Here is a 55,464-nt window from a genome sequence, read left to right as displayed (position 1 = left end):
GGCACCAGGAAAGGCCAACTCCATGCGCAAAGCGACGGCAGCAGCCGCTCTCGCCGTGCTGTTCTCATTGTCGTCCACGCCCGCACACGCCGACACCATTCCTGCGGAACGCGTGACGGTCGACGTGGTGACGGTGAACGGCTCCGGGTGCAAACAGGGCACCGCACAGGTGGTCGTGTCGGCTGACAACACCTCGTTCTGGGTGATCTACAGCGACTACCTCGCCCAGGCCGGCAAGGGCTCCCCGACGACGGAGATCCGGAAGAACTGCCAGCTCACCCTGCAGATCAACAGCCCGCAGGGCTTCACGTACGGCATCGCGGAAGCCACCTACGCGGGCTACGGGCACCTCGCTCGCGGCGCCACCGGCACCCAGGCCGTGAGCTACTACTTCCAGGGGCAGTCGGAGACGACCACCTGGAAGCACAACTTCACCGGCCCCTTCGACGACAACTGGTCGATCAGTCATCGAACGGAGTTCGACCAGATCGTCCACGCCCCGTGCGGTGAGAAGAAATATCTCAACGTGAACAGTTCTCTGCGCGTTGACAAGGGTACTTCCGATGCCAATTCCACGAGCTTCCTGACGATGGACTACACGCGTGGGGAAGCACGCACTCTGCACCACTTCTCGTGGAAGCGTTGCTGATTTTCTGACAGGCCGCCACCTGATTTTCCCGCCGCCGCCCCGTCCTGCGAGTTGCGTCGGAAAGGTGCACCATGCTCAACGCGGTTGCCGCTGCCCTGCTCACGTCGACCATCATCTTCCCGCCCGGTGGGGCTCCCAACGAGGTGCCGCCGCCCGACCACATCACGATCGACATCGTCACGGTCAACGGTTCCGGCTGCCCGGCGGGCACCGCGGCCGTCGCGGTGTCGGAGGACAACAAGGCGTTCACCGTCACCTACAGCGACTACCTGGCCCAGGTCGGCGTCGGTGCGGCGCCGACCGACTTCCGCAAGAACTGCCAGCTCAACCTGCGGGTGAACGTGCCGTCCGGCTTCACCTACGGCATCGCCCAGTCCGACTACAGAGGTTTCGCGCACCTGGAGCGCGGCGCCTACGCGATCCAGAAGGCCAACTACTACTTCCAGGGCATGTCGCAGAACGACCCGAAGCAGCACCGCTACAACGGGCCGCACAGCGACGACTGGCAGGCGACCGACACCACCGAGATCGCCGCGATCGTCTACCACCCGTGCGGGGAGAAGAGGAACTTCAACATCAACACCGAGCTCCGCGTGTACCCCGGCACCTCGAACACGTCCACCACGACCAGCTTCATCTCGATGGACTCGACCGACGGCGCCATCAACACGACCTACCGGTTCAGCTGGCTGACCTGCCGCTGATAGTGCTCAGGGGCAGCGCTCCGCGAGCAGTGCCCCCTGTAGTGCCGTGACTACCGCACGCGTCCGCACGGACGTGTGCGGTAGCACATATGTGAGAGGAGCGGCGTACCGATTCGCGTGCGCGGGCGTCTTACCCCCTGACGGGGCCGGTCGGGGTGAAGGGGCAGCCCATGCAAACCGCTGCATACGCGCAGTACGGTGAGGATCGGAAGGCTCACAGGGGAGGTCGGATCCTGACCACGACGCTGCTCCCGGCCAGACGGTCGAAGGGGACCGCCGACGGCTCGCGCTGGCCGCTCGGTGGCGACTACCGCCAGGTCCTCGCCGACGTCGTGCTGATCCTGCTCGCCGTGCTCGACGTGTGGCTGTTCGCGTTGTGGCTGGAGGCCGACCCGATCACGGACCTCCCGCCCGTCGAGAGCTACCAGCTGTGGTTCAACTGGATCGCGGTCGGCGCGCTGGTGCTGCGCCGCCGGTTCCCGTTCGTCACACTCGTGCTGACCATCCCCGGCTTCTTCGTCGGCTGGTCGCAGCTGGCCGCGATGATCGCGCTGTACTCGGTGGCCCGCCGCTACGTCGGCGGCTGGCAGACCGGTTTCGCCGCGGCGCTGGTGTGGCTGTGCCGGTTCGTCGCGTGGCCGTTCGACGAGCTGCTCGAACGCCCGGCGTCCGGGCACTTCCACTCGGCGATCTACGGCTTCCTCGTGGCGGGCCTGCCGATCGCGATCGGCCTGCTGGTGCACGCCCGGCAGGAGCTGTCGGACCGGATCGTGGAGCTGGCCGAGTCACGTGAGCGAGAACGGGTGCTGCACGCGCACGCCATCCGCGCCGACGAACGCGCGAAGCTCGCCCGCGAGATGCACGACGTCGTGTCGCACCAGGTGAGTCTCATCGCGATGCAGGCGGGCGCGTTGCGCATGGCCGTCGCGGACGCCGAACACAAGCAGGTCGCGGGCACGATCCGCATGTTGTCGACGCGCACGCTGGACGAGCTGCGTCACCTCGTGTCGGTGCTGCGCACGACCGACGACAACGTCCAGCCGGGCGTCGGTGAGCTGCCCGAGCTGGCCGCGGACGCGGGCTTCGAGGTGAAGATCCAGCTCAAGGGGCCGGTCGAGGACCTCGCCACACCGGTGTCCGGCGCGGTGTACCGGACGGTGCAGGAGGCCCTCACCAACATCCGCAAGCACGCCGTGGGATCGAGCGCGACGGTGCTCATCGACGCCCAGTACGACGACAACGTGCAGGTCGAGGTGCGCAACACCGCGCCGTCGAGCCCGTCGTCGGCGTTGCCGGGCGGTGGCCACGGCCTGGTCGGCCTGCGCGAGCGCGCCACGCTGCTCGGTGGCGAGTTCTCGGCGGGGCCGACCGAGGACGGCGGCTTCCTGGTGACGGCGTCGTTCCCGAAGGAGCGCGTCGTCAGCGATTGAACCGCCGGAACGCGCGGAACGACTGCTTGGGCTCCAGCCGGTACGGCGAGTTGTCGTCCTCGAACCGTTCACGGACGGTGCGCAGCAGGCTGTACGACGCCATGTCGAAGTCGAGGTCGCGGCGCTCCGGGTGGTGCGGTGAGTCCGGGGTGATGACCGAGTACAGGTGCGCGCCCGCCAGCCCTTCCGCGCGGAAGACGCGGAGCATCCGCGCGATGTGGTCTGCCTGCTCGCGTTCGTCGCGCACCACGCCGGGTCTGACCACCGGCGGCTCGGCCTCCCAGTCGACGACGTCCCAGCCCATGCCGCCGGCCCGGGCGGCACCGGTGAACGTGCAGCAGCCGAACTCCAGCACCATGACGGGCTTGTCCCACCGCCGGTACTGGGCGAGGTCCGGCGCGTACTCGGCATCGGTGTCGTAGAAGGCGTAGTAGTCGAGGCCGACGACGTCGAACATCGACCAGTCGGTCCACGACGCGTCGGCTCCGGCGGCGGCACCGTAGGTGATCCGGCCGCGGAACTCGCGGCGGCTCACCTCGACCGCCCGTGCCAGGAAGTCGCGGAACCGCGCGATGACCCGCGGCCACTCGGTGTCCGGCAACGACGCGATGTTCTCGATGCGCTCCATGAAGGAGTCTCCGGGGATGATCCCCGGCGTGAACAGGAAGTGCTCGCAGCCGGTCACGAACGTGACGTCGTCGCCGGTGCGCCGACGCTCCGCGGCACGGGCGGCCTCGGCCATGTGCGCGAGCACCTCGTCCTGCGGGTGGTCGTAGAGCCGCGGCTGGACGAACACCTCCATGCCGTGGCGCAGCGCCGCGTCGGTCGTCTCGGCGAGCCTGCCGAGGTCGGTGCCGAACGCCGTGATGGACGGGCAGCGCAGGTCGTGCGCGATCATCCCGATCTCCCGGTCGAGCTGCCGGCGGCTCCACCGCACCCGGCTCGACGGGTCCCCCGGCGCGTGCAGGACGCCCGTGTCGTAACAGACCCCGCCCCGCCACCTCCTGCCCGCCTGCCGGCTGCCTGGATGCCCCGTGCCCGCCGACGCCGTGCCCGTCCCCATGCCCGCGAGCACCGCCGCACCCGCCACGGCTCGCAGGAACCCCTTCCGGCTGATCATGGTTCCCCCTGGACTAGTTGCTCAACTAGGATGCTGTTCATGCAACCAGAAAACCGGCCGGGCGACCAGAAGCGCAGCTTCATCGAGGACGCCCGGCGCGCGCAGATCGTCGCCGCGACCATCGCCACGATCACCGAGGTCGGCTACGCGAAGGCGTCGTTCGTGCGGATCGCGCAGCGCGCGGGCATCAGCCCCGGCCTGATCACGTACCACTTCGCCAAGCGCGAGGAGCTGATGAAACAGGTCATGCTGACCGTCCACGGCTCGATGGACGCGGCGCTGACCGCACGCACCGAGAACGCCGACGGCTACGTCTCCGCGTTGCGGTCCCTCGTCGAGGGCTTCGTGCACTACTGCGCCGAGCACCCGGCCGAGCTGGTCGCCATCGGCCAGATCGCGACGGCCGCGCGCGACGCCGAGGCCGCCAGGACGTGGGCGGAGGAGCAGAACGCCAAGGCGCTGACGGAGCTGGAGGACATGTTCCGCGAGGGCCAGGAGGCCGGGGAGCTGCGCGAGTTCGCGCCGCGCGTCATGGCGGTGGCGGTGATGGCGGCGATGGAGGCGACGCCGGCCGAGCTGATGGCCCGGCCGGACACCGACGTCTCCCGGTACGCGACGGAGCTCGCGGACCTGTTCGACCGCGCCGTCAGGAAGGTTTAGACGCCAGCGACGCGGCCAGCGCTGCCGCCGCTCCGAGCACCCCGCACGTGAGCGCGACCGGCATCGTCGGCTCGTGCTCCAGCAGCACGGACACCAGCAGCCACACCGCGAGCCCCAGCCCGAGCCCGAGCGGCACCGACGCGACCACCGCGGCGATCCCGGTCTGCCTGCGCCGCAACGCCCGCAGGTTCGACTCCAGGTACGCGAACGTGAAGAGCAGCAGCAGAGCCGACCCGGAGCCCATGATGCTCAGCCACGGCGTCTGATTCGAGACGAGCAGGAACTCCCGCCCGTCGACCGAGGCCGTCACCGCGCCACCGACGACCCACCGCGCGGCACCCGGCAGCTCGAACCCGTCCGCCGTGCGCGCGACGTTCGCGAGCTCGAAGCCCGCGAGGCTCACGACCAGCTGCGTGCCCTGCTCCTGCACGGGATCGGCGAGACTCTGGATCACCCGCGGCAGCTCGCGGCCGGTGGCCAGGAACGGCGCCACGACCATCGCCACCAGCGCGACCGCCGCCACCAGCCACAGCAGCCACGGCGACGACGGCGGCTTGAGCACCTGAGCGGCCGGCACCAGCGTGCTGCTGCCGCTCAGCCGCGCGGCCGGGACCGCGTCGACCAGCGTGGCGCGGACCGGTTGCCGGGTGAGGGACACCGTGTCGCGTTCCACCGGCCGCAACGTCCGGCGCGTGGACGACGAGGACACCTGCGGCGCGAGGTGCACGGGCATGTTCAGGCGCACCAGCCAGTCAGGACCGAACAGGTGGCCCGCCGCGCCTGCGAGGTCGATCGCGAACGTCTCGGCGTTGCGATAGCGAGCCTGCGGGTCCCGCGCGATGCTGCGCATCACCACGCCCGTCAGTGGTTCCGGCACGTTCGGCAACGGCCGCGGGTCCTGGTAGACGCGCTTCTGGATCATCGCGAGCGGCCCGCCTCCGCGTTCGAACGGCAGGTCGCCGCACAGCAGCTCGTAGAGCATCGTGCCGGTCGCGTAGACGTCGGCGGCGGGCGACAACGGGTTGCCCATCGCCTGCTCCGGCGCGATGTAGGCGGGCGTGCCGAGCACCGCGCCGCCGTGCGTCACGAGCGTCGCGCCCTCCGACACGACCTGGGAGATGCCGAAGTCCGCCACCTTCACCACCCCGCCGGAGGTGAAGAGCAGGTTCTTCGGCTTCACGTCGAGGTGCAGCACGCCCGCCTCGTGCGCCGCGTGCAGACCGGACAGCGCCGCCAGCACGATCCCGCACGACTGCTGCGCGGTGAGACCGTCGCTCGCGAACCGCGACCACACGGTGCCGCCGTCGAGGCGTTCCATCACCAGCAGGTGCTCGCCCTGCTGCCGGACGTAGTCGTAGACCGGGACGATGTGCGGGTGGTCGAGCCGGGCCAGCAACCGCGCCTCGTGCTCGAAGCGCTCGCTCATCCGCGGGTCCTCCGCCACCGCCCGCGGCAGCCGTTTGATCGCCACGGGACGGCCGAGCTGACGGTGCACGCCGCCGTAGACGACGCCCATGCCGCCCTCGCCGATCTGCTCGCCGACGACGTACTGGGGCAGGGCCGCGGCCAGGCCGGGCTGGTTCACCGCGGAATCCTCACCGTGTCCACATCGGACAACGGCCGCTGCTCGACCGGGTGCGGTGTCACGTACCCGAGCAGCAACGCCGCCGCGGCCGCGCCGACGATGAACGGGATCTCGGCCGTGGGCGACGGCGCCACCAGCCGCAGCACCGACAGCGAGATCACCGCGACGAGCCCTGTACCGATCCCGGCGGGCAGGAAGCGCATGGCGCGCTGCCACCGGTTCGGCGGCAGGCGCCTGCGGGCCAAGGCGATCAGCGCGCCCGCCCACGACAACGCCGTCAGCACCAGCACGCCCAGCCCGAACGCGCCGTAGACCGACCACAGCGAACCCTTGACGTCACCGCTCGTGGTGATGGAGGCGATGGTCTCCCGCTGGACGTCGACGACCTCGATCTCGACCGGCAGCAGCCCGATCGCCTGCGACCCGAGGTCGGACGGGTCGAGCGGGAACGACCGCGTCTCGACGGACCTCGGCGGGACGTCGAACGGAACCGTTGTGTCGTAGGCGAAGAAGGTCAACGCGAGCGCGCTGCCGCTGATCCGCACCGTCTTGACGCGCTGCACGGTGTCGGTGCCGTTGCGAACCGTGATGGAGATCTTCGACGTCTCCGCCGGGTCGAGCACCAGGGTGCCGATCCCGACCGGCCTGCCGTCCACATCGGCCTCGAGCAGCACGGAACCACCCTGCGCGGCGGCTGCCGGCGACAGCAGCATAATTCCGCACCACAGCAGTAAACCTGCACCGGCCAAGCGACGTCTCACTAGAGCACCTTAGGTTTTGATCCGGGGAGTTGGAATGCGGTCATCAGTGTTACTCGTGGCGTTCGCAGCCGGTGTTACGGCGCTCGCCGCCGCGCCGGCACTGGCCCAGCAGCAAGCTGTGGTGACCGCGGCGCCGCAGCCTGCCACAGCAGGCGGCCCCGTGACCATCTCCTGGAGCGGATTCGTCACCTGCCGCGGCGTGGGCATCCTCTTCACCCTCGACGGCGGCCCGCTCACGGCGGCCCCCTCGGCCTCCTCGGGGTCGGTGAACGCCACCGTCCCGGCGGGCACGAGCCCAGGGTCGCACAAGATCGAGGCCCGGTCCACGAACACCAAGTGCGGGACCGGTGGCACGGAGCTGCGCGTCGTCGTGGCGCCTCCGGTCACCACGGCACCCCCGCCGCCCGTCACGGTTCCGCCGACGGTCCCGCCCGTCACGGTCCCGCCCGTGACCACCCGGCCGCCCGTCGTCACGACCACCACTGCGCCGACGACGACCACGACGACGGAGACGCCCTCCTCTTCTGCCACGCCGTCGTCCACCGACGCGCTGAGCAGCCCCACCGGTGAGGGCGTCCTGCTGCTGGACAAGGAGAACATCCAGCCCGGCGAGGACCTGACCGCGATGGGCACCGGCTGCCCCAAGGGCGCCACCGTCCGGCTCCAGTCGCTCGGCCAGGAGGTCGGCAGCACCGTCGCCGACGACAACGGCGAGTTCCGGTCGACGCTGAAGTTCGAGAGCATCGAGCCCGGCAGGCACAAGGTGCGCGCCGACTGCGGCATCACCCTGGTCGGCAACGTCGACGTGACGCTGTCGAGCTCGTCGGGCGGCACGACCGGCACGCTGGTGGTGCTGTTGTTCTTCCTGCTGATCGGGGCCGCGATGGTGCGCCGCCAGTTCGCCGGTCTGCGCCGCTGACCCTGTCGAGAACAACGCAGAAGGTCCCCTCCGCGGCGGAGGGGACCTTCTGCGTTGACCTTGTTCGAACCCGGAGCCTACGGCTCCTCGCGCTGACGGCGCAGCTTGGCGAGAGCCTCTTCGAGGATCGCCTCGCCGTCCGCATCGGAACGGCGTTCCTTCACGTACGCGAGGTGCGTCTTGTACGGCTCGTTGCGCGGAGGCGCGGGTGGCGTCTGCTCGTCACGACCTGCCGGCAGGCCGCAGCGCGGGCAGTCCCAGTTCTCCGGAACCTCCGCGTCGACCGCGAAGGAAGGCCGGGACTCGTGACCGTTCGCGCACCAGTACGACACCCGACGACGGGGCGCGGACTCGCCGCGCTCCGACTCACCCATCGGGCCTGCGCCGACGCGGGTACCGCGAATCGCGTTACCACCGGACATCGACCGTTACACCCCCACCAAGTGGTTACCCCAAGCCCCGGAGGGCTTCTGCCGCTGAACGGTTGATCAGGCTCCGGGGAGCTTGACCAGCAGCCCGATGCCCACGATGGCGATGACCCAGACCGCGCCGACGAACAGCGTCAGGCGGTCGAGGTTCTTCTCGACAACGGAGGAACCGGACAGACTCGACTGCATACCGCCGCCGAACAGCGAGGACAGGCCGCCACCACGGCCGCGGTGCAGCAGCACGAGCAGCACCAGCAGCACGCTGGTAACGATCAACAGGATCTGCAGGAACAGGATCATTTCTTCCTCGCTGTCAGGCAGCCGACGCCATAGAGTACCTGTTCGACTGCCGAACGTGTGCAACCAGTGGTGTTAGTGAGCAATCCAGATCAACTTAGGGTAGAGGCCCGCCGGCAGCCAATGCGCAGAGCTTGGTGAATTCATCCGCCTGCAGGCTCGCTCCGCCGACGAGAGCACCGTCGACGTCCTTCTGCTGGATCAGCTCGCCGATGTTGGACGACTTCACCGAGCCGCCGTAGAGCACGCGCACGACGGCCGCGGTCTCCTCGCCGTACTTCTCCGCCACGTACGAGCGGACCAGCGAGCACACCTCCTGCGCGTCGGCGGACGACGCGGTCTTGCCCGTGCCGATCGCCCACACCGGCTCGTAGGCGAACACGACCTTGGCGACCTGCTCGGCGGTGAGGCCCTTCAGACCGTCCTCCAGCTGCTGGCGCACCAGCTCCAAGTGGCCCTTGGCCTCACGCACGTCGAGCTTCTCGCCGAAGCAGAAGATCGGGGTGACCTCGTGCTTGAGCGCGGCCTTGACCTTCGCGTTGACGACCGCGTCGGTCTCGCCGTGGTACTCGCGGCGCTCGGAGTGGCCGACCACCACGTAGTGGCAGCCGAGCTTCTTGAGCATCGGGCCGGACACCTCACCGGTGTAGGCACCGGAGTCGTGCCGCGAGATGTCCTGCGCGCCGTACTTGATCAGCAGCTTGTCGCCGTCGACCAGCGTCTGGATGCTGCGGATGTCGACGAACGGCGGGAGGACGGCCACCTCGACCTTGGCGAAGTACTTCTCCGGCAGGGAGAAGGCGATCTTCTGCACGAGGCCGATCGCCTCGAGGTGGTTGAGGTTCATCTTCCAGTTGCCCGCGATGAGCGGGAGCCGGGCTGCCATCAGGACTCCAAGACGCTGATGCCGGGGAGCTCCTTGCCCTCCAGGAACTCGAGGGAGGCGCCACCACCGGTGGAGATGTGCGAGAAGCCGTCCTCGGGCAGGCCGAGGGCCCGCACCGCGGCGGCCGAGTCGCCACCGCCGACGACGGTGAACGCGTCCGACTTCACGAGGGCCTCCGCGACGGCACGGGTGCCGCCGGAGTAGGTCTCGATCTCGAAGACGCCCGTGGGGCCGTTCCAGAACACGGTCTTGGCGTCGGCGAGCTTCGACGCGAACAGCTCGCGGGACTTCGGGCCGATGTCGAGGCCCATCTTGTCCGCGGGGATCGCGTCGGTGCCGACGACCTCGTGCTCGACGTTGCCGAACTCGGCGGTGACGAGCACGTCGACCGGGAGCACGAGCTCGACGCCGCGCTTCTCGGCCTCCGCGAGGAAGCCCTTCACCTGGTCGAGCTGGTCCTCCTGGAGCAGCGACGTGCCGACCTCATGGCCCTGGGCCTTGAGGAACGTGTACGCCATGCCGCCGCCGATGAGCAGCTTGTCGACCTTGCCCAGCAGGTTCGCGATGACGCCGAGCTTGTCGGAGACCTTCGCGCCGCCGAGCACCACGACGTACGGGCGCTCCAGGTCGTCGGTGAGCTTGCGCAGCACACCCAGCTCGGCCTCGACCAGTCCGCCGACGTAGGCGGGCAGCTTGCTCGCCACGTCGTAGACCGACGCCTGCTTGCGGTGCACGACACCGAAGCCGTCGGACACGAACGCGTCGGCGAACGACGCCAGCTCGTCGGCCAGCTCCTCGCGCTCCGCGTCGACCTTGGAGGTCTCGCGGGCGTCGAAGCGGACGTTCTCCAGCATGACGACGCCACCGTCGGTCAGCGCGCCGACCACGGACGTGGCGGACGGGCCGACGAGGTCGCTCGCGAGCGGGACCTCGGCACCGAGCAGCTCACCGAGGCGGGCGACGGCGGGCGCGAGGGAGAACTTCGGGTCCGGCTCGCCCTTGGGGCGGCCGAGGTGGGCGGTGACGACCACGCGGGCACCCGCGTCGGCGAGCGCCTTGATCGTCGGCACCGACGCGCGGACGCGGCCGTCGTCGGTGATCTTGTCTCCGTCGAGGGGGACGTTCAGGTCGGCGCGCACGAGGACGCGCCGACCCGAGACACCCTCGGCGAGCAGGTCGCTGAGAGTCTTCACTGACTTCCCGTCCCTGCTCAGATCTTGGAGGCGACGAGCTTGACGAGGTCCGCGAGGCGGTTGGAGTAGCCCCACTCGTTGTCGTACCAGCCGACGACCTTGACCTGGTTGCCGATGACCTTGGTCAGCGGCGCGTCGTAGATGCACGAGTGCGGGTCGGTGACGATGTCGGCCGACACGATCGGGTCCGTCGAGTACTTGAGGATGCCGGCCAGCGGGCCGTCGGCGGCGGCCTTGTACGCGGCGTTGACCTCGTCCACGGTGACCTCGCGCTTGAGCGTGACGGTCAGGTCGGTGGCGGAGCCGGTGGGGATCGGCACGCGCAGCGCGTAGCCGTCCAGCTTGCCGTTGAGCTCCGGCAGCACCAGGCCGATGGCCTTCGCGGCACCCGTGCTGGTGGGCACGATGTTCAGGGCTGCGGCGCGGGCGCGACGCAGGTCCTTGTGCGGCGCGTCCTGCAGGTTCTGGTCCTGCGTGTACGCGTGGATCGTGGTCATGAGGCCCTGCTCGATGCCGAAGCTGTCGTTCAGGACCTTGGCCAGCGGCGCGAGGCAGTTCGTGGTGCAGGACGCGTTCGAGATGACGGTCTGCGAACCGTCGTACTTCTCCTCGTTGGCGCCGAGGACGACCGTCAGGTCCTCGCCCTTGGCGGGCGCGGAGATGATGACCTTCTTGGCGCCACCCTCGTCGACGTGCTTGCGCGCGGCGGGGGCGTCGGTGAAGAAGCCGGTGGACTCGACGACGACGTCGACGCCGAGGTCCTTCCACGGCAGGGCGCCGGGGTCGCGCTCGGCGAGGGCCTTGATGACCTTGCCGTCGACGGAGATGCCCTCGTCGGTCACCTGCACGTCGGCGTCCAGACGACCCAGGATGCTGTCGTACTTCAGCAGGTGGGCCATCGTGGCGACGTCACCGAGGTCGTTGAACGCGACGATCTCGATGTCGTGGCCGCCGGCCCTCACGGCGCGGAAGAAGTTGCGCCCGATCCGGCCGAAACCGTTGACACCTACACGAACCGTCACGACTGACTCCTTGCGTTCAGCTTGGTAGGAACACGCCCACCCTAGCCGGAGAACTGCGTCGCTGGTCACAGGGATAGTCAGTATCTCTTGATCGAACCAGACAAACTGGGTCTGACTAGGCCGTTCGGCGGCGTGAGGCGCGGAGCATCCAGAGGTAGGCGCTCAGCTCCTCCGCGGCCTCCGCGGCGGTGCGGCACGCCTCCGGGCTGTCCTCCGCCGCGCCCTCGCCCACCACGGCCGTGATCCGCGCGAGCCACTCGTCCACCACCTGCCGGTCGCTCGGCGGCACGAGCCGCGAACCGGTCCCCTGGTCCTGCTTCCCCGTCATGACGAAATGGTGTCCGCGCCCGGCGAGACGGTTCAATACTCCGAAACAGCGGCTGTTACGGCTCGTTACACAGCGGTACGGTCACTGTCCATGACGGCCATCGCCGCCTGCGCGACCTGTCGCACCCCGCTTTCCGAAGCCGCTCAAGGACGCCGTTACTGCTCCAACGCGTGCCGCCAGCGCGCCTACCGCGAACGCGCCTCCACGCGCGGCGAGGCGCCACCCGGTTCGACGCTGCCGAGGCCGCTCGACAGCTTCGTGGGCCGCCGCGAGGAGCTGGCGGCGCTCGCGCGGCTCGGCTCGGCGCGGCTCGTGTCGCTGGTGGGGCCCGCCGGGGCGGGCAAGACGAGGCTGGCCGCGCAGCACGCGGGCAGGCGCGCGGACCAGGTGTGGTGGGCCGCGCTGGCCCCGGTCTCCGACGCCGTCGGGGCGATCCACCAGGCGGTCGGCGCGCACCGGCTGCCCAACCGCTCGGTGCTCGACTCGGTGGTCGCCGAGGTCGACCGGCACCGGCGCCCGTTGCTCGTGCTGGACAACTGCGAGCACCTGCTGGCCGAGGTCGCCGGCGTGGTGGCGGAGCTGCTGGACCGGTGCCCGCAGCTGCGCGTGCTGGTGACGTCGCGGGAACCGCTGCGGCTGGCGGGCGAACGCGTCTTCGCGGTCGGGGAGCTGGGCCTGCCGCCCGTGGACGCCGACGTCGCCGAGGCGCTGCGCCACGACGCGGTGGTGCTGTTCCGCGACCGCGCCGTGGCCGTGGACCGCTCGTTCGAGATCGACGCGTCCAACGTCGCGGACGTGGTCGCCGTGTGCCGGTCGCTCGACGGGATGCCGCTGGCCGTCGAGCTGGCCGCGCGCCGCATCACGGTCCTCTCCCCCGCCGACGTCCTGGCCAGGCTCGGCGACCGGCTGGCGCTGCTCACCGGCGGCCCCCGCACCGCCGACGACCGCCACCGGACCCTGCGCGCGGCGATCGGCTGGAGCTACGACCTCCTCTCCCCCGCCGAACAGGCCGCCTGCCGCCGCCTCGCCGTCCTCGGCGTCCCGTTCGACCTGGGTGTCGCGAGCGCGGTGTGCGACGTGGACGACGCCCTGGAGCTGCTGGCGGGGCTGGAGCAGAAGTCGCTGCTGGTGGTCGACCGGGCCGACGGGCACGTGACGTTCCGGCAGCTCGAGTCCGTGCGCCTGTACTGCCGTGAACGGGCCGTGGAGTGCGACGAGGTCTCCCTCGTGGCGGACCGCGTGGTCGAGTGGGTGTGCTCGGTCGTCGAGCCGGAGATCTCCCGCTTCTTCCCGGCGCCGCCCGTGGTGCTGCGCCTGGAGCGCAACGCCGGGCTGATCGAGCTGGCCGTGACCCGCACCGCGGAGCTGAGCGACTGGCCCCGGCACGCGCTCACCGTCGTCGCCACCGCGTACACGTCCACGCCCCGCGGGCCGCGCGGCGCCCCCACCGAGCTGCTGCACAGCGCTCTGACCAGGCCCGTTCCCCCGGCGTACCGCAGCGTCCTGACGGTGCTCACGGCGATGCACCACCGCATCCGCGGCGGCTGGGAGGCGACCCGCCGCTTCGCGCGGGAGTCGCTGGAGATCGAACGGGCGGGCGCGGGCCGCCCCGGCACGCTGGCCCGCGCGCTGGAGGTGCTGGCCTCCGCCGAGGCCCACGTCGGCGACCAGCGGGAGGCGTGGCGGCTGTTCGACGAGGCCGTGGACCTCATGCGCGGGCCGGGCGACAAACTCGCGCGGGCCGTCCTGCTCAACTCCTACGGCTGGACCCTGCTGCAACACGGCGAAGCCGAACTGGCGGAGCCGCTGGTGCGCGAGTCGCTGACCTTGATGCGCCTGGTCGGCCTGCCGCACATGCTGAACTCGACCCTGCACACGGCGGGCGCGATCGCGTTGGCGCGCAAGGACTTCGACGAAGCCGTGGTGCTGTTCCGGGAGAGCCTGCAACGGGGCTCCGCGCACCCGATGGACCAGTTCTACGACCTGGAAGGGCTCGCGCTGGGCTTCGTCGGCGTGGGAGCCGACGACGAACGCGCGCTGTCGCTCTTGACCGCGGCGTCCGTGGTCCGCACCCGCTTCGACTTCCGCGCCGAGCCGTACTGGCAGACGTTGCTCGACCGGGCGAGGGACGTGTGCCGCGACCGCGTCCCGGCCGCCAGACTGCGCGCCGCCGAGTCGATGGGCGAACGCATGTCGCTGGCGCAGGCCGTGGCCTACGCCCTGGCCGACCCACCCGGCGCCGACGCGGGCGAGGGCCTGGTCTCGGCGCGCGAGCTGCACGTCGCGAGCCTGGTGGCCGAGGGCCTGACGAACCGGCAGATCGGGCAACGGCTGGGGATCTCACCCCACACCGTCGCCCGTCACGTGACGCAGGCCAGGTCGAAGCTGGGCCTGCGGTCACGAGCCCAGCTCGCCGTCTGGGCGGGCAGGCACACGCCCTGACGGCCGGAGGCAGTCGAGAGCGGTCCGGAGGCGGTCGGGTGGCGAACCGGAGGGCGAGCAGAGGCGGCCGGAGAGACGACGCCTGGCCGAACCCCGCCCGCCGGTCCCGCCCAGCTGCTTTGCCCGGCCGGACCCGGCCGGTCAGACCTCGGCTTCGAGCATCTCGGCCGTGACCGCGGACTCCGTGTCCGGCAGCCCCAGGTCCTTGGCCCGCTTGTCGGCCATCGCGAGCAGGCGCCTGATCCGGCCGGCGACCGCGTCCTTGGTCATCTGCGGGTCGGACAGCTGCCCGAGCTCCTCCAGCGACGCCTGCCGGTGCGCCAGCCGGAGCTGGCCCGCCGCGGCGAGGTGGTCCGGTGCCTCCGGGCCGAGGATCTCGAGCGCCCGCGCGACCCTGGCCGCCGCGGCGACCGCCGCCCGCGCTGACCGGCGCAGGTTCGCGTCGTCGAAGTTCGCGAGCCGGTTCGCGGTGGCGCGGACCTCACGCCGCATCCGGCGTTCCTCCCAGGCCAGCACGCTGTCGTGCGCGCCGAGCTTGGTCAGCATGGCGCCGATCGCGTCGCCGTCTCGTATCACCACGCGCTCGGCGCCGCGGACCTCGCGGGACTTGGAGGCGATGCCCATCCTGCGGGCGGCGCCGACCAGTGCGAGCGCCGCCTCCGGGCCCGGGCAGGTGATCTCCAGCGAGGAGCTGCGGCCCGGTTCGGTGAGCGAGCCGTGGGCGAGGAACGCCCCGCGCCACGCCGCCTCCGCGTCGCACACGCCCCCGGACACGACGGGGGCGGGCAGGCCGCGGACCGGGCGGCCGCGCGGGTCGAGCAGGCCCGTCTGGCGCGCGAGACCCTCGCCGTCCTTCACCACGCGCACGACGTAGCGGGTGCCCTTGCGCAGGCCGTTCCCCTGGATCGTGAAGACCTCGGCGTGGTGGCCGTAGAGGGCCTGGATCTCCTTGAGGAGACGGCGCGCGGCCGACCCCAGGTCGAGCTCGGCCTCGACGACGACCCTGCCCGACACGATGTGCAGCCCACCGGCGAACCTGAGCAGCGACGAGACCTCCGCGCGGCGGCAACAGGTCTTGGATACCGCGAGCCTGCTCAGCTCGTCCTTGACCGCCGACGTCATCGCCACGGGCTCGTCCCTCCCACTCCGGTCTCCTCGACCACCTGCCTCAGGCAACTGGCGAGCGCCTCCGGATCATGCCTGTCCGCGGCGTCCGGTGCGGCGATCTTCGCCAGATGCGTCCGCGCCCCCAGCGCCGAGGCGGCTCGCGTCAGCCGGTCCGGGGTGGGGACCGAGTCGACGTCCGCGATCACCGCGTCCACCTTCAGCTCGGGTGCGTGCTCGCAGACTACGTCCAAGTGGCGCTCCGGAGAGAAACCGGCCGTTTCCCCCGGTTGGGGGACGAGGTTGAGCACGAGGGCCTTCTTGGCGGGCGTGCGCACCAGCGCGTCGAGCAGCTCGGGCACCAGCAGATGCGGCAACACGCTGGTGAACCACGATCCCGGGCCGAGTAACACAAGATCGGCGTCAAGTACAGCCTGCACCGCTTCCGGGCAGCCCACAGGTCGCCCGTTCGGGGAGGTCAGCCGGATGCGCTGCACCAGGCCCGGTGTCGTCGCGATGGCGACCTGGCCGCGGATGCGCCGGACGTCCGTCACGTCCTCGTCGAGCCCCATGACGTCGGCCTCGATGTCTAGCGGGTCGTTCGACATCGGCAGCACCCGCCCCCGCACGCCGAGCAGCCTGCTCGTCACGTCGAGCACCGCGACCGGGTCGCCGAGCTGCTCCAGCAGCCCGGCGATCACCAGGTTGCCGACGGCGTGGCCGGCGAGCGCGCCCGTGCCGCCGAAGCGGTGCCCGAACAGCGCCGCCCACCGCCTGCTCGACTCGTCGTCCCCGGCCAGCGCCGCCATCGCCTTGCGCAGGTCGCCCGGCGGCAGGAGGTGGGAGAGCTCACGCCGCAACCGCCCCGACGAGCCCCCGTCGTCCGCGACGGTCACCACGGCCGTCACGTCGTCGGTGACCCGCTTGAGCGCGCTCAGCGTCGCGTGCAGACCGTGCCCGCCGCCCAAAGCAACAGCTTTCAACTTCGTCACTCGCGTCCCAGATCCCTGTGCACGACCTTCACGGCCATGCCGTCCTCGCTCGCCAGCCTCGCGGCCAGCTCTTCGCTCAGGGCCACACTGCGGTGCTTGCCACCCGTGCAGCCGATCGCGAGCGTCAGGTAGCGCTTGCCCTCACGCCGGTACCCGGCGCCGATCAGCCTCAGCAGCTCGTGGTACCGATCAAGGAACTCGTCCGCGCCCTCCTGGGACAGCACGTAGTTGCGCACCTCACCATCCAGGCCCGTCTGCTCGCGCAGCTCGGGGATCCAGAACGGGTTGGGCAGGAACCGCACGTCCATGACGAGGTCGGCGTCCATCGGCAGCCCGTACTTGTAGCCGAAGCTCAGCACGGTGACCCGCGTCCTGGTGGCCGCCTCGGTGCCGAACGTGTCCTCGATCTTGGCGCGCAGCTGGTGCACGCTCAGCGCGGACGTGTCGAGCACCAGGTCCGCCTCCTGCTTGAGCGGTGTCAGCAGGATGCGCTCGGCCTCGATGCCGTCCTGCAACCGCCCGTCGCCCTGCATCGGGTGACCACGCCGCACCGCCTCGAACCGGCGGATCAGCACCGCGTCCGTGGCCTCCAGGAAGAGCACGCGCGGCTTGTACCCGCGCGCGTCGAGGTCCTTGATGATGGCGGACAGGTCCTCGGTGAACGCGCGGCTGCGCACGTCCATGACGACAGCGACCCTGGTGATGGCCCCGCGCGCCTGGGCGCCGAGCTCCACCATCGTGGCGATCAGCTCCGGGGGCAGGTTGTCGACGACGAACCAGCCCAGGTCCTCCAGGCACTTGGCCGCTGTGCTGCGGCCCGCGCCGGACAGCCCGGTCACCACGGCGACTTCGATGCCGGACTTCTCCGCGTTCACGACTACGACTCCGTTACCTGTTCGGGAGCGCCCTCAGGCGCTGCTCGGGTGCTTTCCGCTCGGGGGTGGGCGCGCCGGGGCGCGCCGCTTCTCTCATGGTGAGTCTCCCTCGACACGGCCGTCCGGTGCGGCAGGTTGGGCGATTGGAGCAGGCGAGCCGTGGCCGCGATCACGATCTCCGCCCGCGTGCGGGAGACCGGGCGGGGTGGGTGAGAAGCGCGGGTCGGGTGAGAAGGGCGGGGCGGGTGGGGCTGGTGGGCCGGTGCCGGCCCGAGGGGCGGCGATGGCGCGAACCGCTGGGCAGGTGGAGCCGGTCGCTGTGGGCGCGGGGACTGTGGGCGCGGGGACTGTGGGCGCGGGGACTGTGGGCGCGGGGGCTGCGGGGAGCGAGGGCTGCGGGGAGCGGGGGCAGCTGCGGGCGGACTGCCGAGGCCGCGGGTCGAGCCGTGCGGCTCGGGTGCGACGCCCGCCGTGACCGGGTACGACAGCCAGGCACCACGGGCGCGGTGGGAACGGCGCCCGGTCCAGCGGGAGCCGCGCCAGGCCAGGATCACCCTTCAGCCGCGGCATCGCACTTCCGCCTCGGTCCGACCGTCCACACGCCACTGTCGCGCCACGACTCCACATCAGCCACCGCCGACGCGTCCTTCGGCGACGCCCGAGCGGCACCGGACCGGCGGTGCCCACCTCGAACCTCCCGCGCGGCCACTCGCCTCCCGCGTCACGGCTTCGTCTCCGACGACGCCACGCCCGGCGATCCCACCGGCTCCACCGGGCCGGACGAGGTCGCGGCGGGCGTCGCCAGGCTGGCCACCACGGCCTCCGCTGTGCGGCGGCCCACGCCGGGTACGCCGCTGATCTCGTCCACCGTGGCCTGGCGCAGCTTCTTCACCGAGCCGAAGTGCTTGAGCAGCGCGGCTTTGCGGGTCTCGCCCAGGCCCGGCACGCCGTCCAGCTCGGAGGCGGTCATGCGCTTCGAGCGCTTCTGGCGGTGGTAGGCGATGGCGAAGCGGTGGGCCTCGTCACGGACTCGTTGCAGCAGGTACAGCGCGTCGCTGGTGCGGGGCAGGATGACCGGGTCCGGCTCGCCGGGGACCCAGACCTCCTCCAGGCGCTTGGCCAGGCCGACCACGGCGACGTCGGTGATGCCCAGCTCGGCCAGCACGTCGGCCGCCGCCGCTGCCTGGGGGGCCGCGCCGTCGACCACCAGGAGGTTGGGCGGGTAGGCGAACTTGCGGGGTTTGCCGGTCTCCGGGTCGATGCCGGGCTTGGAGCCGGGGTCGGCGGAGGCGGTCTCGCGCAGCATCGCCTGGAAGCGGCGGCGGACCACCTCGGCGATCGACGCCACGTCGCCCTCGGTGGCGGCCTCGCGGACGGCGAAGCGGCGGTACTCCGACTTGCGGGCCAGGCCGTCCTCGAAGACCACCAGGGACGCCACCACGTCGGTGCCTTGGACGTGGCTGATGTCGATGCACTCGATGCGCAGCGGCGCGGTGTCGAGGGCCAGTGCGTCCTGGATCTCCTGCAGCGCGGCGGAACGGGCCGTCAGGTCGCCCGCGCGGCGGAGCTTGTGCTGGGCGAACGCCTCGGAGGCGTTGCGCGCCACCGTCTCCATCAACGCGCGCTTGTCACCTCGTTGTGGCACGCGGATTCCCACGCGGGAGCCGCGTTGTTCGGACAGCAGGTCTTCCAGGGCCGCCGCGTCGTCCGGGAGGACGGGTACGAGCACCTCGCGCGGGGTGCTTTCCGCGTTGTCGCCGTAGAACTGCATGATGAACTGGTCGACGATCGCCGCGTCGTCGACCGCCTCGACCTTGTCGACCACCCAGCCGCGCTGGCCGCGCACCCGGCCGCCGCGCACGTGGAAGACCTGGACCGAGACCTCCAGCTCGTCCTGCGCGAACGCCATCACGTCCGCGTCCGTGCCGTCGCCGAGCACCACGGCCTGCTTCTCCATCGCGCGCCGCAACGCGCCCAGGTCGTCGCGCAGGCGCGCGGCGCGTTCGAACTCCAGCTCCTCGGCGGCCGCCGTCATCTCGCGTTCGAGCCGGCGGATCATGTGGTCGGTCTTGCCCGCCAGGAAGTCGCAGAAGTCGAGCACGATGTCGCGGTGCTCGTCGGCCGAGACCTTGCCCACGCACGGCGCCGAGCACTTGTCGATGTAGCCGAGCAGGCACGGGCGCCCGATCTGGTTGTGGCGCTTGAAGACACCCGCCGAGCACGTGCGCGCGGGGAACACCCGCAGCAGCAGGTCGAGCGTCTCGCGGATCGCCCACGCGTGCGCGAACGGGCCGAAGTACCGCACGCCCTTCTTGCGCGGGCCGCGGTACACGTGCAGCCGCGGGTACTCCTCGTGCAGTGTGACGGCGAGCACCGGGTACGACTTGTCGTCGCGGTACCGGACGTTGAACCGCGGGTCGAACTCCTTGATCCAGTTGTACTCCAGCTGGAGCGCCTCGACCTCGGTGGTGACGACGGTCCACTCGACGGAGGCCGCCGTCGTCACCATCTGGCGCGTGCGCGGGTGCAGACCGGCGAGATCCGCGAAGTAGGAGTTCAGCCTGCTGCGCAGGCTCTTCGCCTTGCCGACGTACACGACCCGGCCACCGGCGTCGCGGAACTTGTAGACGCCGGGAGCCTCAGGGATCGTGCCCACCGCGGGGCGGTACGTCGAGGGATCTGCCACGCCGTCAAGACTATCGACGGGGTCCGACAAAAACGGAAAGGGTCAGGCCAGGACGACCTGGCCGCCGTCGACCTTCACGGCCACCGCCCTCAGCCCGGCCGTGGCGGGCCCCTTCTTGACGGAGCCGTCCGCCGGGGAGAACTGGCTGCCGTGCGAGGGGCAGGTGATCGAGCCGCCGGACGGTTCCGCGACGATCGCGCCCTGGTGCGGGCACGTCGCGTCGAACGCCTTGACCTCGGTCGCGGACACGCGCACGACGACGATCTTCTTGCCGCCCGCGCCGTCGACGACGGCACCGCCGCCCTCCGGCACGTCCGCGAGCGCGACGAGGGCACCGCCACCGCCGGACGAGTCCTGTCCCGGCTGGGAGCCGTCCTGGTCCGGAGTGGTGGTGCCGGAGGACCCGGAGCTGCACGCCGTCACGAGGCCGCTGGGCACCGCGAGGGCGACGACGATTCCGCACAGGGCCGTCCGCCGGGTGACCGGGCTTTCGGTGTTCACGACCGTTCCTCCGTGGTGGTGGGTGTTCGGGGTCACACCACAGCATTACGTGAATTCACGGAGGAGAGTTCAGCCGAGACGCCGATGCACAGCAAACGCACAGGTGTCAGGAGAGGAGCAATTCCTCACCCGAAAGCGTGATTTCCACCTCCGAAAGACCGGTCGTCGCAGGTCCTTTGCGCACGGAGCCGGTCTCCGGGTCGAACGCGCTCCCGTGCAACGGGCAGGTGATCACCCCGCCGGTGGGCGGGTTCACCAGCGACCCCACGTGCGGGCAGGAGGGGTCGAACGCGCGGAATTCACCTGGTCGAGGCTGGACGACGAGCAGCTGGGCGTTGCCGGGCATGTCGACGAGCACCCCGCCGCCGACCGGCACCGACGCCGCGGGCGTGACGCGGTCGCCGGGGCGGGCGGAGCCGACGCCGCCCGTCTTGCGGGGCGCGGACTCGCCGCAGGCGCTCAGGGCGGCGGCGACGAGCCCGCACATCAACACAGATCGACGGTTCACGGACGCCGATTATCGGCGCTGGTCCTCCGCGGTGGCCGTCCGGGCCAGCGCGAGCACCGCCGTGAACGGCGGGAACCAGTGCCGCGAGTGCGACGGCGGGTTCGCCCACCGCAGCGACCCGTACCTGGTCATCGTGGGCGGGAGGGCGATCCGGTGCGGCGAGCGCACGAACTGGACCTCCGGCGGCGCCTTGAGGTGCGTCGGGAGCAACGCGACGAGCTCGGCCAGGAAGATCCAGTGCTCGCGGGGCCCGGGGATCACTGTGACGGGACCGGCGAGCATGCGCGACTTGAGGTCGGCCAGGACACGCGACCCGATGCGCGCCGGCATGGCGAGCGCGGTGGTGGCGGGTCCGAGCGGCAGGAAGACGCCCTGCTCCGTCACCGACACCTGCCAGCCGAGCAACCGGTAGCCGGCGACGGCCTCCCCGATCGCCCGTTCGTGTCCTCTGTGCTGTGGGATCCCGGCGCTCCTGCCGGTGTCCGCGGTCGTGAGGCTCATCGGCGGTGGTCCTCCCCTTAGGTGGGTCAGGCACTGGTCAGGCCACGGAGGTCGTCCCGCCCCTGACGATGTGCAGGGTGCGACGTGGATCACGCCAACACCACTCGCGGGCTGCATGGGCCTCATGCAGCGGACGCATGAAGGTCATCCACCGCACGGCGGTACAGGCACTGCGACACGCGAATCCATTACGTCTTATGCATGAGATGGATGGACTGACGATCACGGCTCCGTACACTGGGAAATCGCTTCAGCGACGGGGGCGAGGCCGATGGACACCGCGAGACCCAGGTCCAGACGCGCTTGCCCTTGTGGAGCGTTCATCGCCGCCGACAACCCCGATCGGCTCTGCCACCGTTGCCGCCGCAACGCCCGTTCCGGCGTGCACGGCCCTCCTGAGGTTCCGGACGACTTCTGGGACCACCCCGCGATCGCGGCCGCGTGCACAGACCGCGACATGGGCGCCCTGATCTCCGCCTACCGGCACCACCCCCAGCACCTGAGCCGGGTCACCCAAGACCGCATGGCGGCGTGGCTCGGCATCAGCCAGGCGCAGCTGTCGCGTTACGAGTCGGGCGAGAACCAGATCGACCGGCTCGACCGGCTGCGCCACTTCGCGCGAGTGCTGGGCGTGCCGGCCGAACGACTGTGGTTCGACCGAGTCGTCATCCCAGCTCAGGTGGGCACCCCCGGATCGGGCCCGCCAGACGTGCTCGCCGCCCCGTGGGAGGCGACGAGCATTGCCCGTTCGGTCGAGGAGACGGCGAGGAGCGACTTGGCGATCAGCAGACGAGCGGCGCTCACAGGAGCCGCCGCGGTGACGGTGGGGTCCGCACTGGTCGAGCCGCTGCAGCGGTGGTTGCACCCCCTGCAGAACCTGTCGAAGTGGTCGTCGCACTCGGCGATCAGCACGGAGGAGCTCGACGCGCTGCAGCACGTGGCGGACGGTCTGCGCGGCTGGGGAGGCCGCGGAGGCTACGGACTGGCCCGCAAGGCGGTCCTGGGACAGCTGGACGAACTGGCGGAGCGCCTGCAACGCGCTCCGGCGGGCCCGACGACGGAACGAGCGTTCTTCATCGGCGCCGAGCTGTCGAAGGTGGCGGCGAGCATGTCGTTCGACGCGGGCCTGCACAACGCGGCCCAGCGCTACTACGTGCTGGCCATCCGCATGGCCAAGGCGGGCCACAACGACGGCTTCGCGGCCCTCTGCCTGGCCGCGATGGCGAGACAGATGTTCGACCTGGGCCGCCCGGAGGACGGCCTCGAACTGGTGCAGCTGGGCCAGTACGGCACCCGCCGCACCGGCACGCCGACGCTGAAGGCCCTCCTGCTCACCAGGGAGGCGTGGGCCTACGCCCACATGGGCAAGACCCGCGAGTTCCACCAGGCGGTGAGAATGGCCCAGGACAGCTTCGCGCAGCGGGAGCAGGACAACGAACCCCGCTACCTGCACAGCTTCGACGAGGCGGAGCTGGAAGGCGTCATAGGCGCCCGTTGCAGAGACCTGGCCATGCACGACCCGGCCCAAGCCGTGCACGCCGAACAACACATCCGGCGAGCACTGCAACTGCGAGACCCGTCGAAGGTGCGCAACCGCGCGTTCGACGTGATCGGACTGGCGCGCACCAAAATGGTCGCGGGAGACCCGGAGGCGGCGTGCGGGTTGATCAACGAGGTCCTGCCGACGGCGGCGAAGCTCTCCTCGGGCCGAGTCCTGCGCAAGCTGGAGGACTTCGCCAAGGAGGCGGCCCGACACCGCCACATCCCCGCGGTGAGGGACACCCGAGACGCCATCCGGGCGATGCGGACCGCCTGATGCGAGTGGGCATCACCGGACACAGCAACCTGGTCGAGGACTGCATCCCGGCGGTCCAGGCGGCACTGACACAGCTGCTGGAAACCCTGGACCGCCCCCTGGTCGGCGTCACCTGCCTGGCTCCAGGCGCCGACCAGGTCTTCGCCAGAGCCGTCCTGTCCCTGGGCGGCGAGGTGGAGGTGGTCCTCCCGGCCCTGGACTACCGGGAACGCCTGAAGCCACACCAGTTAGCCGACTACGACGAGCTACGAGCAGCGGCCACGGTGGTCAGCGTCCTCCCGCACATGTCGAGCGGACGCATGGCCTACGTGGCAGCGAACGAACGAATGCTCGCCTCGGTGGAACTGCTGGTGGCCGTCTGGGACGGCGTCCCGGCCCAGGGCAAGGGCGGCACAGCGGACGTGGTCGAACAGGCGAGGGCGAGCGGCGTGCCGATCGAAGTCGTCTGGCCGGAAGGGGCACGACGAAAGTCATAACGCCGCCACCCCGGTCTTGGCTCTTCCGGCGAAGCCGGGTGGGGTGGTCCCGTCACGAGCAGTGCTGACGCGTTGTGCCGCGCCCGGCGGCATCCTGCGCTGCTCGTCACGGGACCACCCCACGACGCGACCGGCCCACCCCGCTACTCCGAGCGAGCGAAGTTGGCAGGCAACCGGCCCAACTAGGCCACCCCGCTCTACCCCAACCCCCACCCCTTGATCACGATCTCAGGACATGGCAGCCGATCCGTTCGCCCGCCTGGCCGACCGCCAGCAGTCCCTGCGAACAGCCCTGCGAGCCCTCCGGTCCGCAGGCCCGGGCAGCCCGGACTTCCCCGCTCTCCTGCAAGAAACAGACCAGCAGGTCAAAGCCGTGATGCAGGCGAGGCGAGACGCGGAAGCGGCAAAACTGACCGCCCCGAACCGGGCACTGGCCGCCGCCACCACAGCAACAGCGCTGACCATCGCAGTCGGCTGGTTCGACCCCTGGTCCCTGCTCTCCCTTCTGCTGGCAGTGGCAGTGGCAGCAGCGGTCCTGGTAGATCCACCAGGCCAGAAGCTTTGGGAACCAAGAGCAAGAACCACAGCGATAACAGCTGCTTTGACAGCAACCCTCCTCACACCAGCAGCACACGGCTGGGCCGCTTTCCTCACCGCGGCCGGAATCGCCTGGTGGGCCTGGAGGACGTTCAAGTGAACATAGACCCGCAAAAGGCGCTCGAAGACAAAGTGGAACGCCTGAAACGAGACCTCAAAGCCCTCACCACCAGAATCGAGAACTCCGAGACCGAGGCCGCGCAACAGCACCTGGGCGTCACGAACCAGATCAGGGACACCACCAGGAAGATCACCAAGACCGACGACCGCGTCAGCGAGCTGGCCGAGAGCGTCCACCGCCTGGAGCGGCTCCTGATCGCCCTCAACCGCAAGGTCAGGGCGGGCAACACCGGGAAGGCCGACTTCGACTCGTGGCCGGAGGTCGGCGACGAGCAGCTGGCCAGGATCGCCAAGGGCCAGGAAGCCTACGCCCGCAGGAAGTTCACGCCCCAGGAGGCGAAGCTGGCCCGCAAGGCCGTCGCCGAGTACGACCGGCAGGCGCTGGAGGCCGTCGAGGCCGCCGAAGCCCTCACCCACCTCCCTCCCACCGCGGAGTCCTTGTGGCGCAAGAACTACCGGCAGTGGACCGCGATCACCACCAAGGTGCGCCCGGAGCTTCCGGAAGGTGACACTCAGGCCAGCGACAGCGCGGCGAAGTCCGCCGGCAACACCGCCATCGCCGAGGTGCGCCGGCACATCCGCGCTCGCATCGAGGACGCGGTGGCACGCGACCTGCTGTTCCCGGCCTGGTTCGAGAACATGCTCGGGCCTGCCGCACCGCCGGGACGGGCGGACGACTGGCTCTACACGGCGACGGACGTGGTGCTGTACCGGTTGTTGCACAAGGTGACCAGCCCGGCGGACGCGCTGGGTCCCGCTCCCCGGGAGGACGGGCACCGCAAGACCCTGTTCGACCGCCTGACCGCGGAATGCGCGGAGCACCGCGGGGCGTGACCCGGGCAGGGCGCCTCTGCCCGGGCCGTCAGCTGTTCACCACGTCGGCCAAGCCCGGCTCACGCGAGCTCCAGGCTGAACCGCTGCCGCACGTCGTCCGACGCGAGCACCTTCACCCGCACCTGCGACCCCACCTCGGCCTGGTGGCCGTGCAGGAGTCCGTGTGCACCGACGGGGTGCTCGACGAAGGAACCGAAGGGAGCCGTCGAGACGACCTTCCCCGAGAAGACTTCACCTACATCGGGAAGCATTGCGCATCACCTCCTCTCCCGAACGCGCTGTCCCTCAAGCGAGAACACACGCGGGGTTGGAGGGGCCCTGATCAAGTCAGGGCCGGGCAACCGTTCCGCTCACGGCACGAGGCCGACCCGGCAGTCATACGCGAACCATAGCCATCACAAGCCGTCCCGCGCAACGGAATCTAGACTCATCCCATGCTGGAGACGTCCGCACGGCTGCTGAAGTTGTTGTCCCTGTTGCAGGTGCGGCGCGACTGGACAGGCCCGGAGCTGGCCGACCGGCTCAGCGTGGACGTGCGCACGATCCGCCGCGACGTCGAGAAGCTGCGCAACCTCGGCTACCCCGTCACGTCGCTGCCCGGTGCCACCGGCGGCTACCAGCTGGGCGCGGGCGCGGAGCTGCCGCCGTTGCTGCTCGACGACGACGAGGCGGTGGCCGTCGCGGTGGGACTGAGGACGGCAGCGAACGGGACCATCGCGGGCATCGAGGAGACGTCGGTCCGCGCGCTCACGAAGCTGGAGCAGGTCCTCCCGGCACGGTTGCGCCGTCGGGTGCAGGCGTTGCAGCACCACACGACTCCCCTCGCCCCCACCGGTCCTACGGTCGATCCCGAGACGCTCACGGTGATCGCCGCCGCCTGCCGCGACCACCAGCAGCTGCGGTTCCCGTACGCGTCCACGCGCGGTGAGCCGGCGAAGCGGCTCGTGGAGCCGCAAGGGCTCGTCCACACCGGAAGGCGGTGGTACCTGGTCGCGTGGGACGTGTCCAAAAAGGACTGGCGGACGTTCCGCGTCGACCGGATCACCGCCGAACCCGTGCTCGCCGCGCGGTTCACGCCGCGCGAACCTCCTGCGGAGAGCCTCGGCGAGTTCGTGTCCCGGCAGGTCTCCTCGAACGTCTACACCCACCAGGCGCTGCTGACGATCCACGCCCCGCTGGAGCAGGTCGCCGAACGCACCACGCCCATCTCCGCGATGCTGGAACCGATCGACGCCACGTCGTGCCGGATGCGCACGGGCGCCGACTCGCTGGACCGCATCCTGTGGCACCTGATGTTCCTCGGCTTCGACTTCACGGTGCACGAACCGGAGGAGCTCGCCGAGCACGTGGCCACCCTCATCACCAGGCTGCAGAACTCGATCGGAGCACGACGGTGACAGCGGACGCCCACCCGGCAGACTTCCAGGCAGCGGCCGACCCGTTCCGCCGCGAGCTGCTCGCGCACTGCTACCGGATGCTCGGGTCGCTGCACGACGCCGAGGACCTGGTGCAGGAGACGTACCTGCGGGCGTGGAAGTCGTACGGCAAGTTCGAGGGCCGGTCGTCGGTGCGCACGTGGCTGTACCGGATCGCCACGAACGTCTGCCTGACCGCGCTCGACGGCCGCGCGCGACGGCCGTTGCCGTTCGGTCTCGGCACTGCGGGCGCGACGGAGAACGACCCGCTGACGCAGGACCACGAGGTCCCGTGGCTGGAGCCGTTCCCGACCGACCCCGCGGCCATCGTGGCGGAACGCGAGTCGACGCGGCTCGCGTTCGTCGCGGCCCTGCAACACCTGCCGCCACGGCAACGCGCGGTGCTGATCCTGCGCGACGTGCTCAAGCTCAGCGCCGCCGAGACCGCCGACGAGCTGGACATGACGGTCGCGGCCGTCAACAGCGCCCTGCAACGCGCGCACGCCCAGCTGACGGACCTCACCGAGGACGAGGTGGTCGAGCCGGCGGACGCGAAGCCCTTGCTCGACCGGTGGGTGGAGGTGTTCGAGGCCAAGGACGTCCCGGCGATCATCGGCCTGCTGGCGGAGGACGTCGTCTGGGAGATGCCGCCGTACCCGCAGTGGTACCGGGGCCGGGACATGGTCGGGTGGCACCTGACGAACCAGTGCCCGGCCGTCCCCCACGGCGCGCGCATGATCGCGACGGAGGCCAACGGGCACCCCGCCTACGGCCTCTACCTGCGGGCGGAGGACGGCGTGTTCCGCCCGTTCAACCTCCAGGTGCTGACTTTGCAAAGCGACCGGATCAGCCGGGTGTCGTCGTTCTTCGACCTCGGCCTGTTCCCGAGGTTCGGCTTGCCGGCGACGGCGTGAGCGGGGCCACCCGCGACAGATCTGTAGCCTTGCTAACCATGTCGTGGGGTGTGCTGGCGCTCGCGGGGTTCGTCGTCGCGTGCGGAGGGCTGTTGCAGGGCCTGGTCGGGTTCGGCCTGGCCCTCGTCGCCGTGCCGCTGCTCGCGCTGCTCGACCCCGCGCTCGTGCCGGTGCCCGTGCTGGTGATCGCCTGCGCCCACGCGGTGATGTCGCTGACCAGGGAGTTCGGCCACGTCGACTGGCGCGGGGTCGGCTGGGCGATGGCCGGGCGGCTGCCGGGGACCCTGATCGGCATCTGGATCGTCCGCTCGCTCGACCAGAAGAGCTTCGGCGTCGTCGTGGGGCTCGTCGTGCTTCTCTGCGTGCTGCTCTCGCTGGTCTCGTGGCGGCCCAGGCCCACGCCGCCGTCGCTGGTCACGGCGGGGGTCGCGAGCGGGTCGTTCGGCACGGCCACGTCGATCGGCGGGCCGATGATCGCGCTGGTCTACCAGAACGAGACGGGCCCGCAGGTCAGGGCGACGCTGGCGGCGTTCTTCACGCTCGGGACCGTCACGTCGATCCTCGGGCTCGCCACCGCCGGGGGCGTCACCGCGCACCAACTGTGGAACGGCGTGGTGCTGATCCCGTTCCTCATCGCCGGGTTCCTGGTCTCCGGACCGCTGCGCAAGCGGTTCGACGCCAAAGGCATCCGGACACCGATGCTCGTCGTCGCGGGCGCCAGCGCCGTGGTGCTGGTGGTGCGCAGCGCACTCCTGTAACAGGAGCGCGCTCCGCACCCTGCTCCCGAGATCCCGTCCCGCCCCACACCCCCGCCCGTGTGTCATCCATACAGGGCCCCCCGATGCTTCTGCGTCACGTGGCTATAGGACGCGGGGCCCCCGCGTCCTATGGGAGGGAACGTAGGGCCCCCGCGTACCCGGCGGGAAACACGAAAGAGAGTTGCGAACGGGGCAGGGGGTTACGGACAGCGCTGCTGAAGCGGGTTCAGAACGGCTGCGTGTCCGGCTGGTAGACCGTGCCGTTTGCGGGGGCGGTGAGGTCGACGAGGTACCTCGTCACCGCCGCGTCGGCACCGGCCGAGTCACCGAGGATGCAGTGCCCGAACGCGTCGACGCTGATCAGGCGCGCGTTGCCGAGCTGCTTGGCCATGCGCTGCGAGAACAGGTACTGCGTCGCCGGGTCGTAGTAGTTGCCCACCACGACGACCGGGTTCTTCGTGTGGCGGTTCCACGGCCCGGTCCAGCGGTCCGGGTTTCGGGTCGGCCACGTCGCACACGTCAGCAGGTCGGACGCGGCCTGGTAGCGGCCGAACGTCGGCGACTCCTTCTCCCACTTCGCCGCGGTCGACGCCCAGTCGCGGTTGGTGCGCGCGAACGGCTTGTCGATGCAGTTGACCGCGAAGTACGAGTCGTCCGACTCGTAGGGCGTCTCGGGCAGCGCGCGGACGTCCAGCCGTCCGTTGGCGACCTTCGGAACGTCCACGGCGGACTGGGCGCCCAGCGCGGCGGACGGGTTCTGCGCCACGTGGATCGACTGCAGCCAGGCCGTCAGGGACTGGAACGACGACGGGCTGTAGAGGCTGCCCGCGGTCTGGCCCACGACGTCGGTCAGCGTCACCTGCGAGCCGCCGGGCAGGGTCGTCGGGCCCTTGCGCAGGTTCTCCCGCAGGTCGTCGAACTTCTTGCGCGCCCCACCGGCGAACGCGCACCTCTCCACGCCCACGCTGTCACAGCGCTTGAGCATCGCGTCGAGGGCGATCTCGAAGCCGCGGGCGCGTTCGCGGTCGTACTGCGCGCCGTCGGCCAGACGCAGCCGCGGGTCGACGTTGCCGTCCAGCACCAGGGCGCGCGACTTCGCCGGGAAGATGTTCGCGTAGGTGGCGCCGAGCAGCGTGCCGTAGGAGAAGCCGACGTAGGTGAGCTGCCGGTCGCCGACGGCTTCACGCATCACGTCGAGGTCGCGGGCGACGGCCTCGGTCGACATGTGGTTGAGCAGCGGACCGGCGTTGATGCCGCAGTAGTCGGTGTAGACCTTGGACTGGCGGATCGCGCTCGCGATCTCGTCCTTGGTGGTGGGCAGCGCGTACCAGCCGTCGAGGACCGCCTCGGCCTCCTCCTGGGTGCGGAAGCAGCGCAACGGGGCGCTGCGGCCGACGCCGCGCGGGTCGAAGCCGATGAGGTCGAACTTCTCCAGGACCTCCGGGGTGAAGAAGCTGGCACCGTAGGCGCCGTAGATCAGGCCCGCGCCGCCGGGTCCACCGGGGTTGATGAACAGCGAGCCGATCTTCTTGGCCGGGTCGCCGGCGGGGCGCTTCATCATGACGATGCCGGTCCGGTCACCGCGCGGGCGCGAGTGGTCGACCGGGACGGTCTGGACGGCGCAGCTCACGCGGGTGCGCTCGGCGGCGGGGATCTCGGCGAGGACGTCCTCCGCGCACGGCCCCCAGGTGGCGGGTCTGACGGTCGACGCTGCCTCGGGCTGGGCGGAGGCGGTGCCCAGGCCGGTGATGGCGGTGCCGAGCGTGAGCGCGCCGACGAGCGCCGCACGCACGGCCCGCGAAGTTGCAGGAGTCATCGTCGCAGCCCACCACTCACGGCGGGCCGCGGGTAACCTCCTATCGGAGGGTGTTCACCCGGTCACACGGCGCGGGCGAGTGAAACGGCGAACCGCTTCTCCGCGTCGGTCCACCAGCCGTGCAGCGAGAACCCGCCGTCCTCCAGTTCGCGCCGCACACCGTCCTCGCGGAACTTGGCCGACACCTCGGTCCGCAGCTCCTCGCCCTCCTTGAACTCGACGGTCAGACCGAGCCCGGCGAGCGTCACGGTCATGGCCCGCTTCGCCCGCAGGCGCATCTCGATCCACTCGCACTCGGCGTTCCACAGCGCCACGTGCTCGAACGCGTTCACGTCGAAGTCGCCGCCGACCTCGCGGTTGAGCACCTTCAGCACGTTGCGGTTGAACTCCGCCGTGACGCCCTGCGCGTCGTCGTACGCGCGGACCAGCGTCTCCTCGTCCTTGACCAGGTCGGTGCCGAGCAGCAGCCACTCCCCCGGTTCGAGCACGTCGCGGACGGTGCGGAGGAACTTCTCCCGCTCCTCGGGGATGAGGTTGCCGATCGTGCCGCCCAGGAAGGCGACGAGCCGCGGTGACTCGCCCGGCAGCAGCGCCAGGTGCTGGGTGAAGTCGCCGACGACGCCGTGCACGCGCAGTCCCGGGTAGTCGGCCATGATCGCGTGGGCCGCCTCGGTGAGCGCCGACACCGACACGTCCTGCGGCACGAACTGCCGCAGCGTGCCCTGCTCGCGCAGGGCGCTGAGCAGCAGCCTGGTCTTCTCCGACGACCCGGAACCCAGCTCCACCAGCGAGTGCGCGCCCGTGGCCGCGGCGATCTCCCCCGCGCGGTCGGCGAGGACCTCGCGTTCGGCGCGGGTCGGGTAGTACTCCGGCAGGCGGGTGATGTCCTCGAACAACGCGCTGCCCGTCGCGTCGTAGAACCACTTGGGCGAGACCCACTTCGGGTTCGCGGTCAGCCCGGCGCGCACGTCCGCTCGTAGCGCGTGCGCGGCGTCCTCGGGCGTGAGGTGCACGTCCAGCACCGGCTCGGTCATATCGGTCGAACCTCCACAGTGGATGGAACGGCGGCGACCACGTGCCGGTCGGGGATCTCCCGCCAGTCCGGGTCGTCGTCGAGCGGCTCGGACGCGAGTGTCACGCCCTCGCCCTTCTGCAGCACCCACAGGGCGTGTGTCCACGTCGTCCCCACGAGTGCCTTTCCGTTGGTCAGCAAGAAGTTCAGGCGGGACTTCGGCGCCTCCTCCACGACCTCGCGGACGAGGTCGGCGAGCACCTGCTCCGGCCGCGCCCCGGTCGCCAGGCGCCTGCGCAGCACGGCCCACAGCAGCGCCGAGTCGGTCGGCGCGTCCATCGTCAGCAGGTCGGTGACGTCGAGGGTCTTCGCGAGCCCCGCCGCGGTGTGCGGCCAGCCGTCGATCCGCCCGTTGTGGCTGAAGAGCCACGTGTCGTCGGCGAACGGCGCGCAGGCCGCGTCCGCCACCGGCATCCCGGCCGTGGCCGACCGCACCGCCGCGAGGAACGCCGTGGACCGCGCGCCGGCGAGCTGCCGCAGGTTCGCGTCGCTCCACAGCGTCCCCGCGCGCCGGTACCGGACGGGGCCGGGGAACCAGCCGACGCCGTAGCCGTCGACGTTGACCGTTCCCCCCGCCCGCATGTCCCCCGGCGCGTACGACTGGCGCTCCAGCGAGTGCGGCGCGTCGAACAGCGGCCCGGCCAAGGGCACGGCGGGGCCCAGGTAAGCCAGGTGGCGGCACACCGGTCAGGCGTCCCTGGCGCAGCGGAAGCCCGCGAAGATCTGCCTTCTGATCGGGTAGTCCCAGTTGCGGAACGTCGCGCGGACCGCCGACTTGTCGGTGCCGAACGAGCCACCGCGCAGCACCTTGTACTCGGGTCCGAAGAAGACCTCCGAGTACTCGCGGTACGGGAACGCCTCGAAACCGGGGTACGGGTGGAAGTCCGTCGACGTCCACTCCCACACGTCGCCGATCAGCTGGTGCACGCCGCTCGGCGACGCGCCCGCCGGGTAGGCGCCGACCGGAGCCGGGCGCAGGTGGCGCTGGCCGAGGTTCGCGTGCCGCTCCCGCGGGTCCTCGTCGCCCCACGGGTACCGCCGCGACCGTCCGGTCTCCTGGTCGAACCGGGCCGCCTTCTCCCACTCTGCCTCGGTCGGCAGGCGCTTGCGCACCCATGTCGCGTACGCCTGGGCCTCGTGGAAGCTCACGTGCACCACCGGTTCGTCCGCGACGACCGGCTCCGTGACGCCGAACGCTGTGCGCACGAACGAGCTGCCCTCGCGTTGCCAGAACCGCGGTGCGACGAGCTTCGCGGTCGTGCGGTGCTCCCAGCCCTCCTCCGTCCACAGCCGACGGTCGTCGTACCCGCCCGCCAGGACGAACTCGGCGTACTCACCGTTGGTGACCGGGGTGGTGTCGATGAAGAACGGGTCGACGTGGACGGTGTGCGCGGGACGTTCGTTGTCGAGCGCCCACGGTTCGTCGGAGGTGCCCATCTCGAACGGTCCACCCGGGATGAACGCCTCCGTGGCGGGGACGAGGTTTCCTCTGGGCGGTAAGGGCGCGTGCAGGACCGGGTCGCCGGTGCGCAGCTGGTGGGTGGCGAGCATCGTCTCGTCGTGCTGCTGCTCGTGCTGCACGATCATGCCGAACGCGAAGCCGTTCTCGACGAGCCTGCGGCCCTCCAGCGGGACCTTCTCCAGCACGTCGAACACCTTGCCGCGCACGTCACCGACGTACTGGCGGGCCTCGCGCGGGTTCAGCAGCGGCAGCTCCGGCCGCACCGACCGGCCGTACTTGAACGCGTCGTAATATTCGTCGATGTCGCTGCGGACCGGTTCACGGCCGCCGACGTCGCGGACGAGCCACAGCTCCTCCTGGTTGCCGATGTGCGCCAGGTCCCAGACCAGCGGCGACATCAGCTTCGAGTGCTGCCGGACGAGGTCGTGCTCGTCGACGGCGTCGGTCAGGGCGGTGGAACGCGCGCGCGAACGCGCCAGTTCCTCCGCCACCTGCTCGCGGAGTTGTTCGGTCACAGCTTCCCCTCAAGCTCCCGGCTGATGGTGCTGATCTGGTCGGCGGGAAGCCCGGTGCGGGGCATCGCCTCCACACCGAGGGCGACGACGTCGCGCGCCGCCTTGGCGATGCGGTCGTCGGCCATCCCGTGCCGGGCGGCGGCCAGCCACCGCCCGGCGGCCCGTTCGGTCGCCGCCAGCACACCGTCCACGACGGACGGGTCGCTGAACAGCGCGACGAGCAGCGCACTCGGCGCGATCCACCCGCCAGGGGCGGGCGTGTCCAGGTACCGGATCTCCATGTACCCGCGTGGTCGCACGGGCGGGAACAGGAGCGTCAGGTGGTAGTCGAGGTCGTCGCTCGTGGGCCTGCGGTCGAGGGCTCCGTCGATCCACTCGGCGAACGTGAGCTTGCGCGGCGGGATCCAGTTGGCGCTGGGACCGCGGACGGCGATGACCGGGGTGTCGAGAACTCGCCGCGCGTAGGCGGCGGCCGGATCGGCGCACACGGCGCTCGGCCTGGTGCGCACGGGATCCGTGCCGTAGAGGGTTCGCATGCGGGCCGACGCCCACCCGGTGTGCAGGCCACCGGTGGTGGGCGAGTTCGCGAAGAGGGCGGTGAGGACGGGGCCGAGCCGGTGCACGGCGGCCCAGCGGTCCTGGAGGTGCTTCTGCTCGCCGAAGTCGATGCAGACCTGTAAACCGGCGGTGCAGCACATCATCGAGATGCCGTCGGGGCCGAGCTCGCCGAACGCGTGCTCCATCGCCGCGTAACGAGGCACCCGCAGCATGCGCGTGGGGCCCCGGTGCGCGTCGGCTCCTTTGTCACCGAGCACGAGGCCGTGGTCCGCCAGCATCGCGGTGAGGTGGGCGATGTCCTGGGCGACCGTGCGGAAGAGGTCGGGGAGGCTGGTGCAGGGAGGTGTGGAGATCTCGACCTGCCCGCCCGGTTCGACGGTCAGCGGGGTGCCGCTGGGAAGCGGCCTCTGGGGGCTGTCCGGAACGAGAGTGGGTGGTGCGTGGTCGCCGAGCGCGGTGGCGAGCCGATGTCGATCGAGGACCTGGGCCGGGTCTTCGGCGTGGTGCACGGTCCATTCGAGCTCCACGCCGTACAGCCGCGGAGGCCCGTGTTTGAAGCAGACCGAGGCCACGTACGCCTCGGCCGCGGCGCGGTCGGCGAACATCGCCGGCGCCGGTTCGTTACGCAACGCTGTCACGCTGCCACACTCCCCGTGATCGTCAGGCTCAATCGACGCTACACGCGGGGTCTGACACTCGCAGCCTTCTGTTCCTTACGGAACAAGGGTGTGCGGGCTCGTGCGCGCACACCCCGGCCGACGTGAGCGGGTCACCTGTCCCTGTTCGCCGCCAGGTTCTCGGCCAGAGCGGCGATCAGGTCGGAGACCGTGCGGCTCAGCATCAGGTCGACCACGTGGACGCCGTTCGACTCGCGCCGCTGCCATCCGAGGCGCTCGACGCGCGTCGGCTGCCCGACGGTCTCCTGGGTCTCCATGTCGGCAGGATAGGGCCGGGACGGCGCGCAGCGGGACCCGTCAGTCCGAAGATCCACACGAACGTGCGGAAAGGGTTTATCGGCCTCGCGACCGGACCCGGCCGGCAGCCGTGAGGATCACACCACCGGACCCACGCAATCCGTACGTACGGATTGGATTTCCCGTCCCCGCCCTGCCACCATCTTCAGGTGCCCAGGGTGAGCCAGGACCACCTCGACGCCCGCCGCCGTCAGATCCTCGACGGCGCGCGTGCCTGTTTCGCGCGACACGGCTACGAAGGCGCCACAGTACGCCGTCTCGAAGAGGCGACGGGACTGTCCCGCGGTGCGATCTTCCACCACTTCCGGGACAAGGAGTCGCTCTTCCTCGCCCTCGCCGAGGACGAGGCGCTGCGGATGGCCGACGTGGTGGCCGAGCAGGGTCTCGTGCAGGTGATGCGCGACCTGCTCGACGAGCCGGAGAAGCGCACCGGCGAGCACGCGGCGGACTGGCTCGGCACGCGGCTGGAGGTGTCGCGGCGGCTGCGCACGGACCCGGACTTCCGGGCGCGGTGGGCCGAGCGCAGCGAGCAGCTCACGACGGCGACCCGGCAGCGGCTCATCCGCCAGCGGGAGGCCGGGAACCTGCGCGACGACGTCGACGTCACGGTGCTCACGAGCTTCCTCGAACTGGTCCTCGAAGGGCTGGTCTCGCACCTCGCGATGGGGCTGCCGGCGGAGAACATGGAGCCGGTGCTGGACTTGGTCGAGGAAACCGTGCGGCGTCACCGGCGCAGCTCTTGAAGGTTCTTCGCGTCTTCACCACTGTGGAGGCATGAAGACCGCCGTCCAGTTCCTCGCGCTGCGCACGATCGTCCGCGGCTACGCGCTGCTCGGTGACCCGTACGCGGGCGTCATGGCGTTGTCGCCGAACCGCGACCCGTACGCGCTGTACGAGAAGGTGCGGGCGCGGGGCGACCTGGTCCGCAGCCGCATGGGCGCGTACGTGTCGCCGTCGCGGGAGATCTGCGACTCGGTGTTGCGCGACAACAGGTTCATCACCGCCACCTTCGACGAAGCCTCGATGGTGCCGATCACCCTCGTGCGGGACGGCGAGAAGGTCGTCAACCCGGTGCAGGACTCGTTCCTGATGAAGAACCCGCCGGACCACACGCGGCTGCGCAGGCTCGTGCAGCCGTTCTTCACGCCGCGGGCTCTCAAGGACCGCACGGAGTCGATCCGGCGGATCGTCGCGAACCACCTCGACGGGCTGGGCGACCGGTTCGACCTCGTCAGCGACTTCGCGTCGCAGGTGCCGATCCAGGTCATCGCGGACCTGCTGGGCATACCGGACGGCCACCAGGACACGTTCGCGCGGTGGGGGTCGGCGCTCGCCGAGACGCTCGACGGGGTCTGGTCGCACAAGCAGCTCAAGAACCTGCACACGACGATCTCCGAGTACAACGACTTCATCGACGTGCTGATCGAGGAACGCCGCCGCGCGCCGCAGGACGACATCGTCAGCCACCTCGTGACGCGGCACGCGGACCTCAGCCGCGAGGACCTGGTCGCCACGACCGGCCTGCTGCTGTTCGCCGGGTTCGAGACGACGGTCAACCTGATCGGCAACGGCGTGCTGAAGGCGTTCGAGAACCCGCACACCGTGGCGCCGCTCGCGCAGAGCCCCGAGTACGCGGAGGGGTTCGTGGAGGAGGTGCTGCGGCTCGACCCGCCCGTGCAGTACACGATCCGCTGGCCGAAGGAGCGGCTGGAGCTGGGTGGGGTGAGCCTGGCCGCCGGGACGCCGGTGATGCTCGTGCTGGCGGCGGCGAACCGGGACCCGCGCGTGTTCGACAACCCCTCCGCGTTCGACCCGGCACGGTCGAACGCGCGCGAGCACCTCGCGTTCAGCGCGGGCATCCACTACTGCATCGGGGCGGGGCTGAGCCGGATCGAGGGCGCCGTCGCGCTGCACGAGCTGTTCAAGCGGTTCCCCGGCCTCGCCCAGGACGGCCCGGTGGCCCGCCGGAGGTCGAGGCTGATCCGGGGCGCCTTGCGACTTCCGGTTCGGACGAACGAGACCAAACGATCACTGGCCGTGAGGCAAAGCTGACTGGAAGCGAAAATTGTTGCGGCGAGTGCTCGACTTCACCTGACTGGAGCAATGTTCGAGCCCCAATGACACATCTCCGTAGTGCATCCTTGTGGAAGAGAGGGAGACCCGCCGCACCGCCGCCGCGACGGGCCTCCCTCTCACCTTCTTCAGGGCCGTCGTTCGACGGGGCTCATTCGACACCCGACATGAGTTTGCGGATCGCCGGAGCCGCGACGGCGAGCGCGCCACCGAGCACCACGGCCGCGCCGCCCAGCGTCAGGAAGTACGCCGACGGGCTCGTCGTGTAGAACTTCACGAGCTGCGCCGCCACGCCGGTGCCGGCCGACGTCGCGAGGAACCACAGGCTCATCGTCTGCGAGGCGAACGCCTTGGGCGCGAGCTTCGTCGTCGCCGACAGGCCGACCGGCGACAGCATCAGCTCACCGGCGGTCATGATCAGGAACATCAGCACGAGCCACAACGGCGTCACCTTGCCGTCGGCCGCCGAGCTGCTCGCGAAGAACATCACCACGAACGACAGGCCCACGAGCACCAGCGCGCCCGCGAACTTGCGGGGCGTGGACGGCGACCGGTCGCCGAGCTTGACCCACAGCAGCGCGAACAGCGGGGCCAGCGCGATGATCATGATCGGGTTGATCGACTGGAACCAGGCGACCGGGAACTCCCAGCCGAACACGTGGTTGTCGACGTTGGAGTCCGCGAACTCGGCGATGACCGACGCGCTCTGCTCGAAGATCAGCCAGAACATGGCCGCGGCGATGAACAGCGGGATGTAGGCGATGACGCGCGGCTTCTCCTCCGGCAGCGTCTTGCGGCTGCGCAGCATGACGGTGAAGTAGCCGATGGGCAGCACGATCGACATGACGCTGATCATCAGGATGACGCCCTCGACGTCGCCCAGCAGGTACGAGACGACCCCCAGCACGCCGATCGCGACCGCGATGCCGCCGATGAGGCCGTAGACGCGGCCCTTCTCGGCCGGGGGCAGCGGGTTCGGCGGGACGGCCGCGGAGCCGCGCAGGTACTTGCGGCCCAGGCGGTACTGCACCAGGCCGACCGCCATGCCGACCGCGGCCACGGCGAAGCCCGCGTGGAAGCCGACGCCGTCCGCCAGCGCACCGGTGATCAGCGGGGACACGAACCCACCGATGTTGATCGCCATGTAGAACACCGTGAAACCGGCGTCGCGGCGGGTGTCGGTCTTGTCGTACAGGCCGCCGACGACGGTCGAGATGTTCGGCTTGAGCAGGCCGGTGCCGAACACGATGAAGATCAGGCCGAGGTACACGCCCGTGATGCCGATCGGCACCGACAGCGCGATGTGCCCGAACATGATCAGCACGCCGCCGTAGAACGTCGACCGCTGCCCGCCCCACACGCGGTCGGCGAGCCAGCCGCCCGCCACGCCGGACATGTACACGGCGGTGCCGTAGATGGCCACGACGGACAGTGCGAGCGTCTTGTCGACGCCGAGACCGCCCTCGGACACGGCCGTCCACAGGTAGAGGCCGAGAATGGCCTTCATCCCGTAGAAGGAGAACCGTTCCCAGAGTTCGGTGAAGAACAGCGTGGACAAGCCCCTGGGGTGACCGAAGAAGCCCTTGTCCGTGGTGGAGGTGCTGGCGCTGGGAGCGCTCACGCTCGTCGTCCTCTCGTGTCAACGATGTCACGGCGGATCGATTCACGTTACGCCGAACGGTTGTACGAGCCGCAACGAGCACGCGGCCGAGTGGCCCAACTCTCACTCCGGGGTGCGCGTCGCAGCGGTGTTTGATGCACTGCTGGAATGGAGCTGATCCAGGCGCACGGCGTGGCGATGACGGAGTTCGACCGTCGGGTGCGGCAGGTCGCGCCCGACCAGTGGTCGCTCGGCACCCCCTGCCGGGAGTGGTCGGTGAGGGACCTCGTCGGCCACCTGGTGCACGAACAGCTCTGGGCCCCCGAGCTGCTGGCGGGCTGCACCGTGCAGCAGGTCGGCGACCGGTTCGACCACGACAACCTCGGCGACGACCCGCTGGTGTCGTGGGTGGTGGCCGCCGCGTCGGCGCGCGAGGCGTGGCTGGAGCCGGCGGCGCTGACGAAGACGGTGAGCGTGTCCTCCGGCGAGATCCCCGCCGAGGAGTACTGCTGGCAGATGACGACGGACCTGGCCGTCCACGCGTGGGACCTGGCCCGCTCGATCGGCGCCGACGAGCGGATCGACCCGGCCCTCGCGTCGGCGGTGCTGCGCTACGTGGAGGCGAACGCCGAGGAGTGGAGCGGCTCGCCCCTGTTCGACTCACCGGTCCCGGTCGCCGACGACGCGGACGACCAGACGAGGCTCATCGGCCTGCTGGGCCGCAAGCCGTAGCCGCTTCTGAAGCGCCCCGCCCCGCACCCCCGGTTCCCCGCGAGGCGGAGCGCTCCTCCCCCTGACATGACCCCCGGATCTCCCCCCGTCCGGTGACCACACCGCCTTTGTACAGGTCTGACGTTGTCCGGTGTCGGGCCGTCGTCAGCGGACGACAACCCGCGTACAACGCGGGCTCACGGCCCGGTGACGCCCGGCGTCCAGCTCTCGGGGATACCGCTCTCGGTCAGCACCAGCTGGTGGTCGCCGAACCCCTCCGGCGCGTCCGGCTGCCACGGCCAGTGGCCCTGCGGCGTCGGCACGATGATCTGCACGGCCGCGAAGTCCGGCCCGTCGTAGAGCAGGTAGGCGCTGCCGAAGAACTCGGGGTAGAACCCCTTGTAGACGCGCTCGAACGTGATCGGCACGCCCTCGAAGAAGTCGTGGTAGAGCTTGCCCGGCTGGAACCGCTCCCCCGCACTGGCCCGCTTCACGTACGCGTTGACCAGGTTCTCGCCCATGCCCTGCGGCAGCCCGATGACGACCGCCTCGGCGACGCCGAACCGCCGCCAGGCCCCCACCGAGAACACGTAGCCCGGACCCTCGGCGTCCGGGTTCACGACGATGTTGGTGTGGCCGTGCCGGTCGGCCGCGGACAGCAGCCGGGCCCGCAGTTCGATGTCTTCGTCGGAGAGCACGACGCCCAGCCTACGGCACCCGGCCCACGCCCTGACCTGCTTGGAGCCGCTCCAACCCCTCCCACCTTCAGGCACATTTGGTCGTGAACGATGGAGCGGACGCGTCGTCGTCCCTAGCGTTCTCCCATGCCCAAAAGATCGTCCAGCGTGGTGGGCCGCGAGTTCGGCGCCGGCGTCCGCGCCGCCATCGAACGCACCGGCCTGACCCAGCGCAGGCTCGCCGAGCTGCTCGGCTGGCAGGAAGCCAAGATCAGCGACATGCTCGCCGGCAAGGGCGGGGTGACCGAGGCCGAGGTCCGCGAGCTCCTCGCCTACTGCCGCACCCCGCTCGCCGAACGCGAGGAGCTCCTCGCCCTGTTCCGCGAGTCGGGCAACGTCTACCTCCAGGTGCCCGACGACGGCGTGCCGGACCAGGTCCGCACCCTCATCAACCAGGAACGCGACGCCGACGAGATCGTCTGCTGGTCGATGATCCTCGTACCCGGACTGCTCCAGATCCCGGAGTACGTCGAGGCCGTCACCGCCAAGGCCCGGACGGTTCCACCGGAGAAGCGGGAGGCAGTGGCCGCGGCGAGAGCCGCGCGGGCGTCCATCCTCGAATACACCCGCACTTTTACCTTCTTCGTCCATGAACAGGCACTCCGCCTGCCTGTCGGCGGCAGGGAGGTGTGGCGCGAGCAGCTCGCCCACCTGCTGCGGTTGTCAGTACGGCGGTACATCACCATCCGGGTCGTCCCCACCTCGGTTGGCATGCACGCGGGCGCGGCAGGCGACTTCCGCGTCATGCGGTTTCCGAAGTACCCGTCTGTCATCTACGTCGAGAGCGTCAAGTGCTGCCTGTTCTTCGACGACGCCGACACGGTCAAGACGTACGAGAACATCCTGAAGGACCTCGCTGGCGTCGCCCTCGATGAGGAACAATCGAGGGCGGTGATCAACAGCATCCTGGAGGGCTCCTGATGGCCACATGGCGCAAGAGCAGCTATAGCGGCGATGGCGACAACTGCGTCGAGGTGGGTCGCGGGATCGGTATCCGAGACAGCAAGGCCCCCGCCACCCACCTCCCCCTCGGCCCCGAGGCGTGGTCGGCTTTCTTGCGCCTGACGGTCGCCTCAGGCCCCGCCGTGACCAACAGCAGCCCGGAAGACCTTCGATGACCAAGTGGCAGAGGAGCAGCTACAGCGGCAGCGGCGACAACTGCGTCGAGGTTGGTCGCGGGATCGGCATCCGAGACAGCAAAGCTCCCGCCATCCACCTCCCCCTCGGCCCCGAGACGTGGTCCGCTTTCCTGCGCCTCGCGGTCGGCTCAAGTCCCGCCGTGATCGACAGCAGCACGGAGGAACTCCCGTGACCACCTGGCGCAAGAGCAGTTACAGCGGCAGCGGCAACAACTGCGTCGAAGTGGGTCACGGGATCGGCATCCGGGACAGCAAAAAGCCCACCACCCACGTTCCCGTCTCAGCTGATGCTTGGTCGGCATTCACCAAACTGGTCACCGGACCACACCCTCGCTGACCACTCCTTCACTCCTTCTGGTGCGCTTTTCTCGAAAGTGTGACAAAAGCGTGCCATCAGGTTGTACCGGACCAAACGAACGGATAGAATTCGGTTCCCTTGTCGCGCACGGCATGACAGAGGGAGCATCGTGAAACTCACGTTGATCGGCGGATCCGGCTGTGGCAACGGCCCGTGCCCCGCGGTGTACGAGACGGAGAACGACACGATCGTCGTCCAGGGTTTCGACGTGGACGCGCAGCGCAGCGGGCTGGAATTCCCACCCGGTGAGAGCGCGGTCGAAATTCCCCGCTACATCCTCGAACGCGTTTTCAGAGGCTGACGGGGCGGGGTGGTTCCGATCATTCTCAACAACGAGCAGTTCGGCCGGCTCTTCGTCGACTTCCGGAAGTCCGCGACGCGCATCGAGACGCTGCCGGTCTACACCGTCGAGGAAGAACGGGAGCCGATCGAGCACTACCGGTCGGGACGGCCGCTGCCCGCCGGTCGCAACGAGGAGTGGGCGGCGAACATCAGGCGGAGCGTGGCCGCGGGCAAGTACATGGGCCGCGTCCACATCATCGACCACGAGCTGACGCCGTACCTGCGGTTCGAGATCGACTGGTACTACCGCGTCAACAGCGCGGCGGGCGAGGACATCCGGTTCATCTACCGCGAGGACGTGCCGGACCTCTACTACACCGACACCTGGCTGTTCGACGAAGCCGTGGTCGTCGACCTCAGCTACACCCCGGAAGGCGAGCTGCTCTACATCAACCGCAACGACCACCCGGAGCGCCTCTGGCACGCGCGGCGGGCGTGGCGTGAGTTCCACGCGAGGTCGTTCCCGCTGGAACAGCTCCTCGCCGAGCTCCCGGGCCGTCCGTGCGAGAGCGGGAACCGGTCGTGGACGACGAAGCCGTTCGCACGGAATTCGTGATCAACGACCAGGCGGCGGGGTATCCGCGCCGGGTCGTCACCACGGGGGTCGGCGCCGCCGACGTCGACCACCTGGTGCGGTCCGGCTACCTCGTGCGCCGCGGGCTGCTCCCGGCCTCCGCGGTGGCGGCGCTGTGCGCCCGCGTGCACGCCCTCGCCGCCGCAGAGGAGGGCAGGCCCGGTGCCGAGTGGGTGCCGGGCAACAGCATCTACCTGCGCGGGCTGCTCGACAAGGACGCGGGGTTCCACCGGCTGCTGCGCCTGGAGCCGGTCCTGTCTCTCGCACGCACGCTCCTCGGCCCGCAGGTCTGGGTCGACCTCGAAGCACGCCTGCACTACCCCGGCGTCGCCGGGATCGCCGTGCCGTGGCACCACCACCTCCCGGTGGTCCCGGACCCGGTGCCTCCGTTCTTCTGCCACCCGCACCAGCTGCACTGCCTGATCTACCTCGACCGGGTGTCGCCCGCCGAGGGCGCGCTGGTGGTGCTGCCAGGGTCGCACGCGCGCGCCGACGTGCGGATTCCGCTCGGCGACCGCGGCGACCGGCCCGGTCAGGTGGAGCTGTTCTTCGAACCGGGCGACGCGGTCGTCATCCACGGCGGGCTCTGGCACCGGACGGCACCGTCGTCGGCCGCCGCGGGGCACCGGACGTTGCTGCTGCTGGGTCACGTGCCGTCGTGGGTCCGAAACGACGCGGGCCGCGGCGGGGTGCCCGCCGCCGAGCCGCTCACCGCCGTGCTCGCGCGGACCGGTGACGCGGAGGTCCGCGAGCTGCTCGGCGAGTTCCGCTGGTGAGCACGATGCCGAGCCGTCCGGAGGACGATCCCGCGCCCGGCACCCGGTCGGAGGTGCACAGCAACTCCGGCGAGGTCGTGCAGGCGGGGTACGTGGAGGGCGGGATCCACTTCCACTACGGCCCCGGCGGTCGCGGGCACCGTCCGCTGCAGCTGCCGAGGGGCGTGCGCGGGTTCGTCAACCGGATCTCCGAACTGGCCGCGCTGGACGAGCTGCTGGTCGACGAGGAGAACCTCGTCGTGTACGTGATCTCGGGGACGGCGGGCGTGGGCAAGACGTCGCTCGCGCTGCACTGGGCGCACCGGACCAGGGACCAGTTCCCCGACGGCCAGCTCTACATCGACCTGCGCGGCTACGACCCCGGCCTGCCCGTGTCACCCGACCAGGCGCTGGAGCGGTTCCTGCTCGCGCTCGGCGTGCCCGCGGCGGCCGTGCCCGCCGAGGCGGAGGCGAAGTCGAGCCTCTACCGGTCGGCGCTCGCCGACCGGCGGATGCTGATCATCCTCGACAACGCGGCCGGCACCGCGCAGGTTCGCCCGCTCATCCCCGGTTCCGGCCAGAGCCTCGCGATCATCACCAGCCGCAGCCAGCTGCAGGGGCTCGCGATCCGGCACGGGGCGCGGCGGCGGACGCTCGGCACCCTCACCGAGACCGAGGCCGTCGCGCTGCTGACGGCCACGACCCGGGAGTACCGCCACGGCGACGACCCGGCGGAGGTCGCCGAGATGGCCCGGCTGTGCGCGTACCTGCCACTGGCGTTGCGGCTGGCGGCGGAACGGGCGGCGAGCCGTCCGGTGATGCCGCTGAGCAAGCTGATCGCGAGCCTGCGCGACGAGTCGGAGCTGTGGAGCACGCTCTCGACCGGCGACCCGGACGAGGCCGAGGCGGTGCACACGGTGTTCGCGTGGTCGTATCGGGCGCTGTCCGAGCAGACGGCGACGGTGTTCTGCCTGCTCGGCCTGCATCCGGGCGCCGACTTCAGCGAGGCGGCGGCCGAGGCGCTGGCGGGCGGGAACCGCCGTCAGGTCCGCACCGCGCTCGACCAGCTCGCGGGTGCCTGCCTGCTGGAGGCGACGGGCTACGAGCGTTACCGGTTCCACGACCTGTTGCGGGCGTACGCGGTGGACTGCGCGCAGTCCAAGATCTCGCAGGAGGACCAGCTCGCCGCCGTGCAGCGGGTCTGCGAGTGGTACCTGCGCATGACGTACGAGTGCGCGCTCATGACCGCGCACGACACGACGTTGCTGTTCGAGCTGCCCCGGACCGGTGAGCCTCCGTTCGCGTCCCACGGCGAGGCGGCGCGGTGGTACGCGGAGGAGAAGTCGAACCTGGAGGCCGCCGTGCACGCGGCGGCGGGAACGGGTCAGCGGCGCACGGCCTGGCGGCTGGCCACGGTCCTGGAACGCATCTACGCCACGCACAACCACTTCAACGACTGGCGGTCGACGTCGCAGGCCGGCCTGGAGTGCGCGCGGGAGCTGGGGTTGCGTGCGGAACAGGCCGCGATGCACGACAGCCTGGGCCGCCTGTGCCGCATGACGATGCGGCTCGACGAGGCCGTCACGCACCACGCCGCCGCCGTCGCGACCTACCGGGACCTCGGCGACCTGCCCAACGTGGTGAAGGGCCTGAACGGGCTCGGCTGGGTGCACCTGTTCCGGCACCGGCTCGCCGAGGCCCGCGCCACGCTCTCCGAGGCGCTCGCGGCGGCCGGTGAGCTGGCCGATCGCGAGTGGCTGCCGACGGTGCTCTACAGCCTCGGCTACACCTGCGCGCAGCTCGGGCTCCTGGACGAGGCGGACGCGCACCTGACGCGGTCGGTGCGGATCTTCCGCGAGCTGGGCAGCCGCCTCTACGAGTCGATGGCGCTGACCGCCATCAGTTACGCGGCAAGGGAACGCGGCGACGCGGCCACGTCGCTGGAGATCGCCTCGGAGGCCGTCGCGATCAGCCGCGAGATGGCCAACCGGCTGTGGGAGGCGACGGCGCTGCTGTACCTCGGCAAGGCCGAACGGGCCGCCGGTGAGCCGGGTGCCGCGCTCGTCTCCTACCAGGCGTCCGCCGTCCTCTGCCGGCAGAACGGCGACCGCAGCCGGGAGGCGATGGCCGTCGAGGGCGCCGGGCTGGCCTACCGCGACCTGGGCCGCGACGAGGACGCCGCCGACTTCCACCGGCAGGCCGCCGCCGCGCACCGGCAGCTCGGCGACCACTGGAAGCTCGCCAAGAACCTCGTGCACCTGGCCCGGGAACTGCCCCGGGGGGACGAGGCGCGGCGCTGCGCGCAGGAGGCGGCCGAGATCCTCGCCGAGTTCGACGACCCGAAGTCCACCGCCCTACGCGCCTCACTACCCCGCTGACCCCGCTCCCATCAGCACTCTCCGTAACCCACGCCCCGCTCGCAACGCACTTTCGCGTTTCCCGCCGAGTACGCGGGGGCCCCGCGTACCACTGGAAGAAACGTAGGACCCCCGCGTACCTATGCCACGTCACGCAGAGGAGGCGGTGACCACTGGACGGATGACACACGGATGTGAGGGGTGACGGCCGGAGAGAACCGCTGGCGCAGGGTTCAGGCCCGGCAGCCGTCGAGGAGCAGCCGGAGCGTCAGGCGCGCGTCGTAGTCCGGGTCGTCGCGTTCGGCGCCCGCACAGATGTCGCCGATCGCGCGGAGCAGCTGGTACGGCGCGATGTCCGCCGTGAGCTCACCGGACTCGCGGGCGGCCGTGAGGATGTCGCCGAGCACCGGCACGAGCCGTTCGAGGAACAGGCCGTGCAGGGCGGCGAACCCGTCCGGGTCGCTGCGGGACGCGTTCGCGAGGCCGTGCTTGGTCACCAGGAACTCCGCGAAGAGGTTCACCCACTCGCGCAGTGCCGCGAACGGTGACTCCGCCGACGCGAGCAGTGCGGGTCCCGCTTCGGCGCAGGCGTCGACCTGATGCCGGTAGACGGCGATGACGAGGTCCGCTCGCGTCGGGAAGTGCCGGTAGATCGTTCCCATGCCCACGCCCGCCTCAGCGGCGATCTTGCGCACCGGGGCGTCGACGCCGTCGGTGACGAAGACCGCCGCCGCGGCGTCGAGCAACGCCTTCTCGTTGCGCCGGGCGTCCGCGCGCTTCGCCGACCTCGCCTGTTCCGCACCCACCGCGACACCTCTCCCCGCGCTTGCCAACCGGAACGTTGCTCCGTATATTCGGAACCGCGCTCCGGTTCAGCGTACAGCCGGTGCTCCCGCACTCGTCAGAAGGATCCTGTCATGCCCGTGACCAGCACAGCCCTGCCCTCGTTCGGCACCTCGATCATCAGCGTCAAGCCCGTCGTGCTGCCCGCACCCGACCGCGGCGACGACCTCCAGGTGCGGGTGTCCGCCCCGGTCACCGGCACGGGACTGCCGATCATCGTGTTCGCCCACGGGTACACCCAGTCCATGTCGTCCTACGACCCGCTGGTCGACTTCTGGGCGGGCAACGGGTTCGTCGTCGTGCAGCCGACGTTCCTCGACTCGGTGACGCTCGGCCTCACGCCCGCCGACCCGCGTTATCCGGACATCTGGAAGATCCGCGTGCGGGACGTGCAGCGGGTGCTCGACGACCTCGGCCAGGTGCTCGGCGCGGTGCCGGGTCTCGCCGAACGCGCCGACCTCGGCCGCATCGCCGTCGCGGGGCACTCGTGGGGCGGTCAGACCGTCGGCATGCTGCTCGGCGCCCGCGTCCTCGACGCGGACGGGAAGCCCGGTCCCGACCTGACCGACCCGCGTGTCAAGGCCGGGGTCTTGCTCACGACGACGGGCACCGGCGAGGCGCTCACGCCGTTCGCCGAGGAGAACTTCGCGTTCATGCACGCCGACTTCGGCAACCTGACGACGCCGTTCCTCGCCGTCGCCGGTGACCGCGACCAGTCGCTGCTCTCGACCCGCGGCCCCGACTGGTTCACCGACGTCTACCGCCTGAGCCCTGGCGCCCGCGCCCTGCTCACGCTCTTCGGCGGCGAGCACTCGCTCGGCGGCATCCACGGCTACAACGCCACCGACACGACCGACGAGAGCCCCGAACGCGTCGCGTTGGTCCGTCGCGCGTCGTGGGCGTACCTGCTGACGGAGCTGGGCGTCGACGACCTGCCGTGGAAGCAGCTGCAGGCCGAACTGGCGGACGCGGCCGACCCGATCGGCGCCCTCGACGTGCGGTGAGCAGACGAAAAACGCCGGTCACACCCGTGACCGGCGTTCCCGCGTCCGCGACGTCTCAGCCGACCTCGGCCATGACCTCGTCCGACACGTCGAAGTTCGCGAAGACGTTCTGCACGTCGTCGCAGTCCTCCAGCGCGTCGATCAGCTTGAAGATCTTCTTGGCGCCCTCGGCCTCCAGGGCCACCGACACCGACGGCAGGAAGCTCGACTCGGCCGACTCGTAGTCGATGCCCGCGTCCTGCAACGCCTGGCGCACCGGGATCAGGTCGCCCGCCTCGGACACGACCTCGAAGGACTCGCCCAGGTCGTTGACCTCCTCGGCGCCCGCCTCCAGCACCGCCAGCATGACGTCGTCCTCGGTCGTGCCCGCCTTCGGCACGATCACGACACCCTTGCGGCTGAACATGTACGACACCGAGCCGGGGTCGGCCATCGAGCCGCCGTTGCGGGTCATCGCGGTGCGGACCTCGGTGGCGGCGCGGTTGCGGTTGTCGGTGAGGCACTCGATGAGCACCGCGACACCGTTGGGGCCGTAGCCCTCGTACATGATGGTCTGCCAGTCGGCGCCGCCCGCCTCCTCACCGGCGCCGCGCTTGCGCGCGCGCTCGATGTTGTCCAGCGGCACCGAGTTCTTGCGAGCCTTCTGGATCGCGTCGTACAGCGTGGGGTTGCCGTCCGGGTCCCCGCCACCGGTTCGTGCCGCCACCTCGATGTTCTTGATCAGCCGCGCGAACAGCTTGCCGCGCTTGGCGTCAATGGCGGCCTTCTTGTGCTTGGTCGTCGCCCACTTTGAGTGGCCGCTCATTTGTCCTCCGAACCAGTCGAACCACGAACCATGTCCACGAACAGGCGGTGGACGCGCTCATCCCCCGTGAGCTCCGGGTGGAACGCCGTAGCCAGCACGTTGCCCTGCCTGACCGCGACGATCCTACCGGCGGCATCCCCCGCCTCCGCCGTGACAGGCACCGTAGCGAGCACCTCGACGTCGCCGCTCACCGCCTCCACCCACGGCGCGCGGATGAACACGGCGTGCACCTTCTCGCCCGCCAGGTCGAGGTCGGTCTCGAACGAGTCGACCTGCCGGCCGAACGCGTTGCGCCGCACCGTGACGTCCAGCCCGCCGAGCTGGTGCTGGTCCTCGCGCCCGTCGAGCACGTTGTCGGCCAGCAGGATCATGCCCGCGCACGACCCGTAGGCGGGGAAGCCGCCCTTGATCTTCGCCCGCAACGGCTCCAGCAGCCCGAAGTTGTCGAGCAGCTTGCTCATGGTCGTCGACTCGCCGCCGGGCAGCACGATGCCGTCCAGCTCGTCGAGCTCCTCGGGCCTGCGGACGGGCCGGGCGGTGACGTCGCACTTGGCGAGCGAGACGAGGTGTTCCTCGACATCGCCCTGCAGAGCGAGCACACCGATGACGGGAGGGGCGGCGGCAACCATGCTCACCAGCTTATTCGAGCGCACCGACAACGCCGGTCACCGGTCAGGCCGCTGGCGGGCGCCGCCGCACCCGGAACGTCAGCCCCTCCGGGCTCGTCACCACCCCGTCGTCCAAGTCGGCCCAGACCTCCAGTTCCCACCGTGGCGCGGCGGTCTGCGCCGCGACGAAGTCCGCGCACTCCACTGCCACGCCGAGGACGTCGCGGTAGAAGCTGCGGGCCTCGCCGGGCCGGTCGCAGGCCAGGACCAGGCGGTGCGGGGCTCCGGCCAGGCCGGGCGGGAACGACCACCCGGCGAACGCGAGCGGCTCCCACAGCGAGAAGGCGGCACCCGCCGGGTCCACCAGCGTCGCCGTGCGGCCCTGGTCGCCCGCCTCGAACGGCGGCACGACGAGCCGGGCGCCACCCACCACCGCGGCCTCCACCCGCCGGTCGAGATCGTCGACCGACAGGTAGAACGCCACGTGGGCGGGCGTGCCCGGCGGGTAGACCGGGTTCGACAGGTCGCTCACGCCGCCGATCGGGTGATCACCGGCGTGGATCTTGGTGGCCTTGCGCCAGTCCTCCTCGTCCACCGCGAACCGCCAGCCCAGCGCTGTGCCGAGGAACTCGGCGGTGCCGTCCGGGTCGCGGGTCTTGAGGTCCATCCAGCAGAACTCGTTCAGCATCCCCAGAAACGCCATGCCGTCCTTTCTACTGGGCCAGCCGTTCGAGCCAGTCGCGCAGCAACGCCGTCTCGGCGGACCGCAACGGCAGGTCGTCGGCAGCGGCGAGCGCGGCATCAAGCGCCAGCGCCCGTGGCGCCAGTCCTGACTCCTCGGCCGGTGCCACGTCCGTGACGACGGAGCCGATGACCGTGTCGCGCATCCTCGCCGACAGGCCGGTGTCCGGGTCCTCGGCGCTGACCAGCCGCAACGTGACCCCGATGGCTGCGGCCGTCATCAGCTCGGCGGCCACCGCGGGCGGCACGCGCAGCCGTCCCGCCTCCGCGACCCGGTCGAGGAACCCGAGCAGCCGGACGCGGGCCCGGTCGCCGGCCGGTGGGCGGCGGCCGGGGCGGGCCGGGGTGAACATCAGCAGGTAGAGGGCGGGGTGGGCGAGGCCGAACGCGACGTGCGCGTCCCAGCCCAGGCGCAGGTCGGCGACCGGGTCGGCGGTGCGCGGCAGCGTGTCCTTCCCGGCCAGGTAGAGGTCGAACGCGTGGACCGCCAGCGCGTCGAGCAGGCCGTCCTTGTCCTCGAAGAACTGGTACAGCGAGGCCGCGCGGATACCGGCCGCCGCCGCGACCGAACGGGTGGAGACCGCCTGGACGCCGTCGCGTTCCAGGATGCCCGCCGCCGCTTCCAGGACCTGCTGCCTCGTCCGCGCTCTCGTCTCCTCCACGGTTGCAATGCTACGGCATCAGGCGTATCACTGATACGAGGCACTGATACGGACTTAGTCGCATCGGTGATACGAACAGGGAGAACGCAAGTGAACCGAGTGGGATACGGCGCCATGCAGCTCGCGGGGCCGAACGTGTGGGGTCTGCCGGACGACCTCGAGTCGGCGCGGAAGGTGCTGCGGCTGGCGGTCGAGCTGGGGGTGACGTTCTTCGACACCGCGAACGCCTACGGGCCGCGCACCGTCAACCAGCTGATCGGTGAGGCGCTGCGGCCGTTCCCCGAGGACATCGTCGTCGGGAACAAGGTCGGTGCGGGGCGCGGGCCGGACGGGTCGTGGATCATCACCGACCACCCGGACACCGTCCGGGCCCAGTTGCACGAGGCGCTGGCCGACCTCGGAGCCGAGCACAGCGAGCTGACCTACCTGCGGCTCGACGGCGACGGCCTGGCCGAGAAGAGCGACGTGCCGCTGGAGGACAAGCTCGGCGTGCTCGTCGAGCTGCGCGAGCAGGGCCTCGTCCGCCGCATCGGGCTCTCCGGGGCGTCACCGGAGGTGCTGGCCCGCGCGCAGGAGCTGACGCCGATCGCGGCCGTGCAGAACCGCTTCAACCTGCTCGACCGCAGCGGCGTGCAGGTGCTCGCCGACTGCGAGGCGCAGGACATCACGTTCATCCCGTACTTCCCGCTGGCGTCCGGTCAGCTCGCCGCGTACGACGAGCTGACCGGTCCGGCGCGGCGGCTCGGGGCGACGCCCGCCCAGGTGGCGCTGGCGTGGCTGCTGCGCCGGTCGCCCGCGATCGTGGTCATCCCCGGCACGTCGAACCCGGACCACCTGCGGGCCAACGTGAGCGCCGCCGGCCTGGCCGCGGAGCTGACCGAGGAGGAGGTGAGCCGCCTGACCGGCCTCGTCGACGAGTCGGCGGTGGCGCTGGACCAGCCGCACCAGTCCACGATCGACGCGCTCGTGGCCAAGGCGGCGGCAGCCCAGCGCTGACGTCAGTCCGCGGCGACGAGCTGCTCGCGCGCCGGTCCGACGGGCCGGCGCGCCTGGACGAAGCGCCACCCGGCGAACAACGCCAGTGCGAGCACGGGGATCGACCAGAACGCGATCTTCTCGGCGGTCCCCGCGAACGCCATCTGCCCGATCACCAGCGCGAGGAACGCGAGCGTCCCGTACGAGGTGTAGGGAGCGCCGGGCATCCGGTACGACGGCCGCTCGACCTCCCCGGCCAGCGCCTTCTTCCGCAGCCTGAGCTGGCAGACGATCAGCGTCACCCAGGTCGACACCACGCCCAGCGAGGCGACGGCGATGGCGATGTCGAACGCCTCTTTCGGCACGATGTAGTTGAGAACCACACCAAACAGGTAGGCGACTCCGGTGAACAGAATTCCGCCATAAGGGACGTGCCGGGAGTTCATCTTGCCGGTGAACGCGGGTGCCTCACCCTTCTGCGCGAGCGAGCGCAGAATTCGGCCCGTCGAGTAAAGTCCGGAGTTGCACGACGACAATGCGGCCGTGAGCACGACGGCGTTCATGATGTCACCGACCGCCGGAATTCCCAGCGCGGAGAACACGGTCACGAACGGCGACTCGGTGCCCGTGAAGTGGTGCCACGGCAGCAGCATCGTCAGCAGCAGGACCGAGCCGACGTAGAAGATCGCAATCCGGTACACGACGCCGTTGATGGCGCGCGGCATGATCTTCTCGGGCTCCTTGGTCTCGCCTGCCGCGATGCCCACCAGCTCGATCGCCGCGTAGGCGAAGACGACGGCCTGCAACGTCATCAGCGCGATGCCGAACCCGGCGGGGAACAGGCCGCCGTGGCCGAGGGTGTTGGAGACCGAGGCCGTGGTGCCGCCGATGTCGGCGTGGCCGATGACCAGGCCGATGCCGGTCACCAGGAACACCACGATCGCGGTGACCTTGACGACGCTGAACCAGAACTCCAGCTCGCCGAAGAGCTTGACGGACAACATGTTCACGGCGACCAGCACGACCAGCGCCACCAGCGCGGTGATCCACTGCGGCAGGTCGGGGAACCACTTGTGCATGTAGATCGCGACGGCGGTGATCTCGGCGATGCCGGTCATCGCCCAGTTCACCCAGTACATCCAGCCGGCCGTGAAGCCCGCCCACGGGCCGACGAACTCGCGGGCGTACTCGACGAAGCTGCCCGCGACCGGGCGGTGCAGCACGAGCTCGCCCAGGGCGCGCATGACGAAGAACGCCGCGAGACCGCACAGCGCGTAGGACAGGATCAGCGACGGCCCCGCCGCGGCGAGGCGTCCGCCCGCACCGAGGAAGAGGCCGACGCCGATCGCGCCCCCGATGGCGATCATCTGCACCTGGCGCTTGCTCAACGCCTTGGTGTAGCCGTCCGCGTCGATTTCCGCAGAACTCACGAAGAGATTCCCTCCGAGACGCAAAATTGCTCGCGTCGGAACCTCCCGCGCCCCGACGCGCTGATGCGTCCGGACGCTAGCGAGAAGCGGTCATCACCAAGAAATCAGTTGGGGAAGGCTTAACGTAATCGACATCACACAGCGCGGAGCTCAAGTCCTCCCAAATGTCCTCGACGTGCTCCAAACCGACGGAAATGCGCAGAAGATTGTCCGGAACGCCAGAAGCGCGCAGTTCTTCGCCGGGTACGAGCCGGTGCGTCAACGCGGACGGGTGCTCGATCAGCGTGTCGACCGACCCGAGCGAGACGGCAGGCGTGACGAGCTTCAGCCGCCGCACGACCTCGGTCGGGTCGCCGTGGACGCCGAACGCGATCATGGCGCCGGTGCCGCGCATCTGCCGGGACGCGACCGGATAGCGCACGAACTCGACGGCGTCGTGCTCGGCGAGCCGGTCGGCCAGCACGGCGGCGGACCGGGACGCGGCCTCGACGCGCAGCGGCAGCGTGGCGAGCCCGCGGTGCAGCAGGTAGCCGCCCAGCGGGTGCAGCACGGCGCCGGTGATGATCCGGACCTGCCGCAACGCCGCCGCCCGTTCCTCCGAGCACGCCACGACGCCGCCGAGCACGTCGCCGTGACCGCCGAGGTACTTGGTGCCGGAGTGCAGGACGTACGTGGCGCCGTGCAGGGCAGGGTTCTGCAAAATCGGTGTGGCGAACGTGTTGTCGACCAGCACCGGCACTCCCCCGGCCTGCCGCACGACGTGCTCGATGTCGACGAGGTCGAGGTTGGGGTTGGCCGGCGTCTCGACGACGACGAGCCCGGTGTCCGGCCGGATCGCGGACGCCACGAGACCGGCCTCGACGTACGTGGTCGTGACGCCGAGCAGCCCGGACGACAGCAGGTGGTCGGTGCCTCCGTACAACGGCCGCACCGCCACGACGTGCGGCTTCTGCGCCATCACGCAGGCGGCCTGGACCACGGCGGTCACCGCGGCCATGCCGCTGCCGAACGCCACCGACGTCTCGGTGTGCTCCAGGGCGGCGAGCGCCTGTTCGAACCGCGCGACCGTCGGGTTGTGCAGCCGCGCGTAGACGGGCGAGGTGGCGTGCGCGGCCCCGATGGCCCAGTCGCCCAGCGCCTGCCCGCCGAGCGCCTGGTCGGGCACGGGGTAGGTGGTGGACAGGTCGATCGGGGGCGCGTGCACGCCGAGCTCCGCCAGGTCGTCGCGGCCGCCGTGCACTGCGATGGTCTCGATGCGCGTCATGGCCCGAATGGTGAAGACTGACTCGGCGGAGTGGACGAACAACCGCAGCCGATTCGGCGGAACGGAGAACAGCCGTGCTGGATGCGATCGACGAGGCCATCGTGCGAGAACTGCGGAAGGACGCGCGGCTGCAGAACAAGGACCTGGCCGAACGCGTGAACGTCGCGCAGTCCACGGCGGTCGTCCGGCACCGCGCGCTGCGGGAACGCGGCGTGATCACCGGCTACCACGCGGAGATCGACCCGGCGGCCGTCGGGCGGCACGTCCAGGCGATGCTCGCGGTGAAGATCCGCCCGCACACCAAGGAGATCGTCGACCCGTTCATGGCCTACGTGCTGTCACTGCCGGAAACGCTTGCCCTCTCGCACGTCACCGGCCCGGAGGACTTCCTCGTCCACGTCGGGGTGGCGGACGTCGGCCATCTGCAACGGCTCGTGCTCGACAAGTTCACGAGCCGCCGCGAGGTGACCGAGGTGCACACGAACCTGCTGTTCTCGCACGTCCGCAAGCACTAGTGGCGCACCGGAAGTCTCGCCCAGCCTTCCCTCCCCCACCCGCCCGCGCGTCATCCACCAGTGTTCACCACTGCCTCTACGTGACGTGGCTGTAGGACGCGGGGGCCCCGCGTTCGAGCAGAAGGTACGCGGGGCCCCCGCGTACCCGGCGGGAAACACGAAAGGGAGTCGCGAGCGGGCGGGGGGTTACGGAGAGCACTGCCGGAAGGTGTGCTCAGCTGACGCCGAGGAACCTCAGCCCGGCCGTGGTGGCGGCGGCCAGCACGATGACGGCGACGAACGGCAGCTTCCGCCACGCCGCGAGCCCGCCCACCAGGACACCGGCCGCGAGCGCCCAGCCGCCGAACTGCTTGCCGTTGGTCAGCGCCGAGACCGCGACCAGCGCCAGCAGCAGCACCGTCGCGCTCGCCGAGATGACGTCGCGGACCTTGTCGGGCAGGGTGAAACGGTTGCGCAGCAGCGGGCCGGCGAACCGGATGAGGAACGTCCCCGCGCCGAGGATCAGGACTGCGGTGACGGGCACGGCTCCTCCTTCTTCGTGGTCGTGCGGAACGCGACGAGCCCGGCGAGCGCGAGCAGCACCGGCATCCCGGCGGGCAGGAACGGCGTCGTCGCGAGCGCGATCACCGCGCCGGTGAGCGCCGCGTTGCGGGTGGCGGCGTCCTTGAGGGCGGGCAGGGTGAGCGCGAGCATCGCGGCCGGGAACGCCGCGTCGAGCCCGAACGTCATCGGGTCGCCGAGCGCCTGCCCCGCGAGCGCTCCGATGAGCACCCCGACGTTCCAGGTGACGAACAACGACACGCCGCACGCCCAATAAGCGGCACGAGCACGCGCGGGGTCGCGCTGCGACATCGCGAACGCCGTGGACTCGTCGATCATCAGGTGGCTGCCGACGACCCGCGCGAGCCACCCGTTGCCCAGCACGTGCCCGACCGCGAGCCCGAACGGCAGGTGCCGCGCGTTGAGCACGAGCCCGGCCAGCACCGCGGCGGCGGGACTGCCCCCGGCGGCGACGATCCCCACGGCCATGAACTGCGACCCGCCCGCGAAGAT

General features: G+C 70.5%; 61 protein-coding genes (2 of these 61 only partly in view). 27 read left to right on the top strand and 34 right to left on the bottom strand.

Annotated features, from left to right (window positions below; translation table 11 throughout):
• From BLT23_RS33885 to BLT23_RS33875, 3 genes are all read left to right on the top strand, one after another.
• Window positions 1–649, top strand: partial view of a DUF4360 domain-containing protein gene (locus BLT23_RS33885; protein WP_245744483.1) — the 3' portion only. It extends 71 nt beyond the left edge of the window; only the last 649 of its 720 coding nucleotides appear in the window; its start codon lies beyond the left edge, outside the window; the stop codon is at window positions 647–649.
• Between the two features lie 71 nt (window positions 650–720).
• Window positions 721–1,353 carry a DUF4360 domain-containing protein gene (locus BLT23_RS33880; RefSeq protein WP_090057484.1) on the top strand — a complete coding sequence of 211 codons (633 nt, stop codon included), beginning with the start codon at window positions 721–723 and terminating at the stop codon, window positions 1,351–1,353.
• A gap of 170 nt (window positions 1,354–1,523) precedes the next feature.
• The gene (locus tag BLT23_RS33875; RefSeq protein WP_090057481.1) at window positions 1,524–2,783 is read left to right on the top strand and encodes a sensor histidine kinase; all 1,260 of its coding nucleotides are present in this window, start codon (window positions 1,524–1,526) and stop codon (window positions 2,781–2,783) included.
• Here the strand turns inward: BLT23_RS33875 and BLT23_RS33870 are convergent.
• Window positions 2,773–3,903 (bottom strand): glycoside hydrolase family 113 protein, encoded by a 1,131-nt coding sequence (locus BLT23_RS33870; RefSeq protein ID WP_176947049.1) that lies wholly within the window; start codon window positions 3,901–3,903, stop codon window positions 2,773–2,775. The genes BLT23_RS33875 and BLT23_RS33870 overlap by 11 nt on opposite strands.
• Window positions 3,904–3,942: 39 nt before the next feature.
• Here BLT23_RS33870 and BLT23_RS33865 point away from each other — a divergent pair, with 39 nt between their 5' ends.
• Entirely contained in the window at window positions 3,943–4,563 is a 621-nt protein-coding gene (locus BLT23_RS33865; RefSeq protein ID WP_176947048.1) for a TetR/AcrR family transcriptional regulator, read from the top strand.
• On the opposite strand, the gene BLT23_RS33860 is transcribed toward BLT23_RS33865, so the two are convergent.
• Window positions 4,550–6,148 carry a serine/threonine-protein kinase gene (locus tag BLT23_RS33860; protein WP_090057458.1) on the bottom strand — a complete coding sequence of 533 codons (1,599 nt, stop codon included), beginning with the start codon at window positions 6,146–6,148 and terminating at the stop codon, window positions 4,550–4,552. The genes BLT23_RS33865 and BLT23_RS33860 overlap by 14 nt on opposite strands.
• A complete protein-coding gene (locus BLT23_RS33855; protein ID WP_245744482.1) occupies window positions 6,145–6,861 on the bottom strand; it encodes a hypothetical protein in 717 nt (238 codons plus the stop codon). The genes BLT23_RS33860 and BLT23_RS33855 overlap by 4 nt, the downstream gene beginning before the upstream one ends.
• A 103-nt stretch (window positions 6,862–6,964) precedes the next feature.
• Here BLT23_RS33855 and BLT23_RS41890 point away from each other — a divergent pair, with 103 nt between their 5' ends.
• Window positions 6,965–7,828 (top strand): hypothetical protein, encoded by an 864-nt coding sequence (locus BLT23_RS41890; protein ID WP_245744480.1) that lies wholly within the window; start codon window positions 6,965–6,967, stop codon window positions 7,826–7,828.
• A 77-nt stretch (window positions 7,829–7,905) separates the two neighbouring features.
• Here BLT23_RS41890 and BLT23_RS33845 read toward each other — a convergent pair whose 3' ends face one another.
• The 6 genes from BLT23_RS33845 to BLT23_RS33820 form a co-directional block, all read right to left on the bottom strand.
• Window positions 7,906–8,250 carry an RNA polymerase-binding protein RbpA gene (locus tag BLT23_RS33845; RefSeq protein WP_030470277.1) on the bottom strand — a complete coding sequence of 115 codons (345 nt, stop codon included), beginning with the start codon at window positions 8,248–8,250 and terminating at the stop codon, window positions 7,906–7,908.
• A gap of 66 nt (window positions 8,251–8,316) precedes the next feature.
• Window positions 8,317–8,556 carry a preprotein translocase subunit SecG gene (secG, locus tag BLT23_RS33840; protein ID WP_090057452.1) on the bottom strand — a complete coding sequence of 80 codons (240 nt, stop codon included), beginning with the start codon at window positions 8,554–8,556 and terminating at the stop codon, window positions 8,317–8,319.
• 94 nt (window positions 8,557–8,650) lie between these two features.
• Window positions 8,651–9,439, bottom strand: a complete 789-nt coding sequence (gene tpiA, locus BLT23_RS33835; protein WP_090057448.1) for a triose-phosphate isomerase — start codon at window positions 9,437–9,439, stop codon at window positions 8,651–8,653.
• Window positions 9,439–10,632: a phosphoglycerate kinase gene (locus tag BLT23_RS33830; protein ID WP_176947047.1), complete on the bottom strand. Its 1,194-nt coding sequence runs from the start codon at window positions 10,630–10,632 to the stop codon at window positions 9,439–9,441. The genes tpiA and BLT23_RS33830 overlap by 1 nt, the downstream gene beginning before the upstream one ends.
• Before the next feature lie 17 nt (window positions 10,633–10,649).
• Entirely contained in the window at window positions 10,650–11,654 is a 1,005-nt protein-coding gene (gap, locus tag BLT23_RS33825) for a type I glyceraldehyde-3-phosphate dehydrogenase (protein ID WP_090057446.1), read from the bottom strand.
• Window positions 11,655–11,769: 115 nt separating this feature from the next.
• Window positions 11,770–11,982, bottom strand: coding sequence for a hypothetical protein (locus tag BLT23_RS33820; RefSeq protein ID WP_090057443.1), 213 nt, complete (start codon window positions 11,980–11,982; stop codon window positions 11,770–11,772).
• Window positions 11,983–12,072: 90 nt separating this feature from the next.
• Between BLT23_RS33820 and BLT23_RS33815 the strand changes: the two genes are divergently transcribed.
• Window positions 12,073–14,424, top strand: a complete 2,352-nt coding sequence (locus BLT23_RS33815; protein ID WP_143036130.1) for an ATP-binding protein — start codon at window positions 12,073–12,075, stop codon at window positions 14,422–14,424.
• Window positions 14,425–14,565: 141 nt separating this feature from the next.
• On the opposite strand, the gene whiA is transcribed toward BLT23_RS33815, so the two are convergent.
• The 7 genes from whiA to BLT23_RS33780 all read right to left on the bottom strand — a co-directional run bounded on the left by whiA (window position 14,566) and on the right by BLT23_RS33780 (window position 21,591).
• Window positions 14,566–15,552, bottom strand: coding sequence for a DNA-binding protein WhiA (whiA, locus tag BLT23_RS33810; protein ID WP_090057437.1), 987 nt, complete (start codon window positions 15,550–15,552; stop codon window positions 14,566–14,568).
• A complete protein-coding gene (locus BLT23_RS33805; RefSeq protein WP_090057627.1) occupies window positions 15,543–16,511 on the bottom strand; it encodes a gluconeogenesis factor YvcK family protein in 969 nt (322 codons plus the stop codon). Before BLT23_RS33805 ends, whiA begins: the two co-directional genes overlap by 10 nt.
• A 5-nt stretch (window positions 16,512–16,516) precedes the next feature.
• Window positions 16,517–17,374 (bottom strand): RNase adapter RapZ, encoded by an 858-nt coding sequence (gene rapZ / locus BLT23_RS33800; RefSeq protein WP_176947055.1) that lies wholly within the window; start codon window positions 17,372–17,374, stop codon window positions 16,517–16,519.
• Window positions 17,375–18,116: 742 nt separating this feature from the next.
• On the bottom strand, window positions 18,117–20,081 hold the full coding sequence (gene uvrC, locus BLT23_RS33795) for an excinuclease ABC subunit UvrC (RefSeq protein ID WP_090057431.1): 1,965 nt from the start codon (window positions 20,079–20,081) through the stop codon (window positions 18,117–18,119).
• A gap of 42 nt (window positions 20,082–20,123) precedes the next feature.
• Window positions 20,124–20,582, bottom strand: a complete 459-nt coding sequence (locus BLT23_RS33790; RefSeq protein WP_090057429.1) for a Rieske (2Fe-2S) protein — start codon at window positions 20,580–20,582, stop codon at window positions 20,124–20,126.
• A 106-nt stretch (window positions 20,583–20,688) separates the two neighbouring features.
• Window positions 20,689–21,090 (bottom strand): Rieske (2Fe-2S) protein, encoded by a 402-nt coding sequence (locus BLT23_RS33785; RefSeq protein ID WP_218133967.1) that lies wholly within the window; start codon window positions 21,088–21,090, stop codon window positions 20,689–20,691.
• A gap of 9 nt (window positions 21,091–21,099) precedes the next feature.
• Complete coding sequence (locus BLT23_RS33780) at window positions 21,100–21,591, bottom strand: hypothetical protein (RefSeq protein ID WP_090057425.1); 492 nt, start codon at window positions 21,589–21,591, stop codon at window positions 21,100–21,102.
• A gap of 382 nt (window positions 21,592–21,973) precedes the next feature.
• On the opposite strand from BLT23_RS33780, the gene BLT23_RS33775 reads away from it, so the two are divergent.
• From BLT23_RS33775 to BLT23_RS41445, 4 genes are all read left to right on the top strand, one after another.
• Complete coding sequence (locus tag BLT23_RS33775) at window positions 21,974–23,407, top strand: helix-turn-helix domain-containing protein (RefSeq protein ID WP_245744478.1); 1,434 nt, start codon at window positions 21,974–21,976, stop codon at window positions 23,405–23,407.
• The gene (locus BLT23_RS33770; RefSeq protein ID WP_090057420.1) at window positions 23,407–23,883 is read left to right on the top strand and encodes a hypothetical protein; all 477 of its coding nucleotides are present in this window, start codon (window positions 23,407–23,409) and stop codon (window positions 23,881–23,883) included. Before BLT23_RS33775 ends, BLT23_RS33770 begins: the two co-directional genes overlap by 1 nt.
• Window positions 23,884–24,118: 235 nt before the next feature.
• Complete coding sequence (locus BLT23_RS40310) at window positions 24,119–24,580, top strand: hypothetical protein (RefSeq protein ID WP_143036129.1); 462 nt, start codon at window positions 24,119–24,121, stop codon at window positions 24,578–24,580.
• On the top strand, window positions 24,577–25,434 hold the full coding sequence (locus BLT23_RS41445; protein ID WP_218133966.1) for a hypothetical protein: 858 nt from the start codon (window positions 24,577–24,579) through the stop codon (window positions 25,432–25,434). The genes BLT23_RS40310 and BLT23_RS41445 overlap by 4 nt, the downstream gene beginning before the upstream one ends.
• Before the next feature lie 59 nt (window positions 25,435–25,493).
• On the opposite strand, the gene BLT23_RS33760 is transcribed toward BLT23_RS41445, so the two are convergent.
• Window positions 25,494–25,685: a S1 RNA-binding domain-containing protein gene (locus BLT23_RS33760; protein ID WP_090057417.1), complete on the bottom strand. Its 192-nt coding sequence runs from the start codon at window positions 25,683–25,685 to the stop codon at window positions 25,494–25,496.
• Between the two features lie 183 nt (window positions 25,686–25,868).
• Here BLT23_RS33760 and BLT23_RS33755 point away from each other — a divergent pair, with 183 nt between their 5' ends.
• From BLT23_RS33755 to BLT23_RS33745, 3 genes are read left to right on the top strand one after another with little or no spacing between them, the layout of a single operon-like run.
• The gene (locus tag BLT23_RS33755; protein ID WP_143036128.1) at window positions 25,869–26,831 is read left to right on the top strand and encodes a helix-turn-helix transcriptional regulator; all 963 of its coding nucleotides are present in this window, start codon (window positions 25,869–25,871) and stop codon (window positions 26,829–26,831) included.
• The gene (locus BLT23_RS33750) at window positions 26,828–27,763 is read left to right on the top strand and encodes a sigma-70 family RNA polymerase sigma factor (protein ID WP_245744476.1); all 936 of its coding nucleotides are present in this window, start codon (window positions 26,828–26,830) and stop codon (window positions 27,761–27,763) included. The genes BLT23_RS33755 and BLT23_RS33750 overlap by 4 nt, the downstream gene beginning before the upstream one ends.
• A gap of 38 nt (window positions 27,764–27,801) precedes the next feature.
• Complete coding sequence (locus BLT23_RS33745; RefSeq protein WP_090057410.1) at window positions 27,802–28,521, top strand: sulfite exporter TauE/SafE family protein; 720 nt, start codon at window positions 27,802–27,804, stop codon at window positions 28,519–28,521.
• 226 nt (window positions 28,522–28,747) lie between these two features.
• Here the strand turns inward: BLT23_RS33745 and BLT23_RS33740 are convergent, their stop codons facing one another.
• The 6 genes from BLT23_RS33740 to BLT23_RS41105 all read right to left on the bottom strand — a co-directional run bounded on the left by BLT23_RS33740 (window position 28,748) and on the right by BLT23_RS41105 (window position 34,878).
• The gene (locus tag BLT23_RS33740; RefSeq protein WP_245744474.1) at window positions 28,748–30,337 is read right to left on the bottom strand and encodes an alpha/beta hydrolase; all 1,590 of its coding nucleotides are present in this window, start codon (window positions 30,335–30,337) and stop codon (window positions 28,748–28,750) included.
• A gap of 62 nt (window positions 30,338–30,399) precedes the next feature.
• Window positions 30,400–31,371, bottom strand: coding sequence for an L-histidine N(alpha)-methyltransferase (gene egtD, locus BLT23_RS33735; RefSeq protein ID WP_090057405.1), 972 nt, complete (start codon window positions 31,369–31,371; stop codon window positions 30,400–30,402).
• Complete coding sequence (gene egtC / locus BLT23_RS33730; protein ID WP_090057402.1) at window positions 31,368–32,093, bottom strand: ergothioneine biosynthesis protein EgtC; 726 nt, start codon at window positions 32,091–32,093, stop codon at window positions 31,368–31,370. The genes egtD and egtC overlap by 4 nt, the downstream gene beginning before the upstream one ends.
• Before the next feature lie 3 nt (window positions 32,094–32,096).
• Window positions 32,097–33,386: an ergothioneine biosynthesis protein EgtB gene (egtB, locus tag BLT23_RS33725; RefSeq protein ID WP_090057398.1), complete on the bottom strand. Its 1,290-nt coding sequence runs from the start codon at window positions 33,384–33,386 to the stop codon at window positions 32,097–32,099.
• A complete protein-coding gene (locus BLT23_RS33720; RefSeq protein ID WP_425434441.1) occupies window positions 33,383–34,582 on the bottom strand; it encodes a glutamate-cysteine ligase family protein in 1,200 nt (399 codons plus the stop codon). Before BLT23_RS33720 ends, egtB begins: the two co-directional genes overlap by 4 nt.
• Window positions 34,583–34,713: 131 nt before the next feature.
• On the bottom strand, window positions 34,714–34,878 hold the full coding sequence (locus BLT23_RS41105) for a hypothetical protein (RefSeq protein WP_176947046.1): 165 nt from the start codon (window positions 34,876–34,878) through the stop codon (window positions 34,714–34,716).
• Between the two features lie 189 nt (window positions 34,879–35,067).
• Between BLT23_RS41105 and BLT23_RS33715 the strand changes: the two genes are divergently transcribed.
• Both BLT23_RS33715 and BLT23_RS33710 read left to right on the top strand, forming a co-directional pair.
• Complete coding sequence (locus BLT23_RS33715; protein ID WP_090057392.1) at window positions 35,068–35,661, top strand: TetR/AcrR family transcriptional regulator; 594 nt, start codon at window positions 35,068–35,070, stop codon at window positions 35,659–35,661.
• A 31-nt stretch (window positions 35,662–35,692) separates the two neighbouring features.
• On the top strand, window positions 35,693–36,970 hold the full coding sequence (locus BLT23_RS33710) for a cytochrome P450 (protein ID WP_090057390.1): 1,278 nt from the start codon (window positions 35,693–35,695) through the stop codon (window positions 36,968–36,970).
• A 172-nt stretch (window positions 36,971–37,142) separates the two neighbouring features.
• Here the strand turns inward: BLT23_RS33710 and BLT23_RS33705 are convergent, their stop codons facing one another.
• Window positions 37,143–38,612: a peptide MFS transporter gene (locus tag BLT23_RS33705; protein WP_090057387.1), complete on the bottom strand. Its 1,470-nt coding sequence runs from the start codon at window positions 38,610–38,612 to the stop codon at window positions 37,143–37,145.
• Between the two features lie 147 nt (window positions 38,613–38,759).
• Between BLT23_RS33705 and BLT23_RS33700 the strand changes: the two genes are divergently transcribed.
• Window positions 38,760–39,323: a TIGR03086 family metal-binding protein gene (locus tag BLT23_RS33700; RefSeq protein WP_090057384.1), complete on the top strand. Its 564-nt coding sequence runs from the start codon at window positions 38,760–38,762 to the stop codon at window positions 39,321–39,323.
• 176 nt (window positions 39,324–39,499) lie between these two features.
• On the opposite strand, the gene BLT23_RS33695 is transcribed toward BLT23_RS33700, so the two are convergent.
• Window positions 39,500–40,000 carry a DUF4262 domain-containing protein gene (locus BLT23_RS33695; RefSeq protein ID WP_245744473.1) on the bottom strand — a complete coding sequence of 167 codons (501 nt, stop codon included), beginning with the start codon at window positions 39,998–40,000 and terminating at the stop codon, window positions 39,500–39,502.
• A gap of 126 nt (window positions 40,001–40,126) precedes the next feature.
• On the opposite strand from BLT23_RS33695, the gene BLT23_RS33690 reads away from it, so the two are divergent.
• The 8 genes from BLT23_RS33690 to BLT23_RS33655 all read left to right on the top strand — a co-directional run bounded on the left by BLT23_RS33690 (window position 40,127) and on the right by BLT23_RS33655 (window position 45,585).
• Window positions 40,127–40,960, top strand: coding sequence for a helix-turn-helix domain-containing protein (locus BLT23_RS33690; protein ID WP_090057381.1), 834 nt, complete (start codon window positions 40,127–40,129; stop codon window positions 40,958–40,960).
• Complete coding sequence (locus BLT23_RS33685; RefSeq protein WP_090057377.1) at window positions 40,960–41,157, top strand: DUF397 domain-containing protein; 198 nt, start codon at window positions 40,960–40,962, stop codon at window positions 41,155–41,157. Before BLT23_RS33690 ends, BLT23_RS33685 begins: the two co-directional genes overlap by 1 nt.
• A complete protein-coding gene (locus BLT23_RS33680; RefSeq protein WP_090057373.1) occupies window positions 41,154–41,351 on the top strand; it encodes a DUF397 domain-containing protein in 198 nt (65 codons plus the stop codon). Before BLT23_RS33685 ends, BLT23_RS33680 begins: the two co-directional genes overlap by 4 nt.
• Window positions 41,348–41,515 (top strand): DUF397 domain-containing protein, encoded by a 168-nt coding sequence (locus BLT23_RS33675; protein WP_090057369.1) that lies wholly within the window; start codon window positions 41,348–41,350, stop codon window positions 41,513–41,515. The genes BLT23_RS33680 and BLT23_RS33675 overlap by 4 nt, the downstream gene beginning before the upstream one ends.
• 130 nt (window positions 41,516–41,645) lie before the next feature.
• Window positions 41,646–41,837: a hypothetical protein gene (locus BLT23_RS33670; RefSeq protein ID WP_090057366.1), complete on the top strand. Its 192-nt coding sequence runs from the start codon at window positions 41,646–41,648 to the stop codon at window positions 41,835–41,837.
• A 9-nt stretch (window positions 41,838–41,846) separates the two neighbouring features.
• Window positions 41,847–42,434, top strand: a complete 588-nt coding sequence (locus tag BLT23_RS33665; protein WP_090057362.1) for a DUF6879 family protein — start codon at window positions 41,847–41,849, stop codon at window positions 42,432–42,434.
• Entirely contained in the window at window positions 42,401–43,228 is an 828-nt protein-coding gene (locus BLT23_RS33660) for a phytanoyl-CoA dioxygenase family protein (protein ID WP_176947045.1), read from the top strand. The genes BLT23_RS33665 and BLT23_RS33660 overlap by 34 nt, the downstream gene beginning before the upstream one ends.
• 5 nt (window positions 43,229–43,233) lie before the next feature.
• The gene (locus BLT23_RS33655) at window positions 43,234–45,585 is read left to right on the top strand and encodes an ATP-binding protein (RefSeq protein WP_090057618.1); all 2,352 of its coding nucleotides are present in this window, start codon (window positions 43,234–43,236) and stop codon (window positions 45,583–45,585) included.
• A gap of 212 nt (window positions 45,586–45,797) precedes the next feature.
• Here the strand turns inward: BLT23_RS33655 and BLT23_RS33650 are convergent, their stop codons facing one another.
• Window positions 45,798–46,370: a TetR/AcrR family transcriptional regulator gene (locus tag BLT23_RS33650; RefSeq protein ID WP_090057355.1), complete on the bottom strand. Its 573-nt coding sequence runs from the start codon at window positions 46,368–46,370 to the stop codon at window positions 45,798–45,800.
• A 111-nt stretch (window positions 46,371–46,481) separates the two neighbouring features.
• Between BLT23_RS33650 and BLT23_RS33645 the strand changes: the two genes are divergently transcribed.
• On the top strand, window positions 46,482–47,411 hold the full coding sequence (locus BLT23_RS33645) for an alpha/beta hydrolase family protein (RefSeq protein ID WP_090057351.1): 930 nt from the start codon (window positions 46,482–46,484) through the stop codon (window positions 47,409–47,411).
• Between the two features lie 55 nt (window positions 47,412–47,466).
• Here BLT23_RS33645 and BLT23_RS33640 read toward each other — a convergent pair whose 3' ends face one another.
• The 4 genes from BLT23_RS33640 to BLT23_RS33625 are packed head-to-tail and all read right to left on the bottom strand — an operon-like array spanning window position 47,467 to window position 50,227.
• Window positions 47,467–48,216, bottom strand: coding sequence for a YebC/PmpR family DNA-binding transcriptional regulator (locus tag BLT23_RS33640; protein ID WP_090057347.1), 750 nt, complete (start codon window positions 48,214–48,216; stop codon window positions 47,467–47,469).
• A complete protein-coding gene (gene pdxT / locus BLT23_RS33635; RefSeq protein ID WP_176947044.1) occupies window positions 48,213–48,845 on the bottom strand; it encodes a pyridoxal 5'-phosphate synthase glutaminase subunit PdxT in 633 nt (210 codons plus the stop codon). The genes BLT23_RS33640 and pdxT overlap by 4 nt, the downstream gene beginning before the upstream one ends.
• A gap of 43 nt (window positions 48,846–48,888) precedes the next feature.
• Entirely contained in the window at window positions 48,889–49,527 is a 639-nt protein-coding gene (locus BLT23_RS33630; protein WP_176947043.1) for a VOC family protein, read from the bottom strand.
• A 10-nt stretch (window positions 49,528–49,537) separates the two neighbouring features.
• Window positions 49,538–50,227, bottom strand: a complete 690-nt coding sequence (locus tag BLT23_RS33625) for a TetR/AcrR family transcriptional regulator (RefSeq protein WP_090057340.1) — start codon at window positions 50,225–50,227, stop codon at window positions 49,538–49,540.
• A gap of 90 nt (window positions 50,228–50,317) precedes the next feature.
• Between BLT23_RS33625 and BLT23_RS33620 the strand changes: the two genes are divergently transcribed.
• Entirely contained in the window at window positions 50,318–51,223 is a 906-nt protein-coding gene (locus BLT23_RS33620; protein WP_090057336.1) for an aldo/keto reductase, read from the top strand.
• Window positions 51,224–51,225: 2 nt separating this feature from the next.
• Here BLT23_RS33620 and BLT23_RS33615 read toward each other — a convergent pair whose 3' ends face one another.
• Window positions 51,226–52,569: an amino acid permease gene (locus BLT23_RS33615; protein WP_090057615.1), complete on the bottom strand. Its 1,344-nt coding sequence runs from the start codon at window positions 52,567–52,569 to the stop codon at window positions 51,226–51,228.
• A gap of 139 nt (window positions 52,570–52,708) precedes the next feature.
• Window positions 52,709–53,896 (bottom strand): trans-sulfuration enzyme family protein, encoded by a 1,188-nt coding sequence (locus BLT23_RS33610; RefSeq protein ID WP_090057332.1) that lies wholly within the window; start codon window positions 53,894–53,896, stop codon window positions 52,709–52,711.
• 74 nt (window positions 53,897–53,970) lie between these two features.
• Here BLT23_RS33610 and BLT23_RS33605 point away from each other — a divergent pair, with 74 nt between their 5' ends.
• The gene (locus BLT23_RS33605) at window positions 53,971–54,411 is read left to right on the top strand and encodes an Lrp/AsnC family transcriptional regulator (RefSeq protein ID WP_090057328.1); all 441 of its coding nucleotides are present in this window, start codon (window positions 53,971–53,973) and stop codon (window positions 54,409–54,411) included.
• A gap of 214 nt (window positions 54,412–54,625) precedes the next feature.
• Here BLT23_RS33605 and BLT23_RS33600 read toward each other — a convergent pair whose 3' ends face one another.
• Both BLT23_RS33600 and BLT23_RS33595 read right to left on the bottom strand, forming a co-directional pair.
• The gene (locus tag BLT23_RS33600) at window positions 54,626–54,934 is read right to left on the bottom strand and encodes an AzlD domain-containing protein (RefSeq protein ID WP_090057325.1); all 309 of its coding nucleotides are present in this window, start codon (window positions 54,932–54,934) and stop codon (window positions 54,626–54,628) included.
• Window positions 54,913–55,464, bottom strand: partial view of an AzlC family ABC transporter permease gene (locus BLT23_RS33595; protein ID WP_090057321.1) — the 3' portion only. Its footprint extends 102 nt past the window's final position; the window shows 552 of its 654 coding nt (coding positions 103–654); its start codon lies beyond the right edge, outside the window — the gene reads right to left on this strand; it ends in the stop codon at window positions 54,913–54,915. The genes BLT23_RS33600 and BLT23_RS33595 overlap by 22 nt, the downstream gene beginning before the upstream one ends.

The sequence above is a fragment of the Lentzea fradiae genome (assembly GCF_900100955.1).
Taxonomy (GTDB): Bacteria; Actinomycetota; Actinomycetes; order Mycobacteriales; family Pseudonocardiaceae; genus Lentzea; species Lentzea fradiae.
The sequence above is the reverse complement of the archived record's forward strand: the minus strand, read 5'-3'. Positions and strand labels throughout refer to the sequence as shown.

Bases quoted from the DNA above. Each gene is read 5' to 3' on its own strand.
- BLT23_RS33870 (WP_176947049.1), bottom strand. From the start codon at position 3,903: ATGATCAGCCGGAAGGGGTTCCTGCGAGCCGTGGCGGGTGCGGCGGTG.
- BLT23_RS33760 (WP_090057417.1), bottom strand. From the start codon at position 25,685: ATGCTTCCCGATGTAGGTGAAGTCTTCTCGGGGAAGGTCGTCTCGACG.
- BLT23_RS33630 (WP_176947043.1), bottom strand. From the start codon at position 49,527: ATGGCGTTTCTGGGGATGCTGAACGAGTTCTGCTGGATGGACCTCAAG.
- BLT23_RS33855 (WP_245744482.1), bottom strand. From the start codon at position 6,861: ATGCTGCTGTCGCCGGCAGCCGCCGCGCAGGGTGGTTCCGTGCTGCTC.
- BLT23_RS33640 (WP_090057347.1), bottom strand. From the start codon at position 48,216: ATGAGCGGCCACTCAAAGTGGGCGACGACCAAGCACAAGAAGGCCGCC.
- BLT23_RS33645 (WP_090057351.1), top strand. From the start codon at position 46,482: ATGCCCGTGACCAGCACAGCCCTGCCCTCGTTCGGCACCTCGATCATC.
- BLT23_RS33615 (WP_090057615.1), bottom strand. From the start codon at position 52,569: ATGATCGCCATCGGGGGCGCGATCGGCGTCGGCCTCTTCCTCGGTGCG.
- BLT23_RS40310 (WP_143036129.1), top strand. From the start codon at position 24,119: ATGGCAGCCGATCCGTTCGCCCGCCTGGCCGACCGCCAGCAGTCCCTG.
- BLT23_RS33845 (WP_030470277.1), bottom strand. From the start codon at position 8,250: ATGTCCGGTGGTAACGCGATTCGCGGTACCCGCGTCGGCGCAGGCCCG.
- BLT23_RS41105 (WP_176947046.1), bottom strand. From the start codon at position 34,878: ATGGAGACCCAGGAGACCGTCGGGCAGCCGACGCGCGTCGAGCGCCTC.
- BLT23_RS33755 (WP_143036128.1), top strand. From the start codon at position 25,869: ATGCTGGAGACGTCCGCACGGCTGCTGAAGTTGTTGTCCCTGTTGCAG.
- secG (WP_090057452.1), bottom strand. From the start codon at position 8,556: ATGATCCTGTTCCTGCAGATCCTGTTGATCGTTACCAGCGTGCTGCTG.
- BLT23_RS33770 (WP_090057420.1), top strand. From the start codon at position 23,407: ATGCGAGTGGGCATCACCGGACACAGCAACCTGGTCGAGGACTGCATC.
- pdxT (WP_176947044.1), bottom strand. From the start codon at position 48,845: ATGGTTGCCGCCGCCCCTCCCGTCATCGGTGTGCTCGCTCTGCAGGGC.
- BLT23_RS33610 (WP_090057332.1), bottom strand. From the start codon at position 53,896: ATGACGCGCATCGAGACCATCGCAGTGCACGGCGGCCGCGACGACCTG.
- tpiA (WP_090057448.1), bottom strand. From the start codon at position 9,439: ATGGCAGCCCGGCTCCCGCTCATCGCGGGCAACTGGAAGATGAACCTC.
- BLT23_RS33655 (WP_090057618.1), top strand. From the start codon at position 43,234: ATGCCGAGCCGTCCGGAGGACGATCCCGCGCCCGGCACCCGGTCGGAG.
- BLT23_RS33815 (WP_143036130.1), top strand. From the start codon at position 12,073: ATGACGGCCATCGCCGCCTGCGCGACCTGTCGCACCCCGCTTTCCGAA.
- BLT23_RS33880 (WP_090057484.1), top strand. From the start codon at position 721: ATGCTCAACGCGGTTGCCGCTGCCCTGCTCACGTCGACCATCATCTTC.
- BLT23_RS33740 (WP_245744474.1), bottom strand. From the start codon at position 30,337: ATGACTCCTGCAACTTCGCGGGCCGTGCGTGCGGCGCTCGTCGGCGCG.
- BLT23_RS33680 (WP_090057373.1), top strand. From the start codon at position 41,154: ATGACCAAGTGGCAGAGGAGCAGCTACAGCGGCAGCGGCGACAACTGC.
- BLT23_RS33820 (WP_090057443.1), bottom strand. From the start codon at position 11,982: ATGACGGGGAAGCAGGACCAGGGGACCGGTTCGCGGCTCGTGCCGCCG.
- BLT23_RS33700 (WP_090057384.1), top strand. From the start codon at position 38,760: ATGGAGCTGATCCAGGCGCACGGCGTGGCGATGACGGAGTTCGACCGT.
- BLT23_RS33745 (WP_090057410.1), top strand. From the start codon at position 27,802: ATGTCGTGGGGTGTGCTGGCGCTCGCGGGGTTCGTCGTCGCGTGCGGA.
- BLT23_RS33780 (WP_090057425.1), bottom strand. From the start codon at position 21,591: ATGAGCCTCACGACCGCGGACACCGGCAGGAGCGCCGGGATCCCACAG.
- BLT23_RS33690 (WP_090057381.1), top strand. From the start codon at position 40,127: ATGCCCAAAAGATCGTCCAGCGTGGTGGGCCGCGAGTTCGGCGCCGGC.
- egtD (WP_090057405.1), bottom strand. From the start codon at position 31,371: ATGACCGAGCCGGTGCTGGACGTGCACCTCACGCCCGAGGACGCCGCG.
- BLT23_RS33710 (WP_090057390.1), top strand. From the start codon at position 35,693: ATGAAGACCGCCGTCCAGTTCCTCGCGCTGCGCACGATCGTCCGCGGC.
- BLT23_RS33865 (WP_176947048.1), top strand. From the start codon at position 3,943: ATGCAACCAGAAAACCGGCCGGGCGACCAGAAGCGCAGCTTCATCGAG.
- BLT23_RS33685 (WP_090057377.1), top strand. From the start codon at position 40,960: ATGGCCACATGGCGCAAGAGCAGCTATAGCGGCGATGGCGACAACTGC.
- BLT23_RS33875 (WP_090057481.1), top strand. From the start codon at position 1,524: ATGCAAACCGCTGCATACGCGCAGTACGGTGAGGATCGGAAGGCTCAC.